The following is a 57,494-nucleotide window of genomic DNA, read 5'->3' on the forward strand; positions in this document are numbered from 1 at the left end:
TGGTCAGTTAAATCGTCATATTAAAAATAAGTTGGCTCATGCAAAGGTGGGGAGCGCTCCTGTCTTAAAAGGGGCTATAAAACAAATTGATAGTGGTTTATCACTTTGGTACTGCGGTAAAGAAATAACAAAAGCAGATTTAGCTCTTGGGGCATAATACCACTAACAAACGCTTTAACCATAAAGGACGCAAAACAGCAGGCTTGCGCTCCTTCGTCGCTAATTTTAGCCTGCTATTTTGCGCCGGTTAAGCGAGGCGTTAGTTGCTCAAGGAAGCTATGACTCAATTTGAAACTATCCTGTTAGGTGTAGCAGCAGGCATTTTAACAACCATGACAATTTTTATTGCAAAAGGTATCTGGTTAAAGATTATTCTTCCTAGTTATCAGAGTGCTCGTTATCAAGGGGCGGATATTTCTGGTTCTTGGGAAAAAGATTATGAAAATAAGCAAAAGGGAACGTTATCTAGTTTTTCATTTGTTATAAAACAAAATGCACATGATGTTAGTGGCTCTTTATATTTTGTTCATAAGTCACCTGAGAAAAATTTTAGTGTAGATTACGAGCTGATAGGAGAATATTGGGAAGGGTACTTAACATTGAGTTGTAGAAGTAAAGATCGGAGAGTGTTCTCTCAGGGAGCTATATTTTTAAAATTAACCAATAATGGTAAAGCTTTTAACGGTTATTTTAGTTTTAGAAATTCAAGTGATGACATTGTTTCAAGTAATAAACTTGAGTTAAAACGCAACTAACAAACAATTAAACAGGGATAAAAAACTTGCGGGATATTCGCTTCGCTCAATTTTAGCCCACAATTTTTTACCCGTTAATCGGGCGTTAAGTTTCTACAGAGAGCTCGGAACCTCATGGGTATTAGTTTAAAAACACAGAAAATGTTATGGGGGCGGGCTGCTAGTCGGTGTGCTTTTCCAGATTGTCGTAAAGAGCTCGTCTTTGACTCAACTCAGACAGATGATGAGTCTATAGTTGGGGAGGCTTGTCATATAGTTGCAAAAAGTGCTGATGGTCCAAGAGGTGAATCTCCTTTAACTTCCGAGCAAAGAGACAAATACAATAATTTATTATTGCTTTGCAATATTCATCACAAAGTTATCGATGATCAATATCTTCATTACACCATCGATCTTTTGCATGAAATAAAGCAGTCGCATGAGGTTTGGGTTAGTTCTCAGCTGCAAGGTTTTGATGCACATAAACAAAGGGATGATGAGATTTATGCTTCATATTTAGAGGAGTTTGAACAACAAATAGATATTGAAAACTGGAATGCTTGGACTAGCTGGTTATTTGGTGGCGGTCAACCACAGCTTTCCAAGGAAATGCGTTCTAAGCTGGAAGGCCTGAGAAGTTGGCTTTTTAGTAGAGTATGGCCGAATCGATACCAGAATTTAGAAATTGCATTCGAGAACTTTCGGAGAGTTCTGCAAGACCTTCTAAATACTTTTGATCAGCATTCAGTAGAGTGTGGGCCGCACGATCTGGTAACAGAGAAATTTTATAAAATTGATAGGTGGGATCCAGACGCATACGATCGTTTGGCTAAAGATTACGATTACCACTGTTATTTAGTTGAAGACTTGGCCTTGGAGCTAAATCGTGCGGCAAATTATATATTTGATTCAGTAAGGCAAAGTATCCAGTATGGGTACAGACTAGATGTTGGCGTTCTATACGTAACATCTGGGCCTCATATGGATCTAACTTTCAAACACTACCGAGCTCAATATTTGCCTGAACAAAAGCAAAACATACCTTACCCAGGGTTGAAAGCTTTTGCTGAGACAGTGCGTTTTGAAAGAGACTTTTGGTTTGGTGATAAAACTTAACAAGTAAAGGCAGTGGACGCATAAATGCGCCGCTGCTTTAGGCGTTAGGTATACAGTGAAGAAGTTCCTGCTCATTCGAAATGTTTTATTATCAGTTTTCTCTATTTTGGGAGGAGCTTACTTTTTAGTAAGTTATTTAATCGACCCATTGAATGGTTTTCCTGATAAAAATCAATTAACCGAAGTTACTGGCCATGTTGAGTGGATTGAACCACATAAATATGGGGTGAGGTTTAAATTTGAAAGCCAAAATGCTAAATACAATTATCCTTCAAAAACTAATGCAATGGGACTAGTTCAAAACTCATTAGAAAACGCGAATGGTCTTGTTGTAGCAATTTTAACTAGATTGGATGAAACTAATACCAATCATATAACGGGTAAAAAATATCACACAGTTTATGCATTATCAGTCGGAGGAAAAAATATCCGCACATATGAAGAAATGGCAGATGCATGGGCTAGTGACAATAAAGTTGGCTTATTTTTGGGGCCGTTCTTAATTTTTGCTGGTTTTTATATTGCTATTAAGGCGAAGCGTGGCGAGTATACCTAACAAGTTGCTGAAATTCGTTCGTAAACTCACTGGGACAATAACCAGTCGGCTTGGCGCTTCGCGCAAGTATAGCCAACTGGTAATTGCCCCTTAGCAAAGCGTTATGTATTTTGAGGGATAATTGTATGTTGCTGTTTTCAAAAGGAGATTGCCTTGATCTTAAAATCGCTGAACTGAGCGACTTATTAGCTTTACTCGATTCACGATTAGAACAGTTAATGGAACAAGCGGAATCAAGTATAAATGCTGACAGTTTGGGTATTTTTGACAGAGCAGAATACTTTATAGGTGTTGGTTTTGTTGCTATGCAGCAATACATAAGTGATACCATGTATAAAAGTGAAGTTAGCAAGCAAGACGCATTAAACCTTGGAACGGTAACATCACTAGGATCTACTCATATCTCAGTTATCAATTCTGCTGCAAATTGGTGGAAACATGAGTCAGAGTGGGACTGGTATAGTGAAAGCGGAATTAGCAATAAAACCTACCTTAGTATTTCCAATGTTGTAGACCCAGAAAACTACCCACTATCTAATGTGTTGGCTTTTCTTATAGGTGAACGAAAATTCTGCTTATTGTCTGCAATTCCATTACTTGAACAATGGCGCGATCAATTTTCTGCGCTATCTCAGGAACATACATAACAAATTGTTCAAGAGTGATTCGGCACGCCTGGCATTTTTACTATGCGTTGATTTTAGTGGTAAAGGTGGTATGCGGAAGCTTCGGTATTGCGTGCCTCACACCTTAACAAGGCGTTATGGCACAGGGCAAAATTCAGCTAAGGGAATTAGATGAGTAATAAAGTGAAAGTAGCCTTGAAATGGCTCAAAGAACTCTTGGATTCTGAGGGTGTTGAGTATCAAATTGTCGGTGGGCTAGCTGCAACGATTCATGGTGGCAGTCGTGAAATCGCTGATATAGACCTTTATATCCACAACTCCGACGCAAATAAGGTCTTAGCTCGCGTATCGCAGTTCATATCTAAACCGTTAAGTCATTATGCAGAGTACGGTTGGGATCTAGAGTATTTCCAGTTGGTTTACCAAAATCAGAAAATTGAAATCGGTTTATCTCAAAATACGAAGATACAGTCGGCTCTAGATGGCTCTTGGCATGAGCTTGAAATCCACTTTTCAGAGTCAGTGGTAAAATACTATCAAGACATCGAACTGCCAGTTATTCCAGTACATCATCTCGTAGAGTATAAGCGAATATTGGGTAGGGAAGTTGACCTAATTGACATACAAGAACTAGCTTTGAGTTCAGCGCCATAACAATAAACCAAAGACACCCACTGTTGTGGTTCAATAAATCCGGACACTACTTTAGGTGGTATCATTACCACCTTACACTACTGCGTCAAATACGGCTGTCAAATTTGATCAATATCTAAAAATCAAATCTGACAGATTAACAGTAAGCCTTGTCTAAACTAGGCTTATATTTTTTAGACTAGATTTCTGCGGCAACCACCGAAATCTCAACAAGCAATGCATCACGGGCCATGCTCGCTTCTACGCAAGCGCGAGCTGGTGCATAACCTTCAGACACCCATGCATCCCATACCTCGTTCATTTCTGCAAAATATTTCATGTCTTTAATATAAATTGTCGCAGAAAGAATGTGTTTGCGGTCGCTGCCTGCTTGAATAAGTAGCTCATCAACTTTCTCAAGCATGGTTTCAGTTTGTTCCTTAATTCCTTGTTCTGCGTCTTTACACACTTGGCCACATAAATAAACAGTACCATTGTGTTTTACAATACGGCTCATTCGTTGTTTGGTGTCAATTCGTTCAATCACTGTTTTTCCTTTCTAATCGTTACTGTAATCGGCAGGTTTAGGCTGAAATGTTATCTCTTTTTTATAAGATGAGCTACTTGCTTGGTATTGGTTTTGTGAAAAGCATCGATGGTTAATTGCTACCTACACAAACCAAGATACGTGAGAGTATTTTGAACTAAAGCAATTGGGTTTAGCTACAGCTCTAAAACGCGTCGGTAAGCTTCTGTTTTACTTATCTTAGTAAATGCACTACGTAGTCTCTCAACGATCGCTAACGGAAGCTGGTTGTTCGTTGCAAGGTAACCTTTTACCGAGAGTGCTTCCACATCGTATAAAAAGGTAAAGTGGTCGGCTGGAAGGTTAAGCTCCGAGGCCATGGTTTTGATATAACGCGGGTCATCAATCACTAAATCAACACGGTTTGTGACGAGTAATTCATATGACTTTTCGATGTCGCTGGTTTGAACAAAGTTAAACCCGAGTGCTTTAAGTGTGCCTTCTGCGATATCACCACGCTGAACCGCTATTTTGTATTGCCTGGCATCCTCAAGTGATTGAATTTTTATGTCCTCGCGATAGCGATTGGTAACAAAACCTAAATGAAATACAGCAACAGGACCAATCCAATGAAAGCTGTCTTCTCTCGCGGGGGTCTTTGCGATGCTATAAATTAAGGTATGTTTGTCATGCTGCGCTAATTTAAAAGCTCTAGCCCAAGGGTAAATAGAAAACTGTCCCTCGAGTTCCGCTGCTTTTAAAATCGCTTTGACCAGATCGGTACTTGAACCTGCAACTTGGTGGTTTTCTATGGTTTGATTGGGTGGAGAAAGTTCCGTAACAACCTGCAATTTAGCCCATAAGGGCAACGGGCTATTCAGCAAAATAAAAAGTAGTAGACGTCCAACAACAGCATTCGTCATTACCAAACAACTCCACACGTTAACGCGTTAATCTATATTTAGCATAGATGGATTTTATTTTTCCGTCATTAACCATTCGTCGCAAGGCGATATTTATTTCCGTTTGTAGCTCAGTTAGATGAGGCTGCAAGCGCATATGTACGGGTAATCGGCTTATTTCATAGCAAGACTGAAATTTGCGATACTTTGGTTGTTGTGAAATATAGTAGTCTGCTGTCACCGAACCAATCATGATGTAGTCTAAACGCTCATGTTCAAGCTGTGCGAGCAGTTCTTTCTCCGATACATTTTCATAAACTATGATCTTGTCTTCGCCCAAGTGCGCTTCAAAATTATCGTAACGATATCCTCTTACTTTGCCGACCAATGCGCCGTAAAACTGCTCAGGCCTATGCTTGCCTACACAGCGAGATTGATACCCAAGCAGTACTTCGGTTGAGAAGGCATAGTCGATGCTGTAAATCCCCGGAACGTCTGCTTCGGCCCGCCACACTTTATTGATCCCAGGTTCAATATCTATTTTACCTTGGTCGAAATAGCGCTGTCCTCTGGCGACAGAGAGCGGCATAAACTCAAATTGGTGTGAAGTCAGTTTTGCCAACTCTTGAAAAATGTCGACAAAAATACCTTTGGGTTTTCCCTGTTCTTCAAAATAGTAAGGAGGATTAGCACCGTGATAGACCAGTACGGTATAGGTGTTCGCCTGCGCTAAGCCGGTTATTAGCAACAGGGTAAGCATTACTATTTGAAAACACCGCATCGCAATCTTCAGGCTAAAGTAAAGGTATCTTCATAATATGCATGATTTTTAAGCGATGCAATTAATCCTTTCCTGATACCGTATCGAGATAAATACATGAGAGTGATTATTTGTCACAAGCTATAAATATGGTGAATATTGCTTATATTGAAAATTGTCGACAATTTGCGGCGAGGCTGGTTGACGTGCGCGTCAACCAGCACTATATTGTCTACAACTTAAATTACTAAGACTGGCTAACTAATGATGAGCTTTTTTGACGAGCAAGCGGTTACTTCTTCTGATAAAGCATTCTTTCGTATGCGAAAGGAAATTGTAGAAGGTGAAATAGCGGCAGGTTCTAAGCTCAGCGAAATGGAATTGTCGACAAAGTATGAAGTCAGCAGAGCGGTTGTTCGCGAGGCAATTAATCGCTTGGAGTCATGTCACCTAGTTGAACGTAAAGCCAATGTAGGGGCGCGCGTTGTTACTCTCACACCGGAAGGGCTGATGGAGCTTTATCAGATCCGTGAAGCACTAGAAGGGATGGCGGCAAGGCTTGCAGCGCAGCACATGACTGACACTGAAATTCAAGACTTAGAAGGTTTGTTGTCGAGTCAATTCGATGAAGTCAAAAACCAACATTCTTATTATCAAGAAGCGGGCGATCTCGATTTTCATTACCGCATTATTCTTGGCAGTAAAAATGCGAGTCTTATCTCTATGCTAGTCAATGGACTGTACCACTTGGTACGTATGTATCGTGTGCAGTTAGGGATGGCCGGTCCCCGCGTCACCACGGCATTTGACGAGCATAAACATATCGTTCGTGCGATCAGTAACCGCGATCCTGAACTGGCAGAAATACTGATGCGTCGACATATTCAATATTCTAAAAATAATATCGCAACCAAGTTAGCAAGCAATCAATCACACTTTTAAGAGAGAGCATCATCATGAGCGCAGGAAAAAAATTTCGTGAAGCATTAAAAGCCAATAAACCGCTTCAAATCGTCGGCACTATCAACGCATATAGCGCTATGATGGCAAAGAAAATCGGTCATCAAGCTATCTATCTTTCTGGTGGTGGCGTTGCTAATGCATCTTATGGTTTACCTGACTTAGGAATGACATCTCTAAATGATGTAATTGCAGATGTAAGTCGCATTACCTCGGCTTGTGATCTACCTTTAATGGTCGACATTGATACTGGATGGGGCGGCGCTTTCAATATCGCAAAAACCATCCGAGATATGGAAAAAGCAGGTGCCGCTGCGGTACATATGGAAGATCAAGTAGCGCAAAAGCGTTGTGGTCACCGTCCAAATAAAGAAATCGTGTCGACAGAAGAAATGGTTGACCGTATTAAAGCAGCAGTTGATGCGCGCACCGATCCTGACTTTTTCATTATGGCAAGAACAGATTCGTTTGCACAAGAAGGGCTAGAAGCGGCAATTGAACGTGCAAAAGCTTATGTTGCAGCAGGCGCTGATGGCATTTTTGCAGAAGCGGTACAAACTGAAGAACACTATCGCGCATTCAGCGAAGCACTTGATGTGCCCATCCTAGCGAATATCACTGAGTTTGGTAAGACAGAACTTTGGAACAAAGCTGAGCTAGGTGAGTGGGGCGTAGATATGGTGCTATACCCATTGAGTGCGTTCAGAGCGATGAACAAAGCGGCGGAGCTGGTGTATCAGTCTATTTTAGAAAATGGGGACCAGAAAGCGGTACTCGATACCATGCAAACCCGAATGGATTTGTATGATTACCTTGGCTATCACGATTATGAGCAAAAGCTCGATGCATTATTCGCCGAAGGTAAAAATAAGTAAAAATTAAAGCTGTTGAGGGTTGCTCAGCAGCACAAAATATCAATACCCAGCAGGTAAAAAATTCAGGAGACAATAATATGGCTAAAGTACTAAGTGGCGCGGGCCTTCGTGGTCAAGTAGCAGGAAAAACAGCACTATCAACGGTAGGTAAGTCGGGCTCAGGTTTGACTTATCGTGGCTACGATGTAAAGGATCTAGCTGAAAATTGTCAGTTTGAAGAGGTGGCTCACCTTATCCTTAAAGGTAACTTACCAAATCAAGCTGAACTAGACGCTTATAAAAGCGAGCTAAAAGCAATGCGCGGTTTGCCGCAGGCATTAAAAGAAGTATTAGAACGTATTCCTGCTGACGCACACCCAATGGACGTATTACGTACGGGTTGTTCAATGCTTGGTAACCTTGAAGGTGAAGCAAGTTTTGATGAACAAGGTAAAGTAACCGATCGCATGCTAGCAAGTTTCCCAAGCATTATTTGTTACTGGTATCGCTTTAGCCATGATGGCGTTCGTATCGATGTAGAGACGGATGACGACTCAATCGGTGCACACTTCTTACACTTATTGCACGGCGAAAAACCAAGTGAGCTACATGAGCGTGTGATGCACGTATCACTTATCCTTTATGCAGAGCACGAGTTTAACGCGTCGACCTTTACAGCTCGTGTTTGTGCCTCAACGCTTTCTGATATGCATTCATGTATTACTGGTGCAATTGGTTCTCTACGTGGTCCACTTCACGGTGGCGCAAACGAAGCGGCAATGGAAATGATTGAGCGCTTTGAATCTGCGGATCACGCAGAGCAAGAAATGATGGGTATGCTTGAGCGTAAAGAAAAGATCATGGGCTTTGGTCACGCTATCTATTCAGAATGTGACCCTCGTAACGAAATCATCAAACGTTGGTCTGAAAAACTAGCGGCAGATGTGGGTGATACGGTACTTTACCCTGTATCTGTACGCTGTGAAGAAGTCATGTGGCGCGAGAAAAAACTATTCTGTAATGCTGATTTCTTCCATGCATCAGCTTATAACTTCATGAAGATCCCGACTAAATTGTTCACACCAATCTTTGTTATGTCACGCTTAACAGGTTGGGCTGCACACGTTATGGAGCAGCGCGCAGATAACCGTATCATTCGTCCATCGGCGGAATATACTGGCGAGGAGCTACGCCCAGTTCCAGCCATATCTGAGCGTTAATCGAACACTGTTCGAATCTATTCTGGCGGTCGCCATGGCCGCCTGTTCTCCGTCACCGATTGTTGGAAGTTGTTATGAATACTCAATTCCGTAAACGTTTACCTGATTCTGAGCTTTGCTATTACGATACAAAAGAAGCGGTAGAAGCCATCAAACCAGGTAGCTACGAGACTTTACCTTATACCTCACGCGTCCTTGCTGAAAACTTAGTACGCCGCGCTGAGCCTGAAAAACTCAATGATTATCTTGAACAAATTATCGAGCGTCGTCGCGATTTGGACTTTCCGTGGTTTCCTGCTCGCGTGGTTTGCCATGATATTTTGGGTCAAACTGCGCTAGTCGACCTTGCGGGTTTGCGTGATGCTATCGCTGAAAAAGGCGGCGATCCGGCTAAAGTCAATCCAGTCGTACCGACTCAACTGATTGTGGATCACAGCTTGGCTGTAGAGCACGCCGGTTATGAAGAAGATGCATTTGAGAAAAACCGCGCGATTGAAGACCGTCGAAATGACGACCGTTTTCATTTTATCAACTGGACCAAAACGGCATTTAAAAACGTTGATGTGATCCCGCCAGGCAACGGTATTTTGCACCAAATCAATTTGGAAAAAATGTCGCCAGTTATTCAAGCGCGCGACGGTGTTGCCTTCCCTGACACGCTTGTTGGCACCGACAGCCACACGCCACACGTTGATGCACTCGGTGTTATTGCCGTTGGTGTGGGTGGCCTTGAAGCAGAAAGCGTGATGCTTGGCCGTGCTTCATACATGCGATTGCCGGATATTGTTGGGGTTGAAATCATTGGCAAACGTCAACCGGGGATCACCGCAACGGATATCGTACTGGCGATCACTGAGTTTTTGCGTAAAGAGCGCGTCGTTTCTAGCTACTTAGAATTCTTTGGTGAAGGTACGCAAGATCTTAATTTAGGTGACCGTGCGACAATTTCAAACATGACACCAGAGTATGGTGCAACCGCGGCCATGTTCTACATCGATGAACAAACCATTGATTATTTGAAGCTCACAGGCCGTGATGACGAGCAAATAAAGCTGGTGGAAAAATACGCTAAGCTGACAGGACTTTGGGCTGATTCTTTACAAAACGTACAGTACGAGCGTGTACTTAAGTTCGATTTGTCGACGGTGACGCGTAATATTGCAGGTCCTTCAAATCCGCATCGCCGCGTTGCAACTAACGACCTTGCTAATCAAGGTATCGTTAAAGAGATTGAAGCGCCAAAAGATGGTTTGATGCCAGATGGTGCCGTGATCATCGCTGCTATCACCAGTTGCACTAATACCAGTAACCCACGTAACGTAGTTGCCGCAGGCTTACTGGCCCGTAATGCCAATAAATTAGGTCTTGCTCGTAAGCCTTGGGTGAAAACGTCTTTTGCACCGGGGTCAAAAGCAGTACGTTCTTATATGGAAGAGGCAAAGCTTCTACCTGAGCTTGAGCAGCTCGGTTTTGGTGTTGTTGCCTTTGCTTGTACGACTTGTAATGGCATGAGTGGTGCACTTGATCCGAAAATTCAACAAGAAGTGATTGACCGTGATTTATATTCAACGGCAGTGTTATCGGGTAACCGTAACTTTGACGGTCGAATTCACCCTTACGCAAAACAAGCCTTCTTAGCTTCACCACCGTTGGTTGTGGCTTATGCAATTGCAGGCACCGTGCGCTTTGATATTGAAAATGGTGTCTTAGGTCGTGACCAAGAGGGCAATCCGGTCACGCTTAAAGATATCTGGCCAAGCGATGAAGAAATCGATGCGGTGATCAAAGAAAGCGTAAAACCAGAGCAGTTCCGCGCCGTTTATGAGCCAATGTTTGACCTCACGGTAGACTATGGTGAAGACAACGACCCACTTTATCAGTGGCGTCCAACGAGTACCTATATTCGTCGTCCTCCTTATTGGGAAGGGGCACTCGCGAGCGAGCGTACCATGAAAGGCATGCGTCCATTAGCGATTTTAGGCGACAACATCACGACGGATCATTTATCGCCATCGAATGCGATTTTGGCAAGCAGTGCGGCGGGTGAGTATCTGGCTAAAATGGGCTTACCAGAGGAAGATTTCAACTCATACGCGACACATCGAGGTGATCACTTAACGGCGCAGCGTGCGACATTCGCCAACCCCAAACTGTTAAACGAAATGGTGGTAGAAAACGGTGAAGTAGTACAAGGTTCACTGGCGCGTGTTGAGCCTGAAGGCAAAGTCACCAGAATGTGGGAAGCCATCGAAACCTATATGGAGCGTAAACAGCCGCTGATCATCGTTGCAGGCGCAGATTACGGCCAAGGCTCGTCTCGTGACTGGGCTGCAAAAGGTGTGCGTTTGGCTGGAGTTGAAGTTATCGCAGCAGAAGGGTTTGAGCGTATTCACCGTACTAACTTAATCGGTATGGGTGTACTACCGCTTGAGTTTAAAGCGGGCACTACCCGTAAAACGCTTGAACTTGATGGTACAGAAACCTATGACGTTGAGGGGGAACCGGCACCAGGTGCTACATTAACTCTCGTAATTAACCGTCAAAGTGGTGAGCGTGTAGAGGTGCCTGTGACTTGTCGATTAGATACCTTTGAAGAAGTATCTATTTACTCTGCAGGTGGCGTGTTACAACGCTTTGCTCAAGACTTCCTCGAAGCGGAAGGCGTATAACCATGAGTCAATTTAAGCCGCAAATTAAAATTCCCGCCACTTATATGCGTGGCGGCACCTCTAAAGGGGTGTTCTTTAATTTAACAGATTTACCCGAGTACGCGCAGCAACCGGGTGAAGCGCGAGATAACTTGCTGCTACGTGTGATTGGCAGCCCAGATCCCTATGGTAAACATACCGATGGCATGGGCGGTGCAACTTCCAGTACCAGCAAAACCGTGATCTTAAGTAAAAGCGACAAAGCCGACCATGACGTGGACTACTTATTTGGTCAGGTTGCTATCGACAAACCATTTATTGATTGGAGCGGAAACTGTGGCAATTTAACGGCTGCGGTGGGGGCATTTGCAATCAGCAATGGCTTAGTCGATGCGAATAAAGTGCCAGAGAATGGTGTTGCTGTCGTTAAAATCTGGCAGGCGAATATTAGCAAAACCATAGTAGCGCATGTTCCAATCAGCAATGGAGAAGTGCAAGAGACGGGCGACTTTGAACTGGATGGCGTAACTTTCCCAGCAGCAGAAGTGGTGGTTGAGTTTATGGATCCAAGCGACCCAGATGTTGATATGTTTCCGTCGGGCAATCTCGTCGATACGTTAACTGTGCCTGATGAAGGCACCTTTGAAGTGACCATGATAAGTGCCGGGATCCCAACGCTTTTCTTCCGTGCTTCCGATTTAGGTTATGAAGGTACAGAGTTACAAGAAGCAATTAATGGAGACCCAGCTGCACTAGAGCGATTTGAAAAGTTCCGTGCTTATGGCGCAGTTAAAATGGGTTTAATAGGTCATATTGACGAAGCGAAAGTTCGCCAACATACCCCAAAAATTGCCTTCGTTGCACCTGCTAAATCTTATGCTGCGTCGAGCGGTAAAGCGGTGGCAGCCAATACCATCGACTTAAACGTTCGCGCCTTATCTATGGGTAAGTTGCACCATGCGATGATGGGAACTGCCGCTGTGGCGATAGCAACCGCGGCGGCAATTCCTGGCACCCTAGTTAACGAAGCCGCTGGTGGTGGTGATCTTAACTCCGTGACCTTTGGACATCCGTCAGGCACCTTAAAGGTTGGCGCTGAAGCACTGCAAGAGTCTGGTCGTTGGCAAGCTAAAAAAGCCGTCATGAGCCGCAGCGCTCGCGTGCTAATGGAAGGCCGAGTTCGCGTCCCAGAGGCGTAGCTCCATACTAAATTAAAGGCTCTGTTCCCAAGAGCCTTATTCTCTACATAAGAAAACTCCCGAGTTGTTGCTTGGTCGTTAAGGTGTGCCTGTCATTCGGCTTCTTCTTTGATTTCCACCATGCAGACTTGAAATTCATAAGGACGATATGATGTTTGAAGCTTTACTTTCTGTGGCAATCACAACCGCGGTGTTACTTGGTTCACCCGGTCCTGCGCCACTTGCGCTGGCTGCAACGGGGGCGAGTCAAGGTGTTAAAAAAGGTTTCCCGTTCTTAGCAGGTATTTTGGCAGGATTGCTTGTTGCGGTGATCTTTGCAGCCACTGGAATTGCAGGGTTACTGGTTAGTCATCCCCAAGTGGCGCTTGTACTCAAATGGCTTGCAGCCGCCTACTTAATTTATGTTGCCTACAAAATTGCAGCAAACAACGCTGCGCTTGGCAATGCAGGTACGCAGCTACCGAGCTTTAAAGATGGGTTTATTCTTAACCTCCTCAACCCCAAAGCCTACGCGGCTTGTATCGCTATTTTTGCGACGACTTCGGTGCCGGCAAGCTCAAACCTAGTTGCTACGCTACTTGCCGCTAGCGTGTGCTACGTGGTGGCGATAGTGGTCGACACAATGTGGCTGGTATTAGGTGGTGTGATTTTTAAAACACTGAATGATGAGACCGTACTTAAACGGATCCGAATTGGTTTTGCGTTGACTTTGGTTGTGCTCGTTCTTTACGGGCTATTTGTCGTTTGAGGTTGATGGGAAGTCACAGGCATAGCTTTTAGACTTGAATAGATGTAATAATCTGAGTTATGCAACCGTCACTCAGAAAAGCCAATGATCGCCCCACCAGATGAAAACAACGTCCCCATAAGTGACATCCGTGTTGAATTTTCGGACTCGGCATTTGCTTTGAGAACGTTAAGAGCGGGTGAATATCAACGGTTGGAGCGTCTGTTTTCGCTTAGATATGGTGAAGAGTACGATGCCGAAGAGTTATTAAAGTTACGACAACAAAGAGTGCTAGTACCTTTTTTACAAGCAGCTGAAGATAAATCAAAGCACTGTATTTGTGTGCGGCAAACTCAAACGCGCGAAATGCTTGGCATGATCTTAATTACAGTCGATGACTCAGCGGCCAAAAAAGTGCTGGTAGAAGAGAGTTGGTTTATCCACGATACTCTGTTCGACAAGGTGTTTTGTTTATTCGTGACAGAGTATTTGAATACGCTAGGTTTCGCTTTGGTTGAATTTAGAGTCGACGAGCGTAATGATTTAGTACGCCGGTTGGTTGAGCAACTTGGTGCGTGTTTTGATGGCATATTACGTCGTGCAGGTGTTTATCGGAACGAGTGCTTCAACCAAGCTGTGTACTCTATTTCTCAGGAAGAGTGGCAGTGCGTTGTTCCTCTGTATTCTATTTACAAAGCATTGCCACAATAATAATGAAGCTTAAAGTGTGCATTTATGGAAAGTAAACCAAAGTATCGGCTGGGTCCGTTAGCGCGACTAGCTCGGCAACTTGATAATGATGCATGTTCCGGAATTAGATTCTGTTTCACACTCAATTACGCCATTAAAATACTGAGTGACAATAGCGAGCGCAACACTTAGCCCTAAGCCTAGGCCTTTTTGTGTGCGATTACCGACAACAAAAGGATCAAATACTTTATCTTTGATTTCATGTGGAATACCGCCGCCGTTGTCCGTGACTTTAATCGTATATCCAAGTTTTGAGGCTTGAGCCGATATAATCACACATGGGCTTCGCACTGAGTTATCAGCAAAGGCGTGGTAAAACGCATTTTCTATTACAGGTTGGAAAACCTGCTGTAACAATCTCTCTGGGGCGGTGATAGCAAGTGCTTCGGGAATATCTAAAGTAATATCAATATGTGGGTGTTGATTGGCAAGCTCGCTCACACAGTGTGCGATAAGCGGTTGTAAGTAAACTGGCTTTACTTCTCCTTCAAATCCAGTATTGGTGATGATTTTGAGCTTGTCGATAATACCGGTTATCCGCTCGGTACTATTGACGACGAGCTTGGCACAGCTTTCGATATTTTCTATCGAATGCAATAAAGCAGACTTAGCTATTTCATTTTTATTTACCCTTTGTCTTACCCCTTCAACAAGCAATAGTTGGTTACTGGAAGCGGTCATGGCGACGCCAATCGGCGTGTTAATCTCATGGGCAAGTCCTGGGATCAATCGCACCAGCGTTGCTGACTTTTCGGCGTTTATCAGGCGTTTTTGAGTCTCACTGAGTTCACTGATCGCGTGATTAAGTGCTTTGTTTTTTTCTATTAACTCTTCAGTTTGGCTTTTTACCTCCGTATTTAGATAATCAATAATACTTTTACGGATGGCCGAACGAGAGTTGTACAACGTGATGAGGCTAAGTAATAGCAAGATAAAGCAAACAAACGCGGCACCATAATAGGATTTTACCTTTTTATTGCTGCTTGCAAGGAGTGAGCTGAAATCCTGCTCTCTGCGTTCTAAAAAGGCATTGATGTGCGTCATTATATGTACTTTACTTTGGAGGTAAGCCTCGCTGTACAAAATCTTGAGGGCCTGTTGATTTTTCCCTGTTGCCACGAGTTCAAAGGCTTCACGCTCAAGTGACACGAGTGCTTCACTTTTATCCTCTGCATTTCGCAACATAGTTAATTCATCCGTAGAAACTCCGTTTTCTAATAATAATGTCAGTAGCGCTTTTGGTGCTTCTTTTTCAAATGGCGCCTGACCCTCTTTGACCAGCAACATGTCCCAATAAACGCGGTGCAAATGCTTAGGGCGAGGGGAAGTGCCGTTACGGATAGTTAAGATCTCATCAAAAAATTGCTTAAACTTAGGGTTGCCTGTGGCGGCATAAGCCCGCGCCATCATGGTGAGTTGATCTGAGCTGAGTCTTAACTCTTGGGATAAACGAACAAGATTAAAATTTTTTCCTATTTCTTGCTCTTGCGCTTCTTTATTGACGAATGCTAAAAATGTGAACACCACAGAAAGAAAAAAAAGCAGCATGGAGAGCGCTGATATATGGTAGAAGTACTTAAAGCTAAACGACTGACTTGGGTGAAGTATGTTGCTTTGACTGGCTGCCATGTATTCAACGTTGTTAAGACTCGAATACACAAAGTATAGTTAACCTAAGCTCGGAATAACAATTTGTTCTCTGGCCGTTGTCATCCCTCGTTCTGGTTGGTCGTTCTAGGCTTTTGTCACTTTGCCGAAGTGAGAAAGCAGCCAAATGGCTATCAAGTATTTGGCTGCTCGATGGGTCTAGTCGAAAGTAAGTACGATCCTGCCGTTAATGTCGCTATTGAGCATATCGTCAAATATATCGTTGATTTGCTCAAGTGGCTTGGTTTCAATAATGGCCTTTACCTTGCCCTCAGCGGCAAACTGCAAGCATTCAGTGAGATCTTGACGGGTACCAACGATGCTGCCAACAACACTGATACCTTTAAGAACGGTATCAAATATAGGAATAGGCATTTCCTCTGGTGGTAAGCCAACGAGCACGCAAGTACCGCCTCGCTTCACGCTGTTAAATGATGTCGTAAAGGCAGGCTTTGAGACCGCTGTACAAACTACGGCTTGGACTCCACCTAGCTTATTTTGCATCAACTCTGCGGGATCGCTCTGCTTAAAGTCGATACATAAATCGGCGCCAAGCTCTTTTGCTAGTGCTAACTTTGATTCGCCAGTGTCAACTGCAACTACATTAAGCCCCATTGCTTTGGCGTATTGCACTGCTAAGTGACCAAGGCCTCCTACACCAATAATGGCAACCCATTCACCGGGTTTAGCTTTCGATACTTTTAGTGCTTTATAGGTGGTGACGCCCGCGCAGAATAGAGGAGCGGCATCGACAAATGACAAGCCTTCGGGGATTTTTACCACGTAGTTGGCATCGGCTTTACAGTACTGTGCGTAACCGCCGTCGACGGAATAGCCGCTATTTAACTGCTCTGGACATAAGTTTTCGTCGCCTTTTAGGCAGTGTTCACAATGACCGCAGGCGCTATGAAGCCAAGGTACACCGACTCTATCACCAACGGCTAGATGTTTAACATCGTCAGCTTTTGCGATAACAGTACCCACACCTTCGTGACCAGGCACTAGTGGTAATTTAGGCTTAACTGGCCAGTCACCATGACAGGCGTGTAAGTCGGTGTGACAAACACCACAGGCGGCTATTTCAACGATGACCGACCCTTGTGTAAGTTGCGGTTTCTCAATTTCTTGAATTTCTAACGGTTGTTTAAATTGGTGCACTAACGCTGCTTTCATCTTTTTGCTCCTTGATTGAGTCGATGGTAGCTTAGCAGCTATAACCAGAAACAACTTGATCCGAAACAATGAATAAGATGAGAGTAAACAAAAATGGCGAGCACAATGCTCGTCATATCATTAATTGGTTATAAAAAGTAAGTCGTTACTTCCTGCTACGTAACAGCGCAAATGGTGCTGCTAGTAGTATCCAAGATAGTGAGTCACTTGAAGGTTTTAATGTTGGATCTGGTGTAGGTGCTGTCGAAATGATGAATTAAGCGCTACTTTTATATTGTTGATTCAAACTAGAAAACCGATCACGGTGAGTTGATTTAAGGTTTTTATTGCAAATATATACACTCTATTTTTAAATGATACTTTAATAAGAATAAGTACTTAATACAACAGCGTTTTATATCATGGGAAAGCATATGGATCTAAATAGCTTTAAAAGCAGGTGTTTAACAGGAATTTTCGCTGCAAATAAGGAGTCTCCTGAACTGACAACTTTGTTTGACGAGTTTGTCAAATTCTTTGGTACACTGAGTGGAGTTGATACTCAGTTTGATATGAATGATTGGAGTAGTGTTCATACTGAATATGGTGTTGCTATTTCTCCTGTTCAGGCAGCTAAATGCTCTCAAGAACTGCTGCGCAGTTTGATTTTTATGCAAGGTGTAAAAGCGGCTATCGAAGATAAACAGCGAGAAGGGTTATCTGAAGTTCATATTTTATACGCAGGCACTGGTCCTTACGCCACGTTGCTGCTTCCATTGTTAGCACTACATCCCAACCTTCCTGTTAGGGCAACCCTGATTGACATACATCCAGAAAATATAGCTGCGGTAAAAAAGTTAATTGATGCTTTTGATGTAGAGCACCGTATCGAACGCTTGGTTTGTTGTGATGCGTTAAAATGGCAGGATGAAGAAAAATGTAGCTTTGATATCGTGATTTCAGAAACGATGACAGCATTACTAAAAAGAGAGCCACAAGTTTGGATCTTCAAGCACTTATTTCCCTACCTAAAAGAAGACGGTATTTTGATCCCTGAGTCTATCGCGTTGTCGGCAATGTTAAATAGAAAAGGGGAGCAAATACACGTTGGAGAATTTTTTAACTTACAGAAGTCTTCGGTACAGAAGCTCAGCCGTGGTGACGATACGTTATTACGTGGGGAGTTGATTATCCCGGATAGCCACCAGCCTGGAGATGGCTTTAAGTTGCAAACGGATATTATAGTCTATGGCCATTATGTCCTTGGTGAAAATGAATGCAGCCTCAATATTCCTTTTACTATTCCATGTGAGGCGACAAATTTATCTGCTGGCGCTATTGTTAAATATGAGTACACCAATTATGAATCTCCTGAGTTTGTGTTCAACTTCCCAGCATCGCCGCGTTTTGTGCAAGATAATCACCTTGCACCAATAGATGAACAGGGGAAGCTTGGCCTTGTCGGAATAAAAAGTGCTTTTCAGCATTCTCAGCTCATCAAGTATGGTAAGAATGTGGCAATGCCTGAAAATATTTGGTTATGTCAGCAAGCTTTATGTGAGGCTTGTGATATATCACTCCAAGATTGGCTATCGCAACTTTATCAGTCAGCTACATTAGAAGTTTTTGAAGCGTGGCTGATCGAGCAAGAATCGAGGTTACAGGATAGCCTTTTCATTAATGAACTTAATTCAAAGCTCTTACTTAACTATAAAAGCGAATGAGATGCTCACATTAGTTCAAGGGGTTTTTTACACAACTTCCAGCTTTGAGCAAAATGGAGAATGCGGATGATTATAAGGAATTTATCTTGAGCAATTCGCTGCTTGTTCATCAGCAGTTATTTTCTGAGCCCAACATACACTATTTAACAATCCACTCAGATAGTGAAATAGTTGGCTTTATAATTTTAGCCGTTGAACCAGAACTGAAAAGTGTTGAATTTTGCCGGATTGTGGTTGCTAAAAAGGGATTGGGAATAGGGCAAGAAGCGATAAATCAGATGGAAAAATACGTGTTAGAGGAGTTGCGTACAACGCGAGTTTGGCTAGATGTTTTTGCAGATAATACGCGAGCGCAGCACATATACCAAAAGCTTGGATATCAGCAGTTCGATACGATACCTTACGACAATAAAATCCTGTTAATATTCGAAAAGCACTTACACTAATGTCTAAATCAAGTAACGAAAATTATCAAAAATGGTTAGCTGTATATGGGCGGTTGGTGGACTTCTCACTTGAGGATTGGCTTCTTATGGCTCCGTATATAAAAATCGGTCATATCACAGCCGATACGATGCTATTCGAACAAGGTGAGAAAATCTCGAGTGTTTATTTCTTATTAGATGGTTATGGACGTTATTTCTACCTAGATGAAAAGGGTAATGAACGGAACAAATCTCTGCTACAGAAGGGCGGGGCATTCTCTTGTTTATCTTGTTATCTAGAAGAACAGCCGAGTCCATTTTCAACGCAAACGCTAACAGACTGTGTTATTGCCGAAATTCGCTATGCTGACTTAGTCACTGTATCTGAGCAAAACCTCAACTGGGGACGGTTTGTGCGCAAAATTTATGAACAGTTAGTGCTTAAAAAAGAGAAACGCGAAGCGGCGTTACTCCAGTTAAGTGCAAAGGAAAGGTACTTACGCTTTATCACAGAAAATCAAGCATTAAGCCGCTCGGTTGCTTTGCGCCATATCGCAATGTACCTTGGGATCACGGATGTATCGCTGTCGAGAATTAGAAAAGAGCTTGGCTTAACATAGGTTAAGGCATAGCAACAAAATTCGCATTACCTTATCTCTAATTATTGTTCTAAAGGTAAGGAATAACATCATGAAAAAGCTACTGCCTCCTATTTTACTGTTTTTATTTGTCATATTGATGCCTGTGGTGTGTTGGTTGACTGCTGCACCACATTTTATTTATTACCCTTTCAATCTGTTAGGGTTAATACCGATTGCTTTGGGGTTTGCACTGGCCAAGTCGGGCAGCATGATATTCGCGAGGGAAGAAACCGATATTATGACTTTCAATAAGCCTGATAAATTAGTGGAGGCTGGGGTATTTCAATATACCCGCAATCCCATGTACCTAGGTTTTGTCATTGCATTACTAGGCTATGCCGTATTAATCGGTGGTGCACTCGTGTCATTTTTGTTTGTGACTGCTTTTTTACTTATTGCCGACAGATGGTACATTCGATTTGAAGAAAAAATGATGGAACAAACTTTTGGAGATGCCTATTTACGCTATCAAAGGAGAGTGCGTCGTTGGCTTTAAACATCCAGCATAAATAAGGGTTAAATGGTGCAAGATATTGATTATTCAAAATCCCTACAAACAATTGTTGGAAAAGTGGTTAGGGTGTATCAATCTGGAGATATGCTTACCCAAGATCATCAACCTCAGCGACTTAATATTGAGTTAAACGACGCGCAACAGGTCGTGCGTATGTGGTGGGGATAGCCCCACCCAGTTTGTATATTGATTGATGAAGATGATGTATTTCGTCCAATAAAATGACTAAAGGTAACAAGATGCATATTGGCCTAGTTAAGGTATTTTTTGTTTTAGCCACGTTCATGAGCCTAACTATTTATGCCGCTAGCTACGATGAAATAACAGATATTGATGCGCTAGCGGCGCATTTTGATGAGCCCACTTTTGAACAACACTTCTTAGAAGAAGACATGGAGTTCATTTGGTTTTACTTTAAGGATATTGACCATTCCTTTTTAGTTAATATCGAAACGGGAGAGGTCTGCCATCATTTTAAAGGCAAAAAGAGAGAGTCTTGTTTTCCGGCAAGTTATTTTGAGTAAATCTATTTAAAGGAGCAGCGATGTCACACTCAAGTTGTAATTTGGTCCAATCTCCTTGCATCAGAAAGTGCTGTTTGGATGATAAAGATGTGTGCTTAGGCTGCTTTAGGACGTTGGACGAAATCACCAGCTGGACAAGTTACAGCGAAGATGAAAAGCTCAAAGTCTTAGCGCATTGTACGAGGCGCAAACAGCAACATGCTCAGAAATATAATAGGAATTGACCTCTCTATAATGACAAAGCAAAAATAGCTCAGCTTTTGTCTCGCTTTTGGCACAGTCATTACTGTAGTCGTGTCTCATTTTCGAGACATGCTTTATCGGGTATTATCTTAATTTATTTTTATGTTATTGATTTATAATTAGAAAAAGTTTGGCCTGAAATTTGATTCATCAACTGTATTCTCAAAGTGGAGTACAAAGTATGGATATAAAACTGGCGAAAACAAAGCGCATGCCGATTAAGAAGCTCGCGTTGCTTGTAATTGTGCTACTTGTGGTCGGTTTGGTGTTTTTTGCCAAAGCGTATACCCAAAGTGCATCAAACGTGGTTTTCCAAGAAGAGTTAATCGTTGCTACAGTCCAACAGGGCGAGTTTGAACTCAGTGTTAAGGGACTTGGTAGTCTTGCATTGGAGAAACGCCATTTGGTTACTAGTAGTAGTGGCGGCAAAGTAGTTGAAGTGCTGGTTAAACCGGGTGAAATGGTCACTCAAGGTACGCTACTTGCTCGGCTTGAAAACCCATCACTGCGCGAAGCGCTCATTCAAAAACATAGCCAACTTACCAAAATTTCAGCACAACATGAGGCCGAACTTGCAGAGTTAAAGGCCAAAGTGCAAGAGGCCCACACCGCACATCATGATGCTTTGTTGGGTTATAAAGCAGACAAAATTCAGTGGCAGGCGCAAAAAACCTTAATAGAAAAGGGCAATAGCACGATCTCTATGCTTGATCATCAACGCAGCGAGTTTGCAATGCAGCGTAGTCAAAAGCAAGTGGAGTTACAGCAAGCTAGGGTTGCCACTCAGCAACAAGTACAGCAGGCAAAAGCCAAAGCGCAGCTGGCTGAGCAAGCAAGCCTACGATCCGAAATTAAGCTACTTGAAGAGAATATCGCAGCGCTTGATGTGCGCTCGCCAATCACTGGACAAATTCAGGATGTGCTGATTGAAGTGGGCATGCAATTGTCTAATACCAGTTCAGTTGCAGAGGTGGCAGATCCGCGTTTGCTGGTTGCTAAGATAAACATCGCGGAACTAGATGCGCCGCATGTACAAGTTGGGCAGTCGGCTACAATCGATACTTACACTTCGCGTTTTAACGCCATCGTAAAACGTGTTTCCCCAAAGGTCACCAATAGCCAAGTTGAAGTGGAGCTGAGCATTGAAGGCACTTTGCCAAGAGAAGCCAGAGATAAACTTAACATTGAAGGGGTTATTGTAACGAGCTATAAACCCGAGGCTATATTCGTCGCAATACCGGCCAATGCCATTGCAAATAATCAAGCGAGCGTGTTTGTTGTTAATAAACATCTCGCGACGAAAAAAACGGTTAAATTTGGTCAGCGTTCGGTAAACTACATCGAAGTGCTTGAAGGCCTTAATAAAAATCAAACTATCATTATTTCCGATATGGAAAAGTATACTCAAGATAGCCAAGTGCTAGTGCGTTAACAGGACACTATTATGAACTCAGTCATTCAACTTAATAACATCAAAAAGCGGTTTCAGACGGATGAAATTGCAACTCAAGCACTAGACGGTATTAATCTCGTGGTAGAGCCCGGCGAGTTTGTGGCTATCACGGGACCTTCGGGGTGCGGCAAGTCTACGTTACTGTCAATTTTGGGCCTGATTGATGAGCCAAGTAACGGCGAGTATTTTATCAGCGGTAACCAAGCATTTAATTTGAGCTCAGACGAGCGTGCTCATATTCGCGCTAACCATATAGGCTTTATTTTTCAGGCATTTAATCTTATCAGTGATTTAAATGTACTTGAAAATGTCATGTTACCGCTGACTTATATCGGCGGCATTAGCCAAAAAGAAATGGAGCAAAAAGCCAAAGATGCACTGGCGATGGTGGGGTTAGAAAACCGAGTAAATCATTTTCCCTCTCAACTTTCAGGTGGTCAGCAACAGCGGGCCGCAGTTGCAAGAGCGTTGATTAACAGCCCCGACCTCATTCTCGCCGATGAGCCGACTGGTAACTTAGACTCAAACAATGCCCAGCAAGTGCTAGGGTTGTTGAGCGAGCTTCATGCAGCTGGCAAAACGATATGTATGGTAACGCATGATATTGAATCAACGACCTACGCCAGCCGGGTGATCTCAATGCTTGATGGCAATATTTTACGAGATAAAAAGCAGCTTGACCGTGTAAGTAAAGTCGTTGGAGCTTAGTATGGGATTACTTTTAGATTTTCGCTATGCGCTGAGAAACATCGCAAAATCAATGCGATTTACGTTATTGATGATGTTTATTATGGTTGGTAGTTTGACCATATCATTGATTGGCTTTAATTATATTTATACCGTGGCATTCTCACATAGCCAAGTAGGGAATGGCAGCTCTGAAATCAGGATCTTCAAGGTTCGCAACCCTATCAGCACGCAAAATCGATTTGAATATAGCATGCTGCCACAACTACGAGAACTTGATGAAGTTAAGCAACTTGAGGAGTGGCTTTATATTGCACCTGTGAGTGTTTGGGTAAGTGACGCTGAGCGAGGAAATCATTATCGAGGCTCCTATGTTGATGAGCGCTTTTTCCAGTTTATGGATATTAAGCCTGAGCTCGGGCGATTTTATACCGCTGAGGACTTTGTGGGATCAGCTCAAGATGTAGTCGTGATTTCAGACTATCTATGGTCGCATTTATTCCAAGGTAGCGAAGATGTTATTGGGCGTACGATGATCGTTGATCAAAAGCCCTACGAGATAATCGGCGTGATGCCCAAACGTAATAACTTCCCGATATTTTCTAAACTCTGGCTACCGCTTAAAGGTAATAACGCAGCACCTGCTGATGCTATTGATATTATTTATAAGATGCCAAACGAGGTGGTAGAGTCAAAGCTAGAGCAACGCTTAAGTTTATTCTTCACTGACTACGCGAAGCAACGCGCTAGTCAGTCAGAGCTCGAGGTGGATAAAACAGTTCGAGTTGAATCAATGACTTTAGTAGAATACAACACTGATGGTGAGGCGATATTTGTATTTACCCTATTTATGATAGGTATCGTACTCATTTTGCTTATTTCCTCAATCAACATTAGTAACTTACTCTTTGCCAAAATAATCGAGAGACAAAAAGAATCGGCTATTCGTGCCGCGATTGGTGCGAAAAAATTAAGAGTTGTTCAGCAGCATGCTTGTGAGGGCTTTATTTACTGCTTTAGCAGTTGGGTAGTGGCGCTATTGCTAACGGATCTCGGTTTGCGGGCATTGAACTTTGTTATTAATATGATGATTGGTGGCAAAATGCCGTACTGGTGGTATTGGCAATTAAATACCATCACTATCTTGGTGTCATTGTTGTTGATAAGCTTTGTATTTACTATTGCTGTGCTGTTACCTGCAGTGAAAACCGCTAACTTTAACATCAATGATGTACTGCGAGACGGCACGCGAGGTGCAACCGGCAAACAGGCTGGATTGATGTCAAAACGGCTATTGTCTTTGCAGGTGACTTTAGTGAGCTTTATGTTGATGGCGTCGAGCACCATAGGTTATGTGATGTACTCTATGGCGGGAAACATCGACGGAGAGACTCTCAAAGGGGTGCATTCCACTGAGCTGCAATTTCAAGCTGAAAACGAATTTTCGAGTGATAAAGCGGTCGAAATGGCAAGCGCGTTGGTTGTGGGTATGACACTGGATCCTGCTTTTAAAGAAGGGCGCGTGTATCAGCGTGAGATTGAACTTGATGTGCAAACAAGCGAAGGCGAAGTCTACACCGATAAAATCATAAATATTGAAGCTGTAACTCATCTTTTCAAGCGCGAACTGCAAAGCGGCAGAAACTTTACCGCACAAGACAACACAGAAGCGGCACCCGTGGTGATCATTAGTCAGTCTCTCGCAAAGGCTTTGTTTGGCAGTGAGGAAGTATTGGGGCGCTCACTGATGTTACGTGATGCAAAATGGCCAAGTGCTAAAATAATTGGCATAGCAGTGGATGAAATGAGCGTTGTCGCCAGTGAACGTCGTCATGAGGTCTATTTTAGTTTTCGTCAATATGCGCCAAAGGATAACGCAATGGCGGTTAAATTCGTCACTGAACTGCCGCCAAGCCAAAGTTACGAAGCGTTCTATCGCGTGTTAGGTAGGCTTTCAAGTAAGCTCGAAACTAGCTATGTTTTTGATCACTACGACAACCATCGCTCTATGATGGGGGCATTCACTAGCATCATTTATGTGTTTTTGATTGTGGGTGGATTTGCCTTAACGCTTTCTTTAATCGGCATTTATGCCATGGGCCTTAGTAATATTAATAAATCTAGCTATGAAATAGGCATCCGCCGTGCGCTTGGCTCCAAAGATCGCCAGATCATGTTGTTATTTATCAAGAAAAATCTAACCCATACCGTTATAGGGCTGACTATTTCTGCATTAATTTTCTATATCTTGTGTTATCTTGCTGTAGACTTTTTCCGTGGTATTGTGCCGTTTAGTGTTATGTTTGGTGCGGGTAGCATTACTTTGCTACTGGTATTTGTTGCGGTATGCCTTGCGCTTTATATCCCGGTGAAACGCAGCATAAAAGTCCAACCTGCGGTTAGCTTAAGAATGGAATAATAATTTGAAAAAGGTGTTAATAGTAGACGACTCGCTTGATATTCAGGCGAGTCTGAAGTTTTTACTTGAGGATGAAGGCTATGCTTGCCATGGTGTGGTGACACCAGACGCAGCATTTGATTATGTCAGTACACAGGAAGTGGACTTGGTGCTATTGGATATGAACTTTACCCATGACACCACCAGTGGCAAAGAAGGGTTGGCGGCGATTGCTAAGCTCATTCAAATAGATCCGCTTTTACCCATTGTGGTGATGACTGGTTGGGCGACATTAGACCTTGCCGTTACTGCCCTAAAGCAAGGAGCGGCCGATTTCATTGAAAAGCCATGGGATGATGAGCGCCTTGCTCATAGCATCAAAGTACAAATCGAGAAGCGAGCTGACAGACAACATTTAGCGCGGCTATCTGCTGAAAACGAACGCCTTAAACAGCCCCAACAAACGATCAACTTTGTTACGCAAAGTGAGAAAAAACAGCGTGTGCTGACACAGCTCACCCAGTTGGCACAAAGCGATATGAACATCTTGCTGACCGGTGAAAATGGCACAGGAAAGAGCTATTACGCACAGTATGTACACGAGCATTCAAGTCGTGCTGGTGGCAGTTTTATTTCGATTAATATGGGGGCAGTGAGCGACGAGCTATTTAACTCTGAGTTATTTGGCCATAAAAAGGGGGCATTTACTGATGCGAAAGCAGATCGAGTGGGTGCATTTACACTCGCAAGTAATGGCTCGTTGTTTTTAGATGAAATTGCCAATTTATCTTTGCAATCTCAAGCAAAGTTGCTTCAAGTGTTAGAAGAGCGGAAGTACGCGGCGGTTGGCAGTCACAAAGTTTTGGATAATACTGCGAGAATAATTTCTGCCACCAACTGCCAACTTAATGAAGCGATTGCCAATAACCAGTTTCGCCAAGATTTATATTATCGATTAAATACTATAGAAGTAGAAATACCGCCTTTAAGAGCGTGCCCAGAGGATATCTTGCCATTAGCAAAGCGTTTTTTAATGCGCTTCAGTCAAGATTACAAAAAATCACCACCAATCATTATGCCTTGTGCTGCTAAAGCACTGAGTGCTTATGACTTTCCTGGCAATGTAAGAGAGCTTAAACATATGATGGAGCGCGTGGTATTTACATGTTCAAACGCCCGAGTATTTGCCAGCGATTTGGCGCTCAGTCCCACACCGCACTCAGCGTTGCAATCGGTGAATACTGCTACTGTGAGCACATCAGAAAATCACGATTTAACGCTGGATGAAATTATTGAGCAAGCACTATTTAAAAGACTGGAATTTCACGGTGGTAATGTATCAAAAGCGGCGAAGAGCTTGGGACTATCGCGCAGTGCGTGGTATCGCAAAATGGATAAATATGAGTAGGAGATAAGCAAGCTTGTTTTATCGATTTGGACACTGGTTGTTAAGTGCATTACTACTCGTTATTGCTAACGTTCTGCTCCTTGTGCACAATTACCCGGTTGCACTCGTTATATTGCTAGATTTGGTATTTGCGCTGTGTTTTGCACTGCTCACTTATAAATATAGCTCTACAAGACAAAACACTATTAATCTCATTGATACCTTGTTGATATCGCTTCGCCAAGGCGATTATGCTCTAAGAGCGGCACATGGCAAAGACGCACAATTATATTCAACGGTGGAACACTTAAACGCGCTTGCACAAACCATGCAAGCCGATCAGCGAGCGCTGGCAGAGCAAAGCGACCTGCTAAAGCAAATCATTGAAAAGCTTGATTGTGCACTTATCGTGTTTGACAAACAAAGCGTTGCATTTGCCAACAGCTACGCTGAGCGCACCTTTTTTGACTGTTACAAAGACGATGCTTGGCGCTGGTTTCAGTCATTACAAGCTCAGCAAAAACAAGGAAAGGTTTCGGTGATGCTTGACGGTACCGAGCATGCTTTTTTGCTTGAACACGACAGCTGCTACATTGCCAATAAACCTCACACTTTACTGGTTTTAAAACAGCTCGATAGTATTTTATATCAACAAGAAAAAGACGCCTTACAGCGGTTTGTCCGTATTTTAAGTCACGAGATCAATAACACCATAGCGCCGATTGGTACGATAGCTCGCAGCCTAACCAAGCGCCTAGACCGTGAGTTAGATTTAGAAAGGTTTACTAGTGGGCTGTCACTCATCAACGAGCGCGCCAATTACCTTAAATCTTTTATGGGCAACTATGCCTCACTTGCCAAATTACCTCCTGCGCATAAGCAGATTGTTGCACTCAGTGAGTTTTGCACTCAGCTACAAAGTATCTACCCTCAGCTAAAGGTAGAAAGCACAGCGGACCTGCTCGGTTTTTTTGATACGAGTCAAATCAAACAGGTGCTTTGCCATCTTATTAACAATGCCCAAGAAGCGTGCACACCTTCGCCAGAAGTCACACTCAACATCACCCCCGATGCAGACAAGTTAGCGTTTACGGTCACAGATACAGGCCCCGGTTTTTCCAACCTAAACGAAGCTGCTGAAGCATTTTACACCACCAAAGCTGATGGCAACGGCATAGGCCTTATGCTCTCTCGCATTATTATTGAAAACCACGGTGGACAACTCAAACTAGGCAATAACTCAAGCGGTGGTGCAAAAGTCAGTTTTAGCGTAGAGCGGGGTGGGAGTTGAGTGCTGAAAGTAACAAGCAAAAAACGAAGACACCCAGTGTAATGTATTCAAAATAATTAGTGAAAGAGTACAAGTATGAAGCGGGTCGCAGGGTGAAAAATTTGAAAGACTTTAATAAAAAAACAACATTAATAAGGATTGTTTATGACATCACGATGCATTTTATTGGCATTTGCACTAGCTAGTACAATTGTGTTTGCAACTCCACATAATGGTTCGTTCGACCCAGCTAAGGGAACTTGGCAGAACAAAGATGAAGATGGTGATGGTGTGTTAGACGAGCATGATGAGTTTCCATTTGACAGTCAACGCGCTCGTTATCCCGAAATTGTCGAGATTGAACCTAATGATAACCCCAGCAATGCGGTAAAAGTTGCGCATCAACTTCCGTTTAAAGTAAAAGGGGTTATTTCAAATGCGGGTGATAATGGTGATTTGTACCAATTTAGTGCAAACAAGGGCGACTATATCTCAGCTCGCATTACCTATAGCTCCGATAATTTTAAGCCTAAAGTGTATTTTTCCGAGCAAGGTGGTTTTGTGATCAACTCATCGCAGATCCATACCCATAGCGCACTCAAAATGGCGCATATCCTGACTAAAATACCCCATGACGGAAAATTCAATTTGAGCGTCATTGATGATTTTTCGGGTGGCGCGCCGGACTATTCCTATGAAATTTACGTATTTAAAGATAAGGACACCGACGGTATTGATGATCATGCAGAATATGCAATTGGTGTTGAACCAACTCGTATTGATACCGATAGAGACTCTATCCATGACTTCTATGAGTATTATGTAAAGCAAGGCGCTACACTCGATGAGGACAATAACGGGGTAATTAACTTATTAGACTTAGACAGTGATGGCGACGGCATTAGTGATGAGCGCGAAGGCTCAGGAAATGCAGATCAAGATGATAAATTAAACTTTTTGGATCTTGATTCTGATAATGATGGAGTCGCGGACGCCGACGAAAAACTCAACGCGAAAGGGTGGCCTGAAGACTCTGACAAAGACGGGGTTGAGGATTTTATCGATCTAGATAATGATGGCGACAAAGTGTTAGATATTTATGACGCTGAGCCGTATGAGCGAGTACGAGGCTTTAGATTAAGCGACTCACCAAGTGTACAAATATCCTCTCAAGCCGGCTACTACAATGGCTATTCATTACCTCGAATTTATCGTATCGGCGATAGTGTTGTATTTACTGGTGATGACTTTGCCGGGCTGGAGAACCCAAAAGTGGTTATCTATAACGGTGAAGAAATTTATAATATCGCGCCAACATCGCACACTAACTCAGAGCTAATCTTTGAGCTCAATCTACCATTTCGCAAATATAAGGCATTTATTTACACTCGAAATAAGCGTTCTAATGAAGTGCGATTAAGCCCATACAAAGCGGGTTCACCGTTAATATTTGGATATGCCTCAATCAAAGTTCAAGAAGGTGAGCAATATGAGCTTAAGGGAGTGGGGTTTGATGATAAAACCCGCATCATAATGGGAAATAAAACACTTGTTCCTTCAACTCATACACCATCTAGTCTTACATTTACTATACCAACTGGTATAACAAAAGGCATATTACAATTAACGAATAATGTTGGAACGAGCAATAAGGTTCGGTATCGGGTGCAAGCACGCTAAAAAATAAAGAACGATAGTAGACCAAAGAAGATTAAGACACCCACCTCAAAGAAAGAGAAAAAACGGTTAAAGTTTGTCGTGGGTGTCAGCCATTTCCTTTTCGAATCACGATTAATGATTTAGTCGCTATTTGTATCGGACGCTATTTCCATGATTGCTAATGAGCACTGCCCGTATTTTTCCTCATTTATGTGGCTTGATATTTTTATGTTTCATTACTATTTTTATTTTTTTAAAAAATGAATGGGTTTGAATTGATTTTATTTTGGTTTTTGTGTTTGTATTAAGTGTGGTTGGGTTTGCTATAGAGTTTTTTATAATTATAAATTGTTGAGAGTTATTATGGAAGTTGCTTTTAAAATAATTGAGTTAGGAATAGTAGTGTTTACTCTGTTTTTTGCTTGGAAACTTTTTTATTTTTCAAAAAAATCAGGAGGAGGATTCTCCTTCAAAGTGAGGGAATTTGTTGAATTAAAAGTTGAACCTTCAAAGGTCGTTGTTTAAAAAGGAGTGAAAAGAGAAGCTGAGTTGGATAAAACAGACAAACTTCCAGCAGACTATGTTTATCTAAATCATATAGTATTCTTAAGAGGGCATAGACAGGCTGAATTCCAGTCTAGAACCGGCTTAAATGGAATTCCACATTGTGATATTCGTGTTATTCTTAAATCGTATTATAAAGGTGCATTGGAAAATGTTAAATATGTAGAGTGTTTCTTACATAAAAGCTACCAGAGACTATCCAATGCAGATCACAAAAGTCGAATAATTTTCTGCTAAAAGAGCTGATATATGGAGAATATGTACTCCAAGCAAAAGTATACTTAAATGACAGGCCAGAACCTATTCTATTACAGCGTTATATCACATTAGAGCATAACGGAAACTTTAATAGCTGACTTCCAATTCGAAACCGCACCGCTCAAGGAGATACAGATTTGTGGTGGGTGTCGGCCGTTTATGGGAGCTAAGTAAAGGTGGTGCGCAAATTTAATTTACAGTTACGGCTGTGTGTTAATAAAATGAGATGACTAGCCGCATGTGGAAGTCATTATTTCTATACAACCTAGGAGAAGGAAACGAATGGAAGTAGTCGCAAGAAGGATCTCAAAAATATCTCTATTAAAAATTTTATTCATTGGCTTTACCGTTAGTATGAGCATTTTAACCACTTGTTTTGGGATCGCAGCATTATTTGGTTTTAATACAATAGAGTGGTTTGGTGAATATAAAACAGGTATTGAGGGTGTTTTTTATGGTGTCTTAATGGGACCAATATTCGGAGCTATTTTATCATGTATGTCATGGGTAGCTATAACTCTAGGGCTTTGGGTATACTCCTTTTTTAACCCTATAAAAGTCTCTTTTAGGCATGTTATTGAACACCAAGAATGACAAAACCACCAAAAAGACAACAAAATGACAAGGCACCCACCTCAAAGATACAGCCAAAAACGGTTCAGGTTTGTTGTGGGTGTCAGCCATTATCCTTACTACCTACTCATTTGTTATTTCACTATCCAAGGCACTATGACATGGTCATAACCAATGCTTAAAGACACGTAGACTAATAGCGCAGCCATTACTAAGTTAAAAGCTTTAAAATACTTGGGATCGGAGATCTGTTTACCCATCATTGAACCCACTATCGAATAGCTAGTGGGGGCTCCGAATGCAAGTACAGCAAGGAGCATTGACCATATGACAACGGCAATGCCGGTAATGCCAACGCTTGGAAACTGAATGGTAGAAACCGGCAACGTTGCGATTAGCGCTTTGGGGTTGAGTAGCTGCATGAAAAGTCCGTCTCGAAAGCTCAACGATTTGGCCGCACTTCGCTTATCACAGAGCTCAACGTTAGCATGTGCCACTTTCCAAGCAATATATAGAATATAAAGGCACCCAGCCAAGCTGATAAAAGGCAGTAGCTGTGGATTAATAAACTTGAGCCCGACAATCCCTAAGATAACGAACAAGATGAACATTGCCATTCCAACACCGGCGAAAAAACCGAGATGAACACGCGTCTGTTTGTTTAGACCACTATGTAGACCAAGCAAGTTGATAGGCCCAGGGGTATACATTACCCCGATAGCATAGGCGAAAATTTCTGACATGATTTACTACTCCGATATAAGCAGTCGACGAGCTAAGCTAACGGCCCAACTGCAACTGAAATTGTTTTGGTGTCATGCCAAATACGCGTTTAAAGTTACGATTTAAGTGACTGGCATCAGCAAAGCCGGACTCTACCGCTGCGGTGGTGGCGCTACGGCCTACAAGTAGCTGTTTGCGAGCATAGTTGATACGACAATTCAAAACATACTGGTGTGGAGTTATGCAAAAGTGTTCTCGAAAAGCTCGAATAAAGTGATATTTAGACATATTGGCGACATCAGCGATGTCATCAACCGAAATATCGTTGGCAAGATTCGCCAATATATAGTCTTTAGCTCTTAGTACTAAAATTTCAGCCCTTGTTTTACGAAGTGGTAACTCTAAACAGCCATGCAAACGAACCAATGATTGAGCCAACTGAAACAAGGCGGCTTCGTGCTCAATTTTGGAGTAGGATCGTCCCAAAAGTTGCTGAGATATGGTAAGAACTTGATAGCGCAACAGTGGGTCATTGAACAAGGTGTCGTTAAGTCTTAGTACTGTTTCTTGTTTATAACCAAGAGAGCGAAACAGTGGTTGCAATTCTCTTGGGTGCACGTAAAGCATCACATATTCTAAGCTGTGTTCGCCCCCAGAATGACCATCATGGATATCTTCGGGATTGAAAAGCATTACGCAGCCAGGCTGACTTTTATAAAAAGCACTGCGACAGAAAAAGTCTTGTCTGCCTTTTAGAGTGAGCCCGATCGAGTACTCTTCATGAGCATGTTTGGTGTAGGTGAAATCACTCATGGTTGCGCTCAGCATGGACACATCATCCTGCTGAGCACTATGGGTATATATAAAGTGATTATTTTTACTCACACTCCCTCCTTCTGTTTGAGCACTTTTGCAAAACTACCAAGTCAATATATTCAAGCTATCAATAAAAAACTTGAACGAAATTGCTGATGTATCCACTACAGAGTTTGCTTAATACTCTTCACAAGGAAACTTAGTTAACCCAGGCTTTGGTCATTAAACCTATCAAATAAATCACAATCGATGCAAAGCCAAAGAACAGAGGTGATTCAACTGCTTACCCATTACGGGAAAATATTTGATACCATAGCAGCCAACGAAGGTTAGCATGTCGTTAACCGAATATATATTGAAGGTCGGAAATTTGCCCCTAATGAAACATCTTAAAATATTTGCCGTAATAATCGCAGTGCTTATTTTCAGTGGCTGCGCCGCCCACATTCAAGAGACAAGTAAAACAGCGAATAGAGCTGTAGGGAACACGCCACAAAATGTATTTTTGGATATTACTTCATCGCACTCAGTTTCTAAAAGTAAGTCACTTTCTAACAGCATTAATGAGCTAAAAGCACTAATAGCCAAAGACTTTAATGGCAGTATTGTTGAGTCTGGAAGTGCAGCTCAAGCACCTTTATCAGTCGAGATCACCATCGAGCACTTTCGTTATGTGTCTGGATTTGGCCGCTTTATGGTAGGTGTAATGGCGGGTGATGCCGAGCTGAAGCTCAATGTAAAGCTAATAAACACTGACACTAACGAGGTCGTTGGTGAGTCGATACTAGATACTCGATCTGAGTTTATCGAAGGCATTTTTGGTGCAACTACTTCTAGGCAGCTTGAAGCAGTATCTAAGAAAGTGGTGAGTATGATTGGCGCGGTGGAGCGCGAAGGTAAAACTGATAATACCGCTAACTCTTAGTCGATATTGAAGTTCCAAATACTCAAAGAAACCTAGTTTTTGACGATGGGGCTCCTGTATACCCTTTTGAGCCCCACTGATGCGCATTACCAACAAAATGACAAGACACCCACCTCAAAGATACAGCCAAAAATGGTGGAAGTTTGTTGTGAGTGTCAGCCATTATCGTCACGCTAATAACAGCTTCTGATAGTGCTAAAGTGGCTCGCATACAACACACACCTAGTTAATTGGTGAGCTAATTGTACTGTGTGGATTTAGCTCACAAACGGCTCGTTGTGTCGTAATATTTCAGTATTTTTACATGCGGTTACACTAAACTAAAATTAGTGGAATGTTTCAAAATGAGGGAGATATCAGGTTGAACGTAAAATTGATTGTGTAGTTAGTCATGAGAATTACTTGCCAGCTCGCCTTTTAGTAGCTCCTTAAAAAGCCGCTCGCGTGAAATTCTAATCATGTATTCCAAGCTTCTGGGAAGTTCGTCATCCGGAATTGTCTGATAATCTTGGTAGGTATGTGTGAAAATTCCTTCAAAGTCATCAGCCATCCCGGAATTCATTCCAGCCGCTATCAGCGCCTTTTTATTGTCTTTGATTTCCTCTGCGATGGAGTAAGGGGCTAAACGTAAAGCTTGCATAAAAGCATCTTTGTCTCCCTCGTAAAAGTAGTAATTGCCTTGCATTGCTTCAAAGCAACGCTTGCTGTAGAAATCGAATACATTTTGAAGGTTGGCGAGAGCTATCTGCGCAGATATATGCACCCTATTTTTGTTTTCTTCTTGGGCGTGTGAAATAACTATCTGCGCGAACGTAATTAATAGGATCGAGGAAAGAAGTACAATTCCGAGCTTAGTAGGTCTGTGGCGCTCCTTGTTCCAACACTCATAAGAGCCAGCAAGAATACCAAGAACTGCCATTGCAAGAGGTAATGCGTACGCAAGAAAGCTGAACATAATGGTTAAAAATCCGAGTCAAAGAGCAACTTGGTCTGTTTATACATAAAGCCGCCTCTATTTCATACATTATATATTTATAGCACTTATTCAGCTTTATTGACTGCATATTTGGCACTAGCTCTGGCGAAACTATTGCCGCATCGTGCGGGTATGCTATGAGATCATCACCTTCTCTACACATTAACTCAGAACCTTCGCTAGCTATCTCCTTGGCAGGGCGGGATCGAACTTTGAATTGACGACAATTGGTATTTTATGAGCTGATTGCGCATCGCAATTTTTTAAGTCGTTACAATAAGCATCATCACACACATAGAGAAATAACAAAGACATATATGGACGCTCAGCTGCTGTCAAGTAATACTCATCCAACAAGGTTGTTTTAACAGCCTTGTTGCTTCTTTTATTTATCTCTCATTTACTATTTGTATGTATTGATAAACAGTCACTTTGAGTCACCCTAAATAAGGTGCTGCTCTGACATATATTCGGGCTTAACTGACTTTCAGCGCCCCTAATGAGTTTCGAACCTAGCCACCCAAAAAGTAGAATACACCCACGCGGCATTGAATGCCTTGCCTATAACGGGTTTAACTAGGTAGGTTTGACCTTTTGTTCATCGTTATGTTTACAGCAATGAGAATATGGCTATCAAGGGCTCATAAACACCCACTCGGGCTCGAGGCCCTTGTCACGACCGGGCTCCTTAATAGCCATAATTTGAGTCATGATTGCGCCTCACTTTGTGTATATTGGGCTTTATAAGGTTCATTTCTTTGTAGCAATATCCACATTAAGCGAGCCAATCGGTGGGCCGTGGCCACCACCGCTTTATTTTTACCGCGACGTTCTACCAATGCGTTGATCCATTTGTTTAAATCATCCTGCTTTTTGTGCGCATGATTGACCACTGTACGGGCACCATGAATGAGTTGTTTTCTTAGATAACGATCACCTCGTTTGGTGATCCCTCCCATCTTATTGGTTTCACCCGAAGCATATTGACGTGGTGTGATCCCAAGCCACACAGCCAACTCCTTTTTATTAGAAAATGCTTGCCCTTTATCTATTGTGGCACTCAATGCCGATGCGTTGATAATCCCAATTCCGGGGATGGATTGGATAATTTGAGCAGCTTGGCTCTGTTCATTAAACTGCTTAAATTGTGCCTCTACATTTTTAATATTGGCGTCTAACTTTTGCATTTCTTCATAAACGTCTCTGAGGAGTAGATTTAAAGCTCCATGTAAATTACGGTTGAGCAGATCAGCAATGGTTGCACGAAAAGACTTTAAGCTCTTTTTGATGACGATGCCAAATTCAAGTAACAAACCACATGTTTGGTTGATGCAGGCGGTTCGATTATGTATGAGCCGCTCCCGATAGCGATGTAGTGCTAGGATTGCTTGTTGATGCTCTGTTTTTACAGGAACAAAGCGAATGTTAGGTCGAAGGCTCGCTTCATAAATCGCCATACAATCATTTTTATCGTTTTTATTGCCACGGACAAAAGGGGTAACATGTTGCGCAGGGATAAGCTGAACTTGGTGCCCAGCTTGTAAGCAGTACCGCCCCCAATAATGAGACGTTGAGCATGATTCCATAACAACATTACAAGCAGGTAATTGGGTCAATGTTTGCAAGAGCTTTGCTCTATCTAACCTTCTGGAAAAACATTTATTACCTTGCTTATCAAACGATAAAAGTTGGAATACATTTTTTGCTAGATCAATTGAAAGCGTGCTAACGTTATTCATGATGGACTCTCCTAATAACTGTGTTTGCAACTATCAGTTTGGCGCATTGACGCCGATTTGGGAGCGTCCATCTCATCACCCACCACATTAATTTTATGCGGAGCAAGCATACAAGATGAGACTAAGTGCTTTTATGTCTCTCTAAAATAGTGTCATTTTTCAGAGGGAGGGGTCTACAGGATACATGAGTAATGTGGCCTGTAGACCTCAAGCCAGGTTATCGAAATAAGCAAATGACGTTTACTTCTTATATTTTTCAAACCAAGCTAGGGTATGTTCAATCTTACTGATCATCCGAGAAGGACGGCCTGCAATTCCATGTGGCGCACCTGGAATTTTGACCAGTACAGAATCAATTTTACGCAGCTTAAGTGCTTGGTAGAACTGTTCGGTTTCGGCCATTGGCGTGCGCAAGTCTTCTTCACCCGTCATTAGCATGGTTGGGGTGGTTACATTGCCAACGAGCGAAAGCGGTGAGCGTTGCCAATAGTGTTCCATATGCTCCCATGGCATACCTGGGAATTGCGTTGGAATTTGACCAAGGCCACTGTCAGCGGTAAGCACTTTACTCAGCCAGTTGATCACAGGCTTTACGACAACAGCAGCGTTGAAACGGTTAGTTAAGCCAATTGCGTAGGCTGTTGCGATACCACCTGCAGAACCGCCAGCAATAAACAGATTATCTTTGTCGATAAAGCCTTTCTCAAGCATAGCGTCTACCCCTGAGTTATGATCGGCAAAGTCTTCTTTCGAGCTGTATTTGTACTTGAGCAACATCGCAAAGCGTTCGCCGTAAGAGCTGCTGCCTCTGTGATTGTCGTAAAATACCACATAACCTTCGGCGGCATAACGCTGTAATTCTGCTGAGAAATGGGGGCCGTAGGCTAAGTGTGGACCACCGTGAATTTCTAGTAGTAATGGATATTTTTTGTTTGGGTCAAAATTTGGTGGCGTAATATACCAGCCCTGAATTTTCTCCCCGTCGAACGACGAGCTATACGTGATCTCATGCACTTTACCAAGGGTTTTATGTGCAAGTAGGTCTTCGTTAAGGCGGGTTAATTGCGCTACTTTGCCTTTTCTTGTCGTGATTGCGATGTCAGCAGGGCGCTCACTCGAACCCTGAGTAAAGGCAATTTCTCCATCAAAGTTAGCACTAAATTCACCGCTTAGATAAGGGCGACCAAGGGTTGTGCCTGAGAGCGTATCTGTGATGTCGGTAATTTTGCCTTTTGTGGTGATGCTCGCGAGCTTTCGCTTGCCGTGGTCATCGTACGTCATCGCCAGTCTATCACTGCTAATCCAAGTTGGGTTTTGGATTGAGCGGTCGAAGTCTTTGGCAATCATGTGGGAGGTTTTGTCCTGCCAATCCATGATATTCAGCTTGCTATTACGGTAAGGGTTTAGCGCATTCGATGCACTAAGATAAGCCAGATGTTTACCATTTTCGGAAAAACTAGGTGCGTACTCACGACCAGGAGCCGACGTAAGCTGGGTGATATTACGGTTAAAATCAACTTCGAATAAGTCGCCTTCTAGGCGCTTGTATTCCCAGTCTGCAATACGGTTTGCTGAAAATACAATGGCCTTAGCATCTGCTCGCCACGCGAGTTTCCCACTATGGTGATAATTACCAGAGGTTAATTGGCGCGGCGTGCCGCCTTCACTCGGTAACACGAAGATCTGGCGATAGCCCGGTTTGATAAGGCCTCGGCCATCTGCTTGGTAGTAGGCTTTGTCGATAACAATGGCAGAGTCGGACCACTTCGCGCCTTTTGGTTTTTCTGGCATCTTGGCAATGACTGCTGGCTTTTCAGCAACCTTTTGGCTAAAAGCCAGCCATTTGCCATCTGGTGACCAAGTTAAGCCACTGATCCCAGATTGCAACTGTGTAAGTAGTGCCGTACGGTTTTGAGCAAGATAATGTACATGAATTTGTGTGCTGCCAGATACATTGCTCACAAAGGCGATTTTGCTACCATCCGGCGACCAGCGAGGTTGACTGTAATTGTTTTCATCAGAGAAGAGTGGTGATTGTGCGCCTGATTTCGTATCGACCAGCCACAGGTTTTGTCGCTTAGCATCTTTCATCACGTCATTATTGTTACGCACATAGACAACTTGAGTACCATCCGGGGATATTTGTGGGTCGTTTGCATATTCCAGTTCAAAAATGTCTTTAGCCTGTAATCCGACCTCAGTTTGTGCTAGTGCTGGCAATGCAGCGCAAGCCAGTAAAGTGCAAATAAGCGTCCGTTTCAATTCAAAAGGCATATCGCCACCTTCAATATAATTTTTATGTGGGCTTCATAGTTATTCAGGTGTAATTCAATGTCACCTAATACGCGATAGAATGAAATAAAAACTCGGTGTATCAAATGAAGGGGAGTGTAAGAAGGTTGTTTACGAGAGACAAAGAATAGTTCTGCTGGATACAATGCGTACCTGTGAATTATCCGTCGTTCATTAACTTGATTTTGGTATGATCTACGTGGCGCTCTGGTCATGACGCAACAATAACGTAAAACTGTCATATGAGTGACGTACCTAACATAAGGATTTTTCAGGTTAAATAGCGTCAATAACCGTATTAAGTATGCATTTGCGCTATTCAGGCTCTACTCGTATGCAGTTTCTACCTGCTTTTTTCGCTTGGTATAGGGCTGAGTCAACTCGCTTTAGCATCTCAGATAGGTCTTGACCATCTTGTAAACTGCCTACGCCAAAACTGGCAGTGATCTTGTGTGGGCAGGATAATTGAATGGCTTCAATCGCTTTACGGATCCGCTCTGCTACTTTCTGTGCATCGTTGAGATAGGTGTTGGGGCACAAGATAAGAAACTCTTCACCTCCCCAACGAGATGCGATGTCCGTTGACCTTAGACTATTTTGAATTTCCTGCGACACACGCACCAGCACTTCATCGCCGATATGGTGGCCAAACCTATCATTCACTTGCTTAAACAGATCTAAGTCTAGAATAATCGTGCTGAGGGGGAGCCCGTTAGTTAAACACTCGGTCGTTTCCTTGTGTAGTGCCTGATTCATTTTCCGACGATTGTATAAATTGGTTAGTTCATCCTTATTCGATAGCACTTCCAATTGCGCGGCCTTGACTTTATCTTGTGTGACATCCAGCATCAGGCCAATTGAATTAAGTGGTTGGCCAATGCCGTTTAGTAGCGTTTCACAGTGGTGTCTTACATAAAGTGTGGAGCCGTCAGCTCTAGTTACAACATGCTCAAATGTGGTGCTTCCACCGTGAACAAAAACATTGTGGAGCTGCTGTTTTATTGCTAGCTCGGCGCTTGGATCTAGTGCATTGATAAAGTCGTCCCACTGTGTAATGGCTTCGCCATCAATACCGAGCATGGCAGCAAGTTTATCGCTCATTTTAACGCTGTAGATTAGGTGGTTAAGCCGCCACGTACCGACATTAGCAAGCTTTTGAATATCCAGCAGAGCTTTTCTGTCGTATTCGTTCTCACGTAACCTTTGTTGCAGCTTGTGGTTTTCTATTTCTAACGCCAGAACTTCATCTTCAAGTTTAGTAATTAGATCTGCGTCATCCGATTTAGATGGAAATACTTCGCTCATGCATAGTCCATTGGCTAATTCAATTTTTCTACGAACGTGTATTGAGTGCTTCTTCGGCCATTTGTGTGCCGACTAGTCGCGATTTTATTTTTTCATATACGATTTCTCTGGTTGTTGAAATATCATCAGCGAATGGCGAAAAACCGCAATCATCACAAGTGCCTAGCTGTGGAATAGGAATAAATTCACTCGCCAGTAACACGAGATCTCGTACGGATCCGGGGCTCTCAATTTCGCGACTATTCGGGTTAATCACGCCAATAAATACACGTTGGAAGGGCTTGAGGATGCTGCCTATCAGCTTCAGGGTTTTCTTGGGGTTCTCTTCACCTCTAAGTGCAACGTAGAAGCTTCCTGCATTAATGTCGAAAAGCGTAGGCAGCAGGTATTTATAGTCAATGTCGGCGCTATGAGTTGCATCAATATCAGCACCCGGACAGGTATGAATACCAATTCGTTGCCTTTCGCTATCACTAAATTGGGCGAGACATTTATTGATTAGCTCAACAAAGGACTTGAGGGTCTGACCTGACGGGTCTAGTTTTAAAGACAGCCTAGCTTCCGTAAAGTCAATTTGTACTTTATGTGCACCCAGTGCTAAGCAGCGTTTTACTTCGCCAACATGCTCAGTTATCAAATCACTGATAAAACTTTCGTGATCGTAATTTTCAATTCCGTGAGAAGGATAAACTAAGCTCAACATTGAAGGAGAAATAACGGCTTGTTTGACGGGCACAGTTGCATGTTTGAGTGCGAAAGCGAGAAATTCATCCGCCGTATGTTGATAGCGAAATGGCGGTACTTTAAGGTGTGGCGCAAAGACCCGAGAGTGACCATCGTTAAAATCAACGAGCAAGCCCTGATCTGAGTAGCAAGGTGAATCGTGTAAGCAATAGTGAGCAAAACCATCAAACTTTCTTTGCTCGCCATCACTGACGATCTGACAGCCAATCGCTTCGAGCTCTTTTATCACTTGTTGTGTTTCACGCTCTGCAATTTCGTTTAAAACTGCGTAACTTATCTTTCCTTGCTTATAGTCCCTGTAAGCGCTTATTAAACAGGGATTTCGAGGAATTGATCCGATTTGTTCGCTGGGGATCTGGAACCGCGCCATCGTAGTCTACCTTCTCGAGTTGCTTATTCTAAGTAAAACGATAAAAAGCCATAAATAATCAAATAAATGTGCGCTTATAGCAATCCAGTTACTTTGTCTGTTTTACAAACGCACAAGCGCCAATGTGAGTATAGGATCAAATAGATATAATCGCCTTGATTACATGGGATTTTACCTGATGAGATAATCTTTGGTGGGTGCTTTTGAGTGAGACAAGGAGGTGATTTGAGGCTAACTTTAAAAATAATGAGTTAGCTTCTCTTTTATCTAAATTTCAGATTGAAAACAAACTGACTTATGAGAAGGCCATTTTATCCGTACTTTTCAAGTCAAAAAAGCGTGTTAGGTGAAGGGGGAAATAGCGGATTTATTAAGTGTATGAAAGCAAATGAAAATTGATAATATTTTTAGTAGATGTTCGTAAGCAATGAGAGTATTTCTTGCCCTTTAGAGTTTCAAATGCTCTTTCTGGGTTTATATAGCACCTTTACTTCCCAGCCGTTAATTAACGGTAAGCTACTTAAGATTATCGTATTATCTCCTGAGCTTGGTCGGGTAAGAAGCCACTTACTTCCATTACGTCATTGCCCAAAAACGGACGTTTTTTTGTAGTGTTTCAATTGCTTTAATGATTTGCCAATCTTTTGAGAACTCCATGTATATTGCTTTTCCTTCCGTTTTAATAACAAGCCCATAATAGAGTTGAGTGGGTGCAGATTTCCCGCCATCTTCCAAAAATAAGATTAGTCTGGCTTTGGTTCTGGCTCTTTTCTCTTGTGATTCAAAACTGATTGACCTTAAAATTAAATCACTACCATAGGCTAAATAAGTTGGTTTTAAGGTGAAGCTCTCAGAATTCATTTCATTATTATTTATTGTTATTTGAAGTATTTCATTGCCCGTGTAGGGGATTGACCGGCTTGTATCTCCGATAGCGTATTTAGCACCATCCTCGTATTCAGCATCTATTCTTTTGTCTAGTTCTGCGTTCTGGATTATGGCACGTAATGTACTTTTTTGTACGTCATCCAGACTAAGTGCTTTTAGAGTTGTAGTTTGAACATACAAATTTCTTTCGGTATCTAGATCCCGCGCTTTACTCTGGGCGTTATGTACACAGAGTAAAAGTAATAGGAGGGCAGTAGTTTTCATACAAATGATATCCTTATTGCGTCATTAGCTTGTAGATACTAACACCTGTTTAGCAAGTATAAACCTTATTTCTTGGTTGCATTAGGCTTGATGGTTTAACTTATAAATTAGAGAATAGATTATATGGATGCTCCAATGATAACAAGAGCGAGTAGAAGTTACCTGGTGAGTTTAAGTAATAAACCGTCGTACTGAACACTGATTAAGGTTGTAAAGCCGCACCACCTATCATTCCTTGAAGGCGGCACATAATTTAGGTTTTGTTTAGCAGCTAAAACTGTTGTTAATTCAGTATTTATCAAGCTGATTTTTTGGCTAATAGCTCTTGGCGCACAAGTTCAGCCCCTGCGCTCAATGCAGCGAGCTTGCCTCTTGCCACTTCACGAGAAAGTGGTGCCATACCGCAGTTAGTGCATGGGTAGAGTTTGTCGGCGTCAACAAACTCAAGCGCTTTGCGTAGTGTGTTGGCAACTTCTTCTGGCGTTTCGATGGTGTTGGTTGCAACATCAATCGCACCAACCATCACTTTTTTACCACGGATCAACGCTAACAAGTCGATTGGCACGTGAGAGTTATGGCACTCTAAAGAGATGATATCGATATTGGATTTTTGTAGCTTAGGAAATGCCTCTTCATATTGACGCCATTCTGATCCTAAGGTCTTTTTCCAATCGGTGTTAGCTTTAATGCCGTAACCGTAACAGATATGCACAGCGGTTTCGCATTTGAGTCCTTCAATAGCACGTTCAAGCGCCGCAATGCCCCAGTCGTTGACCTCATCAAAAAAGACATTAAACGCCGGTTCGTCGAATTGAATGATATCGACTCCAGCAGCTTCCAGCTCTTTGGCTTCTTGATTAAGGATCTTAGCAAATTCCCACGCTAGCTTTTCACGGCTTTTGTAGTGGTCATCATACAGCGTATCTATCATCGTCATCGGACCTGGCAATGCCCATTTGATAGGTTTGTCTGTTTGGCTGCGTAAAAACTTGGCATCTTCAACAAAAACCGGCTTTTGGCGAGATACAGGGCCCACCACGGTTGGAACACTGGCATCATAGCGGTCGCGAATTTTTACGGTTTGACGCTTCTCAAAGTCCACACCGCTTAGGTGTTCAATAAAAGTGGTTACAAAGTGTTGACGGGTTTGCTCGCCATCACTCACGATATCAATTCCGGCAAGTTGTTGCTCTTGCAAAGCAATGCGTAGCGCATCGTTTTTGCCATCAATAAGCTCGTCGCCCTCTAGTTTCCAAGGTGACCATAGGGTTTCTGGCTGAGCAAGCCAAGCGGGCTTAGGTAAACTGCCAGCAGTAGACGTTGGTAATAGTGTTTTCATAATAAATGCTGTTCCATATTCCCGTTGATTATAAAGCGTAATTTGCAGACCACTGCTCAAGTACGGTTTGGTAAGGCTTGATGAAATGCTCTTCTGCAAATCGACCTTGTGCAATCGCCAACTGGCTGCGCTCTTCGCGGTCATAAACAATCTGTGTTAATGAGTGATCTAGGTTTTTTAAGTTTGGCTGATAGCACTTGCCTGCAACCGCATTGGCGTTGTAAATCTCAGGGCGGTAGATCTTTTGGAATGTTTCCATAGTGCTGATGGTGCTGATCAACTCCAGATTGGTGTAATCATTCAGTAAGTCACCAAAGAAGTAAAAAGCCAAAGGTGCAACGCTATTTGGTGGCATAAAGTAGCGCACCTGTAAGCCCATCTTTTTGAAATATTGCTCAGTTAATGATGACTCATTTGGCTGATATTCAAAGCCAAGCACAGGGTGCTGATTTTCAGTGCGGTGATAGGTTTTATTATCCGATACACTTAAGCAAATCACCGGTGGCTTACTAAAGTGACTCTTGTAAGCTTCTGAATCGACAAAGTATTTAAATAGCTTACCGTGTAAGTCGCCAAAGTTAGCTGGGATGCTGAATTTAGGTTGATCTTTATTATGATCAAGCAATAGCACGCTAAAATCATAGTCACGTACGTAAGATGAGAAGTTGTTACCAACAATTCCCTCAATGCGTTCATTGGTTTTGTGGTCAACAATATTGGTTTTTAACACCTCAATTGACGGGAAAGTTTGTCCACTGCCTGCAATATCCATATCAACTGAGACTATCTCAAGCTCAACAGAATAACGGTCGCCTTTTGGGTTATCCCAGTTAGCCAATGCGTTAAAGCGATTATCAATCATCTTTAAGGCATTGCGTAAGTTTTGCTGGCGGCTTTCGCCTCTTGCCAAGTTAGCAAAGTTAGTGGTGATCCGCGTGCTGTTTGACGGATGGTAATTCTCGTCAAGACGAATGCTCTTAATAGTGAAAGTAAACTCGTTATTCATGTTCTTTAGGTATCCAATTCTAATGCTGACGAGTTCGGCAATTCCGTTTCACTGCGATAAACAGATATCCACGGGGACGCAGTGAGAGTGCCGAACATTAAGTGATATGAGATTTATACGTGGATCACAAGATGAAGAAAAACGGTTTTATTTCACATAAAACATGAGTCTGATTCATGAGTTACAAAAATAGATGCCGCTTATTGAGTCGCATATGCAGAAAATATGAGCAATTGTAGAATGAAACTCATTGGAAATCTGAAAGTCTAGACTGCTAAATGTCTAAGTTGCATTTGTTTCAAGTAAAACGTGAGGAATATTCAAGGCTTATCTAAGTCAAAAGCACCAATGGCAAAGCGTAATGTTGTTATACTCGCAGCGCTTAGGTGGCACAAAGGCTAAAAGCAACGCCCATATTGCTCACTTAGGTGATTGCGCCTCAATTAAAAGAAGAGATAAGTGGAATGAGTGAGTTGATTTTGTTGTTTGTGTATTGTGCACTACTCGGTAGTGTTGTTGGCTTTTTAGCCGGGTTGTTAGGTATTGGCGGTGGGCTGGTTATTGTTCCGGTGCTGAGCAGTATTTTATTGTACTTTAACGTGTTACCGCCGGAGCAAGTGGTGATAGCCGCTGTAGCGACATCGCTGGCATCCATTTTATTTACTTCTACCTCATCGGCAATCGCGCATCATAAAAATGGCAATGTACCGTGGGATTTAGCGCCGTGGATAATGACGGGCGTTGCACTAGGCGCGCTTATCAGTGGTTTTTTGGCAGCGCTATTACCCGAAAACGCAGTGCGCATTGTATTTGCAGTAAGTGTGGTATTGATAGCAATAAAAATGTTTTATAGCAGTAAAAATGAGAGCTCAACCCAAAGGCAGCTGCCAAATAAAGGCATACTTACGGTATTAACGACGATCACAGGTGGTTTATCTGCCATGATAGGCATTGGCGGTGGAGCGCTTTTGGTACCGCTGTTGACGTTTTTCTCTGTTGATATGAAAAAGGCCATAGGATGCGCCTCTGCATGTGGCATTGTTATCGCGCTCTTTGGTTCCGTTGGCTACATTAGCTCGGGCAGTGCGCACTTTGCACTTTCGGATGGTTTCGCCGGATTTGTTTATTTGCCAGCCCTATTAGGAATTGTGTGCACGTCTTGGTTCACCGCTCCAATGGGGGCTAAAGCCACGCATCATTTGCCTGTTGCCACGATTAAAAAGGTATTTGCTGTGCTACTGTTAGTGATGGCTGTGAATATGGCGGTGAATTAAGTACTTTTGAGCCAAAACGAACTATGGCGTGTTTGGCTCAGAAGCTCTGCTAATCTTACTTTTTGAACGGATCTTCGGTTGGTTCAAAATGCTTGTTTAACTTGCCATTTCTGGTGCTATTGATGTACTCCCCAGATGGATCTTCGCTTATCAGTGTGAAGGCACTGACTGGCGATTCAAAGTTAAAGTTTGTCAATTCCACCCAAGCAACATGAGGCGTGCGGGCATTGCAAAAGTAATAGGTTTGGCTCCTATGCGCTGCAACGGTTGTCCACAAGGTATTAGATATATTTGGGCTGGCACTGCTTGTAAAATTATAGCCAAGGGGTACTGATGCACTTGCAGCAACCGAGCGAGCCTGTGCAAGGGCATCATGCTCATCGTTTGGTAAATCTAAGTGATTAAGATAAAACGCAGCGCGTTCGAATCTATCGGTTGAGTATGGACCGCCAGGGATCGTATGGCTCGGCTGACTGTTTTTATCACTCCATTGCCACAGCCAATAATCATTAATCCTTAGCTGATCTTCATAACTTGGTTCATTGGTAACAACGCGATAGTTAGCGCTGTGATGGATCTTAAAAACCCCATTCTCAACTTCGATAATGGCTGAATCGCCACTGATATCCGACACTATCAAATGCAATGCTGCGGTTTTACCTTCACTGTTAGGTACTTCTGCACCAACGATCTGAATTTCTTGTTTGCTGAATACGTCAACGACTTCCTTGACGAGTACAAATTTGTCTAATACATACTGCAACCATCTCAGTACGCTCAGCTGCTTTTTACTTTTGCATGCTGATTTACCGTACGTCGCGCCTGAGTCGTACAATACATTTGCGACAAGCCCCATAGAGTTCATGCCATCGGAGGCTGCCCAGCCGCTGCAATCATCTCCTACCATAGCGACCACACTACTATAGGAAGATGTCCATGTAAGTGGGTTGCGAGTTTTCTCGCTTGCTATTGCCTCTAGCTCAGAAACTGGCTCAAGCCCCGATTTTTTTAGTCCTTTTTCAAGTACAAACAAGCTGGTAGGTAATATAAACATCCAGTCCATATTTCTGGCAGTAGCCAAATATGCTCTGTTCCAGTTATTAAAAACTCTAGTACACATAACAACCTCACAAGAAAATTAAATATCCTTTTGATGAGTGGTTTCTCATCAACCTACTGATTCATACTAGGCTTTGAAAAAGGCTAAATACATTACAGAAAGTTACAGTGCATTACAGGAGTGGTAAGTCAGTAACTATTAGCGTGAAAAACTAATGATTCGACAAGTATTCGTCTCGGGTTCCCTAAAACAAAAGTGGTGTGAGGTTAGTAGAATGAGTATATTTTCAAGAATTGGGTTAATTGCTATCAGGTATGACGTTTAGAGGAAATGGGATGATAAGAGAGATAACTCGGGAAGATTTTGAGTCGTTTTGGCCAACGTTTTCAGAAGTGATCCAAGCGCAAGAAACGTATGCATTTGACTCAAATATGAGTATAGATCAGGCATTTTTACTTTGGTGTGAAACGCCGCTCAAAGCTTTTGCATATGTTGAAAATGGGCAAGTACTTGGCAGCTATTATTTGCGACAAAATGCGATGGGTCCGAGTAGCCACATATGTAACTGTGGTTACATGGTGTCGAGTTTGGCTCGTGGTAAAGGAATTGCACGGCTGATGTGCGAACATTCCCAGCAGCAAGCGTTAGCGCTGGGGTTCGAAGCCATGCAATTTAATAGTGTGGTATCGACCAATGAACTGGCGATTAAACTATGGCAAAAGCTTGGTTTTACCATTATCGGCACCATTCCCAAGGCATATAAACACGGGAAATTGGGTTTGGTAGATAGCTATGTTATGTATAAATGGTTGGCTGATTAGAGTGGATAGGCGCTAAACTAACGTGGCGAATGTTATTTTGCGCAGTCGATCAGTATTTGTTTACTGCGCATAGTCTTAAGTAAAAAGCTGATAAGCCGCTTGACGTTGGGTATGGATTTTTTTGTTGGATGGGTCAGGATCCATAAATCTGCATAGTGCTCACTCGCTGGTGCAAATTCAATTAAATTAGGAAAATGCCTTGCAATATAGTGCGCCCCTCTGATCATACCAAGGCCTTTGGATGCAGCCTGATGACGCAGCACCAAATCTTCAATTGATAGAGAAACTGGGGCGGTTGGATAGGGTGTATCAAGTAGCCAAGTCGGTCTTTCTGTTACGCTGGCGGTTATCCAAGAAACGCTTTCACTCGTGCGGTTATCGAGATAGTCTTTATGCATGAAGTAACCAAGTGAAATCGGAAATAGCCGGTGACCAACTAAGTGCTCATCCGGAACGTGAGAAGCTCGGATCACGACATCGGCTTCTGATTTCTCTAGATCGGAAAGTGCATAGGTAGTATTAATCGACAGCGTGAGGTAAGGATTGTTTTGCTGAAATTCATGTAATTCGTCTAACAAGACAAACTGCAAAATCGCTGGGGGGATAGATAAGTTTATTTGTTGCTTTAACTGCTTAACCGAAGTGTTAATTTGGCTTAAATGAGGGACAAGGCTGGCTTCCATGTTTTCAGCGGCACTGAGCAGCTGCAGTCCCAATTCAGAAAACGAGACTTTGCCTTGCGAAAGCATGCATATATCAAGACTAAAGCGTTGATTTAAAGCATGTAGTCTACGAGATACCGTCGTGTGGTTTACACCTAGAACTTTGGCCGCACCTCTGAGTGTATTAGCACGTTTTAATGCAAGCAGTAATTGAAAGTCGTCCCAGTTTTCCATGCCTACAACACCAAAGTTTAGATGCAATTAAAGTAAAGTGTTTTTCGCATCATGTACAGCGAACGCAGATATTTTCCATTCACCATCAACTAAATAGACGTAATAGCTTGCGCCTACTTTATTAAAAAGTGCGCCTGATTGGGTGTATCGCTCAGCGATGTTGCTCACTAACGCAATATTTTTATCAAGAAAATGAATACTGACCTTGCTCCACTTTACGTGACTGACACCTTGTTCTTTCAGGCGTGTTAAGAATACTTGCACCTGTTTATTCATTTGCGTTTGTGTGATCACGCTCGGCTTTGAACTTGATGACATTAACATAAGCGTATCTGTGTACAGTTGAGGACTGGTTGGTAAATCACCAGTTTGCAGATAATGGTTGTATTTACTCATGTAGCTGTCGAACAGTTTATTGATTTTAGCTGTGTCCGTTTCTGCCAATAACTGGCTACTAAAAGTAAATAAAATAAACAGGATAGCGGCTCTCATAAGATGTTGCTCCAAGTCAGTTTTTTATGAGTCTAGCAGGCAAAAGCTGGTTTTATGTGGATTATTATGTGCTTGCTATGTTGCGCTTACGCACCGTCTGGAAGGCTTGTAAAGTGTATTTTGCGGTGTTCCGGAAGTGCTACAAGTCTTATAAGAATGTCCCACTTTCGATACACCATCAACGTAATAGTTGAAGGAATTTATATTTAACCTATTGTTTTTTATCGCTATATATTTTGGCATGTAAGTTGATTGACTCAACATGTATAAAAACAACAAGGATTAATTATGAAAAAGTTTGTCTTGTCTGCCATTACTTCAGCCGTATTAATGTTGAATAGTATGAATGTGCAAAGCTTTGAAGATGACCGAGCACAATTGTTAGAAGCTTACTTTACACACTGCGAACAAATAAAGTTATGCAATGGCAGCGTCTTAGTTGCAGAAAATGACGCCATACTTTTCCAAAGAACGATGGGAGAGGTTAGTCACGCTAGTGAAGAGCTGCTAGGGACTCAACATCAGTTTGATATTGGTTCTATTTCAAAGCAGTTTACCGCTATCGCGATCATGATGCTTAAAGAGCAAGGCAAACTGAAATTTGAAGATCCCGTTTATTTATATATTCCTAACTTTCCATATAAAGATATTAAAATCAATCAGCTATTAAACCACACTTCTGGTGTGCCAGATATGATGCCTTATATCTCGGACTTGTATCGTCAAGGAAAAGTGGACTCCAGCCTTGATCAAAGTTTTTTATTGAGTGTGCTGCTGAGTGAGCAACCTGCATTAATGTTTAAACCGGGTGAGCAATTTAAATACAGTAATACTGGTTATGTTGTACTTGCAAAGGTCATTGAGTCAGTATCTAGATTGCCGTATAGCCAGTTTCTTCAACAGCAAGTATTTTCACCCCTTGGTATGCATTATACAGTTAGTCGAACCAAGTTGACGGAAAAGAAAATAACAACTCGTGCATATGGGTTTCGTCGTCACTTAAATGATAAGAAGCGCGCCTTTGATCAAATTCCTTTCTTTGATGTTGAGGGGATGGGCGGGATCTATTCAACGACTCAGGACTTGTATAAGTGGCACTTAGCGTTAAGCAATAATAAACTTATTTCGAAGGAAACTTGGCTGCAAGCGCTGCAGCCGACCACAACATTAGACAACAACACCAAACAGTACGGTTATGGATTCATGTTAAAGGCTGATGCCTATGATCATCCCAAGTTTGGCCACAGTGGCCACTGGCGAGGTTTTAAGTCGATTTACAGCCATCAATTGGATGATAATAGAACGATTATTCTATTAACAAATAATGGTCAAGATGACGTTGTCGATGAGAATGAAAAAGCGGTAGAAGCCATTTTAGCGATGAAACCATACCCTCAAGTAAAACAACCTATTTCAGCAGTTCTTTATAAGATGTTTACCCAAGAGGAACCTGCTGAGGCGAGAAGTCAATATAATCGCCTCAAGGCCGATAGGTATAACGATTATGATTTTTCAGAAGCGCAGTTGAATGACTTGGGATATGCGCTTTTGGGAGAAGAGAAAAATGCCGCTGCTATTGCTGCATTTGAGCTAAACGTTGAAGCATTCCCTAGTTCAGCCAATGGGTTAGATAGTCTCGCAGAGGCACTGATTGCCGATAATCAACTAAAACGTGCAAAGGCGATTTTAAAACAGGCAATTGTACTTGACCCTAACCTCGAATCTGCAAAGCAGCAACTAGCGAGTTTAGAAACACCTGTAAGTACGAAAAATTCGCTGTAGTAACAGTTGTCTTGGCCAAATCGCAGCTGCTGGGTGAGCTATCATGCTAGCAGCTAAGCGCGTCATTTTTATAGTTTAGTGAGCTTCAAACTGAACGTGAACTCAGTCTGACTAGAGGTTAGTTGCCAATTAGCTATGGCTTTGATGAATATACTCAGCCTATGCTTTTAAGCCACGGAATAACATCCATTAGTGATGCTCGCGTATATTGGCAGCGCGGCCAATTAGATACTTGGCAAAAGCTACAAGCGGATGGTGTTTTGAAGATGCGAGCCAGCTTGGGCTTATGGGCTTATCCGGAAGCAAGTGATGAAAGCCAAATTAGAGCGCTTAAATCGTTTCATAATACGACGCCAAATAGCTTATTAGAAGTCGACCAAATAAAGTTTTACATGGATGGTATTTTGGTGAATACCACTGCGGCAATGAAAGAGCCTTATAAAGTAGATTGGCTTAAGCTCGATGGTAACCGTGGAGTGAATTATTTTACCCAAGCTCGATTAGAGAAATATATAAAAGTATTGGAGCCTAGTGGCTTTGACTTTAACATTCATGCAGTTGGCGACAGAGGAATACATGAAGCGTTAAATGCTATTGAAGCAGCCTCTAAAGGAGTTGCTCGGCATCGCCTTACACATGTAGAAGTTGTTGATCCTGAAGATTACAAGAGGTTTTCTGCGTTGGGTGTGATAGCAGATGCACAAGTCGCAGGAGAATTTACTCAACCGCATCATTGGCAAGAAATGCAACCACTGTTAGGCCGCGAGCGGGCAGATCATTTGGTTCCAATTAAAAGCCTAAGTGAAAATGGTGCGATGCTCACGCTGAGCAGCGATTGGAATGTGAGTACGCTTAATCCTTTTATCAGTATCGCGAATGCAATTACTCGACAGCCTGAAGCAACTCATTAGAACAAGCAATCGCAGCCTACACAATAAATGCTGCGTACGCGATGCGACAAGAAGACATTGTTGGAAGCCTCGAGGTTGGAAAGCTTGCTGACTTTATTGTGTTAGACCAAAACCTATTCAATATATCATTCGAAGAAATAAAAGTGACCAAAGTTACGCAAACGTGGATCCATGGAAATCAGGCCTTTTAACGTGGGGCTAATGGCTTGACTGTTCATAACCAGTCGAGAATCAGCAACAATGTAGTGCGGGATTTCGGATTGAAATAGAAGTAGCAACCCTTACTCTATGGTCTAACTCAAACCGTTAAGGATTGTTATGACTTCACTTGCTAACATGCCATTTTCTTTGCTCGAATTAAGCCCGATGAAAGAGCAAGATACCGTTTCACAAACCCTCGCTAACAGCGTGGCTTATGCGCAAAAAGCGGATGAACTTGGCTTTAAACGCTTTTGGATGGCTGAGCATCATAATATGCGTGGCATCGTCTGCGCAGCAACCTCCGTATTGATAGGGCATATTGCCGGACACACTCACAATATTCGGGTAGGGGCGGGTGGCGTGATGTTGCCAAACCATCCACCGTTAGTCGTCGCTGAGCAGTTTGGCACCTTAGAAAGCCTCTATCCAGGCCGTATTGATTTGGGATTAGGGCGCGCGCCTGGCAGCGATCCTATTACCAGCCGAGCACTACGTCGCGATGAGAGACGTGCGGAGCAATTTGACGATGAAGTTGCTGAATTACAAGCCTTGCTCGGTCCTTATGACGGTAGATCCTCGGTGCGTGCCATTCCGGGCGAAAACACCAAGGTACCAATCTGGTTGCTTGGCTCGAGTCTTTATAGTGCCCAGCTCGCCGCAAAGCGAGGTTTACCTTATGCATTTGCGGGTCATTTTGCGCCACGATTCGTGCATGATGCTATTGCGCTTTATCGCCGCGATTTCCAACCATCAAAGGTGTTAGATAAACCTTATGTAACGCTTGGCTTACCGGTAGTTGCAGCCGATACCGACGAACAAGCGCAGTATTTAGCTACCACGTCAAAGCAACGTATCCTAGCGTTGATGCGAGGCCAGGCGTTATGGTTGAAACCCCCCGTTGATTCGATGGAGGGTCTATGGAATGCCCAAGAGCAAATGCAAGTCGACAGCTTTTTAGGCCTATCTGTGGTTGGAAGCCCCGCGACTGTCCACCATAAACTCAGCATGATTAAACGTGAGTTAGCGGTCGATGAGTTTATTTTTACCAACGATTTATACGAGCTAAGTGATAGAAAACATGCGCTTGAAATCTTGGCGAGCTTAACGTAAAAGTCTGAGTGCGAAGGCAGTACTTAAGAGAAGGTTTGCGGTACACTGCGAGTTAAAAATTTACAGGGAACGAAAGTTGAAAACGATTTGGTTGTGTATCCTTTCTCTACTTATTCTGCCTTTATGTCGGGGCGAAAGAAATAGCGCGGACCTTTGATGACGCCCCATTACCGGGGAGTAAGTTGATGTCAGGTACGGAAAAAACGACGCTCCGTGATGAAAATGAAGCACTAAGGTACTAGAAGCTAAACTTGCTGAGCTCGGGGTGTTTAAATCACCCTGAATAATAAGTTCAGCGAGTCAATATTTGCAGTAACAACTAGGGCCTGTTGATCTTTGCTGTTTGATTTTTGTTCTTCTGAGTTTGTTTTGGTCGCGACGCTCGACTTGCCGCCTAGTAATCTAGGCAAAAGTTGAGCAACAATGAACAAAGCGCACTCAGGTGAACCCAAAGGGCAGCGCTTGATTAGCATTTCTACTGTGTTATCGCCTGACTCACATAGAATAACTATGCTACGCAGGCTCTGCCTTGTACAAATACCAATCAAACTGCTGCAAAAACAAACTTGAAAGGTAAACAGGCCCTAAGGAAAAATAATGGATCAAGTCGTACGCGTCGGGGTTGGCGTGGTAATAATGCACGATAATAAAATTTTGCTTGGTGAGCGCATCGGCGCTCATGGCGCACATACTTGGGCAACCCCTGGTGGCCATTTAGAGTATGGAGAGGACATTGAGGCATGCGCGATAAGAGAGGTGCATGAAGAAACGGGGCTAGATGTTGTAAACGTTGAAAAGCTTGGTTTTACTAATGATTATTTTGCCAATGAGCAGAAACATTATGTCACTCTGTTTGTCATGGCAAGGTGCGATACTCATGATGCAGAAGTTAAAGAGCCAAATAAATGCAAACAATGGCAGTGGTTTTCGCTTGATGAATTGCCGCAGCCCCTATTTTTGCCTTTGGTGAACTTTTTAGAAGAAAACAACACACTTTATCAAGGCTAATCAAGGCTAAAATGGTAATTGGGGCACAGCATGGAAGAAATAGTCGTTAGATATATTCACTTTCTCGGTATTTTATTTTTGGCATCGACGCTCGCGATTGAAAACGTGTTACTCTCTAAATCAATGAGTAGTCAGAGTATTAAGCGGTTAGCGGTAGTTGATGGCTTGTATGGTGTCAGTGCGCTGGTAACACTTGGCGCGGGGTTAACGTTGTGGTTTGTAGTTGGCAAGCCCAGTGAGTTCTACACTAAAAATCCGATTTTCCATGCCAAAGTCGGACTATTTTTGTTAATCGCTTTGCTGTCTATCATTCCGACTGTGTTTTTATTGAAGCACCGTAATACAACAAAAGATAATTTATTTGTGCCCCAGCGTATTATCGTCATTAAAAGGCTAGAAATGCTGTTACTTTTAGTTTTACCGCTACTTGCTGCACTTATGGCAAGAGGCTATGGGTTGCCCTCATCATGAAACAAAATATTGTAAATATTGCGCTCGTCGTCAAAGACTACGATGAAGCCATCGACTTCTACGTCAATAAACTAGGTTTTGAATTAATAGAAGACACCTATCAACCCGAGCAAGATAAACGCTGGGTGGTGGTAGCACCGCCTAATTCACATGGTACGGCGTTACTACTTGCCAGAGCTTCTACGCCAGAGCAGCAGGAGTTTATTGGTGATCAAGCTGGTGGGCGGGTATTTTTATTTTTAAATACCGATGATTTCTGGCGTGATTATGAGCGCATGACATCTATTGGCATTCGGTTTATTCGCGAGCCGCAAGAGCAAGATTATGGCACGGTTGCTGTATTTGAAGATCTCTATGGCAACCGCTGGGACTTATTGCAGCTAAACCCTGATCACCCTTTGGCAAAGAGATGATCTCTAAGTTACCAAAATGGGTTGAGATCGGCGCTTTTATATTGGCGCTCGTCGCAGGATTTGTGAATGCAATCGGCCTACTTAGCTTTGAGCACCAATCCGTTTCTCATTTATCCGGCACTGCGACTATGCTCGGAACTAGTTTTTTAGGTGGCAGCCTTAAAGAAACCCTGCACTTATTTGGAGTGTTACTCGCGTTCTTGCTTGGCTCTGCACTTGCAGGGTTTTTGCTGCATGGCACCACGTTAAGGCTTGGCAAACATTATGATACCGCGTTGGTGCTCGAAGCCATGTTGCTTACCGTGTCTCTCGTCTTACTGATGCAAGGCTCATTTTATGGTCATTTTTTTGCCTCCGCGGCTTGTGGACTACAAAACGCATTAGCCACCACGTACAGTGGAGCTGTGGTGAGGACAACCCATGTAACAGGAATATTCACCGACTTAGGGCTGATGATTGGGGCATTGTTTAGAGGCGAGCCTTTGGATACCAGAAAAACAAAACTGTTTGTGTTGATCATTTCAGGGTTTGTGGCAGGTGGCGTGTTGGGCGCTTGGCTTTACAACAAGTTTCACTTTCAGGCGCTGTGGTTACCTATAACCATCTGTTTGCTAATTGCTGGTGTTTACCGCTTTGCGCTTAGGGATAAGGGGTAGCACACCGCTGTGTTGACGTATCTTGGTTTGGATTATTGACTACTTAATCGACATCGTATACATTGGCGCGCGATTTTAATTTGGATCTTTCCACGATGTTTTACATCCTATTTAAGAATTTTGTTAGAAGGCTTTGCTCCGCGCATTAACACGATGAAGTGTTGCTCGGAGCTTACTTTCTAAATCTTCATCAGAGACATTGGCGACTACCTGAATAAAGGTGGGCAGCGGCAGTGTATCTGATGATTGGAAAGACGAAGCCGGCGATGATACTTCATCGCCGGCTTTTTTGTGCCCGAAATTCAGTGGCACACGTTTTCGAAATTTTTTGAAACGGGAGGTCGGTATTACAGCCGATCTCCCGTTTTTTATGGATGTAATTTAATGAACTTGATTTTAAAAGGCCTGATAATGTCAGGCATTAACCTAAACAAAGACCAACTTAATATTGGCTTTATTTCTTATGCTTTGCTCATTACTAGCAAGGTAAACGTTTGCTGCGCAAAAAAGGGGTAATGAGATGTTATTGACTTTATTACTCGCCTTTATTGCGTTTTTAGCCGGGGCCGATGAGCTGATGCTTGGGCCTATTCTTGAGCCTATTGGACTCGAATTAGGTGTAAAGCCTGAGCGAGTTACACTGTTTATTACCACTTACAGCGTTGCCCTAGCGATTGTGGCTCCGCTATTTGGGGCGCTCTCGGATAAAGCAGGGCACCGCGCTATCATCTTACCTGCAATAGTGGTTTTTGGTGGTGCCTCCATCGCGACAGGGCTTGTCACTTCATTTAAGTGGGGCTTAGTTGCTCGTGTGATCACGGGGATTGCCAGTGCTGGCATGCTCCCGATTGCGTTTGCCATCGCGGCAAGCTCTGGTGGAGATGCGCTCAAACGGATCGGTTGGGTGCAAGCAGGCTTAACTCTTGGCATGATCTCAAGTCCTGCGTTTGGCGCGTTTTTAACGCATTTAATGTCGTGGCGAGCGGCTTTTGTTGCACTCGGGATCGCCACTTGGGTTGTGGCGTTATTACTTACCGTAAACCGCCGTGCGATCCCAAGTGACAAAGCTGGAGAAGGCACCAAGATATCAGTCAAGCTATGGCAAATCCCCGGTGTTGTTGGCGCATTACTTACCATGTGTATCGGTTTAGGTGGTGGTATTGGTTTGTTCAATTTGGTTGGGCAGCATTTACGAGATACACAAGCACTGTCAGTGTGGTTTATTGGTGTACTGTATGCCTTATTAGGCTTAGTGAGTGTTGCTGGAAACCTGATGATGCCAAAACTCGCAACCCACTTTGAAAGTGGGCGGCAGGTCATGCGTGCGTCATTGGTCGTTTGCCTCATTGCCAGTAGCGGGCTTTATTGGTATCAAGGTATCTCTCTCATACCGTTATACTTTTTGATGACACTTTGGGCATTGGCTGGCGGCATTGGTTCACCGGCATTACAGGCATATATTTCAGAACTTTCGCCTGCACATCGTGGTGTACTTATCTCACTGGCCATGAGCATGATGCACATTGGTGTGGCGATTTGGTCTGCCGTCGCAGGTTTTGCTTACAGCCTTGGTGCGGCTGCAATGGCGCTGCTTGCTATTATTTTGTTTAGTCTTGCCATTTTGTGTTTACGCCCCGTAAAAGGCGCATCAGTTTAGGAGGTAACTAGTACCAATTAGCCTT

The 57,494-nt window shown here is 42.8% G+C and carries 59 protein-coding genes (1 of these 59 running past the window's edge); 40 read left to right on the top strand and 19 right to left on the bottom strand.

Annotation, left to right across the window (positions count from 1 at the left end; genetic code table 11):
* From PNC201_RS21170 to PNC201_RS21200, 6 genes are all read left to right on the top strand, one after another.
* Positions 1-157, top strand: the end of a protein-coding gene (locus PNC201_RS21170) for a hypothetical protein (RefSeq protein WP_102058330.1). The gene continues 425 nt to the left of window position 1, outside the view; the window shows 157 of its 582 coding nt (coding positions 426-582); its start codon lies off the left edge, out of view; its stop codon occupies positions 155-157.
* A gap of 121 nt (positions 158-278) precedes the next feature.
* Positions 279-755, top strand: coding sequence for a hypothetical protein (locus PNC201_RS21175; RefSeq protein WP_102058331.1), 477 nt, complete (start codon positions 279-281; stop codon positions 753-755).
* 114 nt (positions 756-869) lie between these two features.
* Positions 870-1,850 (top strand): HNH endonuclease, encoded by a 981-nt coding sequence (locus tag PNC201_RS21180; protein WP_102058332.1) that lies wholly within the window; start codon positions 870-872, stop codon positions 1,848-1,850.
* Between the two features lie 55 nt (positions 1,851-1,905).
* Entirely contained in the window at positions 1,906-2,406 is a 501-nt protein-coding gene (locus tag PNC201_RS21185) for a hypothetical protein (protein ID WP_158299152.1), read from the top strand.
* 125 nt (positions 2,407-2,531) lie between these two features.
* Complete coding sequence (locus PNC201_RS21190) at positions 2,532-3,053, top strand: hypothetical protein (protein ID WP_102058334.1); 522 nt, start codon at positions 2,532-2,534, stop codon at positions 3,051-3,053.
* A gap of 150 nt (positions 3,054-3,203) precedes the next feature.
* Entirely contained in the window at positions 3,204-3,686 is a 483-nt protein-coding gene (locus PNC201_RS21200; protein WP_088532871.1) for a MazG-related protein, read from the top strand.
* 178 nt (positions 3,687-3,864) lie between these two features.
* Here the strand turns inward: PNC201_RS21200 and PNC201_RS21205 are convergent, their stop codons facing one another.
* The 3 genes from PNC201_RS21205 to PNC201_RS21215 form a co-directional block, all read right to left on the bottom strand.
* Positions 3,865-4,212, bottom strand: a complete 348-nt coding sequence (locus PNC201_RS21205; RefSeq protein ID WP_102058336.1) for a RidA family protein — start codon at positions 4,210-4,212, stop codon at positions 3,865-3,867.
* Positions 4,213-4,388: 176 nt separating this feature from the next.
* Positions 4,389-5,114, bottom strand: a complete 726-nt coding sequence (locus PNC201_RS21210) for a substrate-binding periplasmic protein (RefSeq protein ID WP_010603815.1) — start codon at positions 5,112-5,114, stop codon at positions 4,389-4,391.
* Between the two features lie 19 nt (positions 5,115-5,133).
* The gene (locus PNC201_RS21215; RefSeq protein WP_102058337.1) at positions 5,134-5,853 is read right to left on the bottom strand and encodes a substrate-binding periplasmic protein; all 720 of its coding nucleotides are present in this window, start codon (positions 5,851-5,853) and stop codon (positions 5,134-5,136) included.
* A 267-nt stretch (positions 5,854-6,120) separates the two neighbouring features.
* Here PNC201_RS21215 and PNC201_RS21220 point away from each other — a divergent pair, with 267 nt between their 5' ends.
* The 7 genes from PNC201_RS21220 to PNC201_RS21250 all read left to right on the top strand — a co-directional run bounded on the left by PNC201_RS21220 (position 6,121) and on the right by PNC201_RS21250 (position 14,172).
* The gene (locus PNC201_RS21220; RefSeq protein WP_176474655.1) at positions 6,121-6,795 is read left to right on the top strand and encodes a GntR family transcriptional regulator; all 675 of its coding nucleotides are present in this window, start codon (positions 6,121-6,123) and stop codon (positions 6,793-6,795) included.
* 14 nt (positions 6,796-6,809) lie between these two features.
* Entirely contained in the window at positions 6,810-7,688 is an 879-nt protein-coding gene (gene prpB, locus PNC201_RS21225; RefSeq protein ID WP_010603812.1) for a methylisocitrate lyase, read from the top strand.
* 77 nt (positions 7,689-7,765) lie between these two features.
* Positions 7,766-8,887, top strand: a complete 1,122-nt coding sequence (gene prpC, locus PNC201_RS21230) for a bifunctional 2-methylcitrate synthase/citrate synthase (protein WP_017217742.1) — start codon at positions 7,766-7,768, stop codon at positions 8,885-8,887.
* A 74-nt stretch (positions 8,888-8,961) separates the two neighbouring features.
* Positions 8,962-11,556, top strand: coding sequence for a Fe/S-dependent 2-methylisocitrate dehydratase AcnD (gene acnD / locus PNC201_RS21235; RefSeq protein ID WP_039496387.1), 2,595 nt, complete (start codon positions 8,962-8,964; stop codon positions 11,554-11,556).
* 2 nt (positions 11,557-11,558) lie between these two features.
* Positions 11,559-12,734 (top strand): 2-methylaconitate cis-trans isomerase PrpF, encoded by a 1,176-nt coding sequence (gene prpF / locus PNC201_RS21240; protein WP_102058338.1) that lies wholly within the window; start codon positions 11,559-11,561, stop codon positions 12,732-12,734.
* Between the two features lie 148 nt (positions 12,735-12,882).
* Positions 12,883-13,482, top strand: coding sequence for a LysE family translocator (locus PNC201_RS21245; RefSeq protein ID WP_233525263.1), 600 nt, complete (start codon positions 12,883-12,885; stop codon positions 13,480-13,482).
* Positions 13,483-13,566: 84 nt separating this feature from the next.
* Positions 13,567-14,172, top strand: a complete 606-nt coding sequence (locus PNC201_RS21250) for a GNAT family N-acetyltransferase (protein ID WP_010603808.1) — start codon at positions 13,567-13,569, stop codon at positions 14,170-14,172.
* Between the two features lie 66 nt (positions 14,173-14,238).
* Here the strand turns inward: PNC201_RS21250 and PNC201_RS21255 are convergent, their stop codons facing one another.
* Positions 14,239-15,840 (bottom strand): sensor histidine kinase, encoded by a 1,602-nt coding sequence (locus tag PNC201_RS21255; protein WP_102058340.1) that lies wholly within the window; start codon positions 15,838-15,840, stop codon positions 14,239-14,241.
* Positions 15,841-16,017: 177 nt separating this feature from the next.
* Positions 16,018-17,031 (bottom strand): alcohol dehydrogenase AdhP, encoded by a 1,014-nt coding sequence (adhP, locus tag PNC201_RS21260; RefSeq protein ID WP_102058341.1) that lies wholly within the window; start codon positions 17,029-17,031, stop codon positions 16,018-16,020.
* A 413-nt stretch (positions 17,032-17,444) separates the two neighbouring features.
* On the opposite strand from adhP, the gene PNC201_RS21265 reads away from it, so the two are divergent.
* From PNC201_RS21265 to PNC201_RS21330, 15 genes are all read left to right on the top strand, one after another.
* Entirely contained in the window at positions 17,445-18,734 is a 1,290-nt protein-coding gene (locus PNC201_RS21265) for a class I SAM-dependent methyltransferase (protein ID WP_102058342.1), read from the top strand.
* A gap of 86 nt (positions 18,735-18,820) precedes the next feature.
* Positions 18,821-19,180 carry a GNAT family N-acetyltransferase gene (locus PNC201_RS21270; protein WP_233525264.1) on the top strand — a complete coding sequence of 120 codons (360 nt, stop codon included), beginning with the start codon at positions 18,821-18,823 and terminating at the stop codon, positions 19,178-19,180.
* Positions 19,180-19,779, top strand: a complete 600-nt coding sequence (locus PNC201_RS21275) for a Crp/Fnr family transcriptional regulator (protein WP_102058344.1) — start codon at positions 19,180-19,182, stop codon at positions 19,777-19,779. Before PNC201_RS21270 ends, PNC201_RS21275 begins: the two co-directional genes overlap by 1 nt.
* A gap of 70 nt (positions 19,780-19,849) precedes the next feature.
* Positions 19,850-20,296 carry a methyltransferase family protein gene (locus tag PNC201_RS21280; RefSeq protein ID WP_102058345.1) on the top strand — a complete coding sequence of 149 codons (447 nt, stop codon included), beginning with the start codon at positions 19,850-19,852 and terminating at the stop codon, positions 20,294-20,296.
* A gap of 24 nt (positions 20,297-20,320) precedes the next feature.
* Positions 20,321-20,482 carry an I78 family peptidase inhibitor gene (locus PNC201_RS21285; RefSeq protein ID WP_010603803.1) on the top strand — a complete coding sequence of 54 codons (162 nt, stop codon included), beginning with the start codon at positions 20,321-20,323 and terminating at the stop codon, positions 20,480-20,482.
* A gap of 71 nt (positions 20,483-20,553) precedes the next feature.
* Positions 20,554-20,838: a hypothetical protein gene (locus PNC201_RS21290; protein ID WP_102058346.1), complete on the top strand. Its 285-nt coding sequence runs from the start codon at positions 20,554-20,556 to the stop codon at positions 20,836-20,838.
* 20 nt (positions 20,839-20,858) lie between these two features.
* Positions 20,859-21,062, top strand: a complete 204-nt coding sequence (locus PNC201_RS21295) for a DUF1289 domain-containing protein (protein WP_102058347.1) — start codon at positions 20,859-20,861, stop codon at positions 21,060-21,062.
* Positions 21,063-21,262: 200 nt separating this feature from the next.
* Positions 21,263-22,513, top strand: coding sequence for an efflux RND transporter periplasmic adaptor subunit (locus PNC201_RS21300; RefSeq protein WP_102058348.1), 1,251 nt, complete (start codon positions 21,263-21,265; stop codon positions 22,511-22,513).
* Positions 22,514-22,525: 12 nt separating this feature from the next.
* Positions 22,526-23,242, top strand: a complete 717-nt coding sequence (locus tag PNC201_RS21305; protein WP_010603799.1) for an ABC transporter ATP-binding protein — start codon at positions 22,526-22,528, stop codon at positions 23,240-23,242.
* 1 nt (position 23,243) lies between these two features.
* Positions 23,244-25,640: an ABC transporter permease gene (locus tag PNC201_RS21310; protein ID WP_102058349.1), complete on the top strand. Its 2,397-nt coding sequence runs from the start codon at positions 23,244-23,246 to the stop codon at positions 25,638-25,640.
* 4 nt (positions 25,641-25,644) lie between these two features.
* Positions 25,645-27,027, top strand: a complete 1,383-nt coding sequence (locus tag PNC201_RS21315; protein WP_102058350.1) for a sigma-54-dependent transcriptional regulator — start codon at positions 25,645-25,647, stop codon at positions 27,025-27,027.
* A 13-nt stretch (positions 27,028-27,040) separates the two neighbouring features.
* Positions 27,041-28,297: a sensor histidine kinase gene (locus PNC201_RS21320; protein ID WP_102058351.1), complete on the top strand. Its 1,257-nt coding sequence runs from the start codon at positions 27,041-27,043 to the stop codon at positions 28,295-28,297.
* Positions 28,298-28,441: 144 nt separating this feature from the next.
* Positions 28,442-29,956 (top strand): cell surface receptor IPT/TIG domain-containing protein, encoded by a 1,515-nt coding sequence (locus PNC201_RS21325; RefSeq protein WP_102058352.1) that lies wholly within the window; start codon positions 28,442-28,444, stop codon positions 29,954-29,956.
* 342 nt (positions 29,957-30,298) lie between these two features.
* Positions 30,299-30,460: a hypothetical protein gene (locus PNC201_RS23345; protein ID WP_158299153.1), complete on the top strand. Its 162-nt coding sequence runs from the start codon at positions 30,299-30,301 to the stop codon at positions 30,458-30,460.
* A gap of 579 nt (positions 30,461-31,039) precedes the next feature.
* Positions 31,040-31,351: a hypothetical protein gene (locus tag PNC201_RS21330; protein ID WP_102058353.1), complete on the top strand. Its 312-nt coding sequence runs from the start codon at positions 31,040-31,042 to the stop codon at positions 31,349-31,351.
* Between the two features lie 113 nt (positions 31,352-31,464).
* Here PNC201_RS21330 and PNC201_RS21335 read toward each other — a convergent pair whose 3' ends face one another.
* Positions 31,465-32,073, bottom strand: a complete 609-nt coding sequence (locus PNC201_RS21335; RefSeq protein ID WP_102058354.1) for a LysE family translocator — start codon at positions 32,071-32,073, stop codon at positions 31,465-31,467.
* 37 nt (positions 32,074-32,110) lie between these two features.
* Complete coding sequence (locus PNC201_RS21340; protein ID WP_039496419.1) at positions 32,111-32,938, bottom strand: AraC family transcriptional regulator; 828 nt, start codon at positions 32,936-32,938, stop codon at positions 32,111-32,113.
* Positions 32,939-33,248: 310 nt separating this feature from the next.
* Between PNC201_RS21340 and PNC201_RS21345 the strand changes: the two genes are divergently transcribed.
* Positions 33,249-33,794 (top strand): DUF4410 domain-containing protein, encoded by a 546-nt coding sequence (locus tag PNC201_RS21345; protein WP_102058355.1) that lies wholly within the window; start codon positions 33,249-33,251, stop codon positions 33,792-33,794.
* A gap of 385 nt (positions 33,795-34,179) precedes the next feature.
* On the opposite strand, the gene PNC201_RS21350 is transcribed toward PNC201_RS21345, so the two are convergent.
* The 8 genes from PNC201_RS21350 to PNC201_RS21385 form a co-directional block, all read right to left on the bottom strand.
* A complete protein-coding gene (locus PNC201_RS21350; protein ID WP_010603794.1) occupies positions 34,180-34,749 on the bottom strand; it encodes a hypothetical protein in 570 nt (189 codons plus the stop codon).
* A 728-nt stretch (positions 34,750-35,477) separates the two neighbouring features.
* A complete protein-coding gene (locus PNC201_RS21355) occupies positions 35,478-36,509 on the bottom strand; it encodes an IS110 family transposase (protein ID WP_102056325.1) in 1,032 nt (343 codons plus the stop codon).
* Positions 36,510-36,749: 240 nt separating this feature from the next.
* Positions 36,750-38,783: a S9 family peptidase gene (locus tag PNC201_RS21360; protein WP_102058356.1), complete on the bottom strand. Its 2,034-nt coding sequence runs from the start codon at positions 38,781-38,783 to the stop codon at positions 36,750-36,752.
* A gap of 333 nt (positions 38,784-39,116) precedes the next feature.
* On the bottom strand, positions 39,117-40,106 hold the full coding sequence (locus tag PNC201_RS21365) for a sensor domain-containing diguanylate cyclase (protein ID WP_102058357.1): 990 nt from the start codon (positions 40,104-40,106) through the stop codon (positions 39,117-39,119).
* A gap of 28 nt (positions 40,107-40,134) precedes the next feature.
* Positions 40,135-41,220, bottom strand: a complete 1,086-nt coding sequence (locus PNC201_RS21370; protein ID WP_102058358.1) for a 5-methyltetrahydropteroyltriglutamate--homocysteine methyltransferase — start codon at positions 41,218-41,220, stop codon at positions 40,135-40,137.
* Between the two features lie 576 nt (positions 41,221-41,796).
* Positions 41,797-42,372, bottom strand: a complete 576-nt coding sequence (locus tag PNC201_RS21375) for a hypothetical protein (protein WP_102058359.1) — start codon at positions 42,370-42,372, stop codon at positions 41,797-41,799.
* Between the two features lie 298 nt (positions 42,373-42,670).
* The gene (locus tag PNC201_RS21380) at positions 42,671-43,711 is read right to left on the bottom strand and encodes a methionine synthase (protein WP_010370114.1); all 1,041 of its coding nucleotides are present in this window, start codon (positions 43,709-43,711) and stop codon (positions 42,671-42,673) included.
* Between the two features lie 28 nt (positions 43,712-43,739).
* On the bottom strand, positions 43,740-44,717 hold the full coding sequence (locus PNC201_RS21385; protein ID WP_045990348.1) for a DUF1852 domain-containing protein: 978 nt from the start codon (positions 44,715-44,717) through the stop codon (positions 43,740-43,742).
* A 464-nt stretch (positions 44,718-45,181) separates the two neighbouring features.
* Between PNC201_RS21385 and PNC201_RS21390 the strand changes: the two genes are divergently transcribed.
* A complete protein-coding gene (locus tag PNC201_RS21390; protein WP_010603788.1) occupies positions 45,182-45,991 on the top strand; it encodes a sulfite exporter TauE/SafE family protein in 810 nt (269 codons plus the stop codon).
* A gap of 55 nt (positions 45,992-46,046) precedes the next feature.
* Here the strand turns inward: PNC201_RS21390 and PNC201_RS21395 are convergent, their stop codons facing one another.
* Positions 46,047-47,111, bottom strand: coding sequence for a linear amide C-N hydrolase (locus PNC201_RS21395; RefSeq protein ID WP_102058360.1), 1,065 nt, complete (start codon positions 47,109-47,111; stop codon positions 46,047-46,049).
* 275 nt (positions 47,112-47,386) lie between these two features.
* Here PNC201_RS21395 and PNC201_RS21400 point away from each other — a divergent pair, with 275 nt between their 5' ends.
* On the top strand, positions 47,387-47,872 hold the full coding sequence (locus PNC201_RS21400; protein WP_102058361.1) for a GNAT family N-acetyltransferase: 486 nt from the start codon (positions 47,387-47,389) through the stop codon (positions 47,870-47,872).
* A 32-nt stretch (positions 47,873-47,904) separates the two neighbouring features.
* Here the strand turns inward: PNC201_RS21400 and PNC201_RS21405 are convergent, their stop codons facing one another.
* Positions 47,905-48,768 carry a LysR family transcriptional regulator gene (locus PNC201_RS21405; protein ID WP_102058362.1) on the bottom strand — a complete coding sequence of 288 codons (864 nt, stop codon included), beginning with the start codon at positions 48,766-48,768 and terminating at the stop codon, positions 47,905-47,907.
* A 27-nt stretch (positions 48,769-48,795) separates the two neighbouring features.
* Complete coding sequence (locus tag PNC201_RS21410; RefSeq protein WP_102058363.1) at positions 48,796-49,260, bottom strand: hypothetical protein; 465 nt, start codon at positions 49,258-49,260, stop codon at positions 48,796-48,798.
* A 288-nt stretch (positions 49,261-49,548) separates the two neighbouring features.
* Here PNC201_RS21410 and PNC201_RS21415 point away from each other — a divergent pair, with 288 nt between their 5' ends.
* The 8 genes from PNC201_RS21415 (at position 49,549) to PNC201_RS21455 (ending at position 55,812) form a co-directional block, all read left to right on the top strand.
* On the top strand, positions 49,549-51,042 hold the full coding sequence (locus PNC201_RS21415; RefSeq protein WP_102058364.1) for a serine hydrolase domain-containing protein: 1,494 nt from the start codon (positions 49,549-49,551) through the stop codon (positions 51,040-51,042).
* Between the two features lie 122 nt (positions 51,043-51,164).
* Positions 51,165-51,953, top strand: a complete 789-nt coding sequence (locus PNC201_RS21420) for an amidohydrolase family protein (RefSeq protein WP_267895185.1) — start codon at positions 51,165-51,167, stop codon at positions 51,951-51,953.
* 41 nt (positions 51,954-51,994) lie between these two features.
* Positions 51,995-52,144, top strand: coding sequence for an amidohydrolase family protein (locus tag PNC201_RS23640; protein WP_266070353.1), 150 nt, complete (start codon positions 51,995-51,997; stop codon positions 52,142-52,144).
* 127 nt (positions 52,145-52,271) lie between these two features.
* Complete coding sequence (locus tag PNC201_RS21425; protein ID WP_102058365.1) at positions 52,272-53,264, top strand: LLM class flavin-dependent oxidoreductase; 993 nt, start codon at positions 52,272-52,274, stop codon at positions 53,262-53,264.
* 597 nt (positions 53,265-53,861) lie between these two features.
* Positions 53,862-54,272 carry a nucleotide triphosphate diphosphatase NUDT15 gene (locus PNC201_RS21440; protein WP_102058367.1) on the top strand — a complete coding sequence of 137 codons (411 nt, stop codon included), beginning with the start codon at positions 53,862-53,864 and terminating at the stop codon, positions 54,270-54,272.
* A gap of 30 nt (positions 54,273-54,302) precedes the next feature.
* The gene (locus PNC201_RS21445) at positions 54,303-54,743 is read left to right on the top strand and encodes a DUF2214 family protein (protein ID WP_010603776.1); all 441 of its coding nucleotides are present in this window, start codon (positions 54,303-54,305) and stop codon (positions 54,741-54,743) included.
* Positions 54,740-55,156 (top strand): VOC family protein, encoded by a 417-nt coding sequence (locus PNC201_RS21450; RefSeq protein WP_102058368.1) that lies wholly within the window; start codon positions 54,740-54,742, stop codon positions 55,154-55,156. Before PNC201_RS21445 ends, PNC201_RS21450 begins: the two co-directional genes overlap by 4 nt.
* Positions 55,153-55,812, top strand: a complete 660-nt coding sequence (locus PNC201_RS21455) for a YoaK family protein (RefSeq protein ID WP_102058369.1) — start codon at positions 55,153-55,155, stop codon at positions 55,810-55,812. Before PNC201_RS21450 ends, PNC201_RS21455 begins: the two co-directional genes overlap by 4 nt.
* Positions 55,813-55,935: 123 nt before the next feature.
* On the opposite strand, the gene PNC201_RS23350 is transcribed toward PNC201_RS21455, so the two are convergent.
* A complete protein-coding gene (locus PNC201_RS23350; RefSeq protein ID WP_141240143.1) occupies positions 55,936-56,124 on the bottom strand; it encodes a hypothetical protein in 189 nt (62 codons plus the stop codon).
* 208 nt (positions 56,125-56,332) lie between these two features.
* Between PNC201_RS23350 and PNC201_RS21460 the strand changes: the two genes are divergently transcribed.
* Positions 56,333-57,469, top strand: coding sequence for an MFS transporter (locus tag PNC201_RS21460; RefSeq protein ID WP_102058370.1), 1,137 nt, complete (start codon positions 56,333-56,335; stop codon positions 57,467-57,469).
* Positions 57,470-57,494 lie beyond the last annotated feature (25 nt).

Source organism: Pseudoalteromonas sp. NC201 (genome assembly GCF_002850255.1).
Lineage (GTDB): Bacteria > Pseudomonadota > Gammaproteobacteria > Enterobacterales > Alteromonadaceae > Pseudoalteromonas.

What these genes read in the sequence shown, in the direction of transcription:
- PNC201_RS21455 (WP_102058369.1), top strand. Translation starts at nt 55,153, where the DNA reads ATGATCTCTAAGTTACCAAAATGGGTTGAGATCGGCGCTTTTATATTG.
- PNC201_RS21265 (WP_102058342.1), top strand. Translation starts at nt 17,445, where the DNA reads ATGGATCTAAATAGCTTTAAAAGCAGGTGTTTAACAGGAATTTTCGCT.
- PNC201_RS21190 (WP_102058334.1), top strand. Translation starts at nt 2,532, where the DNA reads ATGTTGCTGTTTTCAAAAGGAGATTGCCTTGATCTTAAAATCGCTGAA.
- PNC201_RS21200 (WP_088532871.1), top strand. Translation starts at nt 3,204, where the DNA reads ATGAGTAATAAAGTGAAAGTAGCCTTGAAATGGCTCAAAGAACTCTTG.
- PNC201_RS21370 (WP_102058358.1), bottom strand. Translation starts at nt 41,220, where the DNA reads ATGGCGCGGTTCCAGATCCCCAGCGAACAAATCGGATCAATTCCTCGA.
- PNC201_RS21410 (WP_102058363.1), bottom strand. Translation starts at nt 49,260, where the DNA reads ATGAGAGCCGCTATCCTGTTTATTTTATTTACTTTTAGTAGCCAGTTA.
- PNC201_RS21220 (WP_176474655.1), top strand. Translation starts at nt 6,121, where the DNA reads ATGAGCTTTTTTGACGAGCAAGCGGTTACTTCTTCTGATAAAGCATTC.
- PNC201_RS21380 (WP_010370114.1), bottom strand. Translation starts at nt 43,711, where the DNA reads ATGAAAACACTATTACCAACGTCTACTGCTGGCAGTTTACCTAAGCCC.
- PNC201_RS21375 (WP_102058359.1), bottom strand. Translation starts at nt 42,372, where the DNA reads ATGAAAACTACTGCCCTCCTATTACTTTTACTCTGTGTACATAACGCC.
- PNC201_RS21360 (WP_102058356.1), bottom strand. Translation starts at nt 38,783, where the DNA reads ATGCCTTTTGAATTGAAACGGACGCTTATTTGCACTTTACTGGCTTGC.
- PNC201_RS21405 (WP_102058362.1), bottom strand. Translation starts at nt 48,768, where the DNA reads ATGGAAAACTGGGACGACTTTCAATTACTGCTTGCATTAAAACGTGCT.
- prpF (WP_102058338.1), top strand. Translation starts at nt 11,559, where the DNA reads ATGAGTCAATTTAAGCCGCAAATTAAAATTCCCGCCACTTATATGCGT.
- PNC201_RS21425 (WP_102058365.1), top strand. Translation starts at nt 52,272, where the DNA reads ATGACTTCACTTGCTAACATGCCATTTTCTTTGCTCGAATTAAGCCCG.
- PNC201_RS21400 (WP_102058361.1), top strand. Translation starts at nt 47,387, where the DNA reads ATGATAAGAGAGATAACTCGGGAAGATTTTGAGTCGTTTTGGCCAACG.
- PNC201_RS21385 (WP_045990348.1), bottom strand. Translation starts at nt 44,717, where the DNA reads ATGAATAACGAGTTTACTTTCACTATTAAGAGCATTCGTCTTGACGAG.
- PNC201_RS21295 (WP_102058347.1), top strand. Translation starts at nt 20,859, where the DNA reads ATGTCACACTCAAGTTGTAATTTGGTCCAATCTCCTTGCATCAGAAAG.
- PNC201_RS21280 (WP_102058345.1), top strand. Translation starts at nt 19,850, where the DNA reads ATGAAAAAGCTACTGCCTCCTATTTTACTGTTTTTATTTGTCATATTG.
- prpB (WP_010603812.1), top strand. Translation starts at nt 6,810, where the DNA reads ATGAGCGCAGGAAAAAAATTTCGTGAAGCATTAAAAGCCAATAAACCG.
- PNC201_RS21285 (WP_010603803.1), top strand. Translation starts at nt 20,321, where the DNA reads ATGGTGCAAGATATTGATTATTCAAAATCCCTACAAACAATTGTTGGA.
- PNC201_RS21250 (WP_010603808.1), top strand. Translation starts at nt 13,567, where the DNA reads ATGATCGCCCCACCAGATGAAAACAACGTCCCCATAAGTGACATCCGT.
- PNC201_RS21335 (WP_102058354.1), bottom strand. Translation starts at nt 32,073, where the DNA reads ATGTCAGAAATTTTCGCCTATGCTATCGGGGTAATGTATACCCCTGGG.
- PNC201_RS21300 (WP_102058348.1), top strand. Translation starts at nt 21,263, where the DNA reads ATGGATATAAAACTGGCGAAAACAAAGCGCATGCCGATTAAGAAGCTC.
- PNC201_RS23345 (WP_158299153.1), top strand. Translation starts at nt 30,299, where the DNA reads ATGGAAGTTGCTTTTAAAATAATTGAGTTAGGAATAGTAGTGTTTACT.
- PNC201_RS21395 (WP_102058360.1), bottom strand. Translation starts at nt 47,111, where the DNA reads ATGTGTACTAGAGTTTTTAATAACTGGAACAGAGCATATTTGGCTACT.
- PNC201_RS21460 (WP_102058370.1), top strand. Translation starts at nt 56,333, where the DNA reads ATGTTATTGACTTTATTACTCGCCTTTATTGCGTTTTTAGCCGGGGCC.
- PNC201_RS21365 (WP_102058357.1), bottom strand. Translation starts at nt 40,106, where the DNA reads ATGAGCGAAGTATTTCCATCTAAATCGGATGACGCAGATCTAATTACT.
- PNC201_RS21210 (WP_010603815.1), bottom strand. Translation starts at nt 5,114, where the DNA reads ATGACGAATGCTGTTGTTGGACGTCTACTACTTTTTATTTTGCTGAAT.
- PNC201_RS21255 (WP_102058340.1), bottom strand. Translation starts at nt 15,840, where the DNA reads ATGGCAGCCAGTCAAAGCAACATACTTCACCCAAGTCAGTCGTTTAGC.
- adhP (WP_102058341.1), bottom strand. Translation starts at nt 17,031, where the DNA reads ATGAAAGCAGCGTTAGTGCACCAATTTAAACAACCGTTAGAAATTCAA.
- PNC201_RS21290 (WP_102058346.1), top strand. Translation starts at nt 20,554, where the DNA reads ATGCATATTGGCCTAGTTAAGGTATTTTTTGTTTTAGCCACGTTCATG.
- PNC201_RS21440 (WP_102058367.1), top strand. Translation starts at nt 53,862, where the DNA reads ATGGATCAAGTCGTACGCGTCGGGGTTGGCGTGGTAATAATGCACGAT.
- prpC (WP_017217742.1), top strand. Translation starts at nt 7,766, where the DNA reads ATGGCTAAAGTACTAAGTGGCGCGGGCCTTCGTGGTCAAGTAGCAGGA.
- PNC201_RS21275 (WP_102058344.1), top strand. Translation starts at nt 19,180, where the DNA reads ATGTCTAAATCAAGTAACGAAAATTATCAAAAATGGTTAGCTGTATAT.
- PNC201_RS21310 (WP_102058349.1), top strand. Translation starts at nt 23,244, where the DNA reads ATGGGATTACTTTTAGATTTTCGCTATGCGCTGAGAAACATCGCAAAA.
- acnD (WP_039496387.1), top strand. Translation starts at nt 8,962, where the DNA reads ATGAATACTCAATTCCGTAAACGTTTACCTGATTCTGAGCTTTGCTAT.
- PNC201_RS21175 (WP_102058331.1), top strand. Translation starts at nt 279, where the DNA reads ATGACTCAATTTGAAACTATCCTGTTAGGTGTAGCAGCAGGCATTTTA.
- PNC201_RS21350 (WP_010603794.1), bottom strand. Translation starts at nt 34,749, where the DNA reads ATGTTCAGCTTTCTTGCGTACGCATTACCTCTTGCAATGGCAGTTCTT.
- PNC201_RS21325 (WP_102058352.1), top strand. Translation starts at nt 28,442, where the DNA reads ATGACATCACGATGCATTTTATTGGCATTTGCACTAGCTAGTACAATT.
- PNC201_RS21355 (WP_102056325.1), bottom strand. Translation starts at nt 36,509, where the DNA reads ATGAATAACGTTAGCACGCTTTCAATTGATCTAGCAAAAAATGTATTC.
- PNC201_RS21305 (WP_010603799.1), top strand. Translation starts at nt 22,526, where the DNA reads ATGAACTCAGTCATTCAACTTAATAACATCAAAAAGCGGTTTCAGACG.
- PNC201_RS21215 (WP_102058337.1), bottom strand. Translation starts at nt 5,853, where the DNA reads ATGCTTACCCTGTTGCTAATAACCGGCTTAGCGCAGGCGAACACCTAT.
- PNC201_RS21330 (WP_102058353.1), top strand. Translation starts at nt 31,040, where the DNA reads ATGGAAGTAGTCGCAAGAAGGATCTCAAAAATATCTCTATTAAAAATT.
- PNC201_RS21450 (WP_102058368.1), top strand. Translation starts at nt 54,740, where the DNA reads ATGAAACAAAATATTGTAAATATTGCGCTCGTCGTCAAAGACTACGAT.
- PNC201_RS21245 (WP_233525263.1), top strand. Translation starts at nt 12,883, where the DNA reads ATGATGTTTGAAGCTTTACTTTCTGTGGCAATCACAACCGCGGTGTTA.
- PNC201_RS21445 (WP_010603776.1), top strand. Translation starts at nt 54,303, where the DNA reads ATGGAAGAAATAGTCGTTAGATATATTCACTTTCTCGGTATTTTATTT.
- PNC201_RS23640 (WP_266070353.1), top strand. Translation starts at nt 51,995, where the DNA reads ATGCGACAAGAAGACATTGTTGGAAGCCTCGAGGTTGGAAAGCTTGCT.
- PNC201_RS21415 (WP_102058364.1), top strand. Translation starts at nt 49,549, where the DNA reads ATGAAAAAGTTTGTCTTGTCTGCCATTACTTCAGCCGTATTAATGTTG.
- PNC201_RS21390 (WP_010603788.1), top strand. Translation starts at nt 45,182, where the DNA reads ATGAGTGAGTTGATTTTGTTGTTTGTGTATTGTGCACTACTCGGTAGT.
- PNC201_RS21345 (WP_102058355.1), top strand. Translation starts at nt 33,249, where the DNA reads ATGAAACATCTTAAAATATTTGCCGTAATAATCGCAGTGCTTATTTTC.
- PNC201_RS21180 (WP_102058332.1), top strand. Translation starts at nt 870, where the DNA reads ATGGGTATTAGTTTAAAAACACAGAAAATGTTATGGGGGCGGGCTGCT.